This window comes from Natrinema sp. H-ect4, from assembly GCF_041894845.1.
Taxonomy (GTDB): Archaea; Halobacteriota; Halobacteria; order Halobacteriales; family Natrialbaceae; genus Natrinema.
This window is the reverse complement of the sequence record NZ_JBHDYC010000002.1, coordinates 443907-501577: the sequence shown is the minus strand read 5'-3', so window position 1 is coordinate 501577 and position 57671 is coordinate 443907. Positions and strand designations below refer to the sequence as shown.

Genomic DNA, 57671 nt, shown 5'->3' with positions numbered 1-57671 from the left:
GGCTATTTTGTACCTCGTCCTCTGCGAGGATTTCGGCACTCGTACGAGCAAACTCCTGAACCTCTTCTAACGACATCTATTATCCTCTTATCTATGTCTGACTCCGAGCACGATACATGAACCTATGGGGAGCTGAGGGCCGCAAGTTCATATGGAACTATGTCTCATTGAAATCCCCCGTCTACCCATTAGTCGACAGCAAGGAGGTCGCTTATCTCCTCTTGTAGTTCCTCATAGGTGTCTTCTGTTGTTTCGAGATCGAGGCTTCCCGTAATCATAACACGCCCAGAGGCGAAGAGAAGAACGACGCTATCGGCTCCTGTTGGTCGATAAATCAATCCAGGGAACTGCTCAGGCTCGTATTCGGTCTTTTCGAGACCAAGACCGATTGCGAGCGCATTGAGATTCAACTATTCCCCCAGTTCCGCTGTGCAGACGATGTTCTGAATTCGGAACCACTCGTCATCGGGGGTAGGAATCATGCCGTTCCCGGCGAGCAGTTTGAAAAAGCGTTCTCGTATTGCATATGCTTCTTCCTCCGAATCTGCTCCGGTTGCGATGTATTTTCCAGTTCGATAAACGGTGATGAGCGGGGCGTCTTCCTCAAATCGCAGATATATGCCGGGACACTTGTCGGGATCGTACTCAGCAATCGAATCGATATCGGCAGCGACTTTCTCCAAATCAAACTCGGCATTCAGTCACCCAGAGGCTACGACATTGACAATTTGGAGTGTCATTTGACCACCTTTGCTACCCCTTTGATGATTCAGAGGGTTGGCTCTCCCGATAGACTTCCTGCCGAAGGTGCTCCGTGATAATCTCTTGAACCTCTTCGTTATCCATGAATTCTGCGAACAGTTCCTTGTTCCGTTCTCTGCGGTCTATAAACATCTTCGTGAGTTCACGGTCGAACTCCAGCGCGAAGTTCTCCTTCGAATTCACTCGAGCCGACTGACGGAGACTCTCGTCTTCGAGTGCGTCTTCCTTGAGTTGATCGAGGAAGTGGCGATCTGCTTCGGTAAAGTCGGTACCCAGAGCTTCATTTATTTTCTCCACAATGGTAGACAGTTCGATTTCTTCATCTTCTTGATTACCAGTCCCGGTTGTATTAGGCGAGGCTACCTCACCACTGGTTTCATCAAGCTCGATCGATCCCTCATTTGCTTTCTCTATACGGTAGTACTGCAGAGCCAGTTCGTCGTTGAATTCCACGCGGGACGAACCGCTCTTGCTGGGAAGTTCTTTATATAGAAATCGGCCAAATGTGTATAGCTTCTCTAGATCAGGATCAGAGTATGTTACGACCTGTGTCTGGAATTTGTAGAGCCGGAGGAACGCTTTCAGAGTCGAGCGAAAGTCGTCCTGCGTTTCCTTGTCCTTGACCATGAAACGGTCCTTTGCTTCTTGGATCCCCGTCTCTAATTTGGCGTGAGCCTGTTCAGTACCCCTGTTGTCGAGGCTGAAAAATTCCTTTGCGAAATCATCGACCTCAGATTGTTTGTAGATCTGGAACGCGTCAAGTTCTGATTCGAGCTTATAGATGTGCTGTGGATCGGTCGGCTCTTCGACCGTCGTGCGTTCATAGAACGGCTGGAACGCCTCGTAGATGTCGTCCTCGTCATTCTGGAAGTCGAGGACAAACGTGTCCTCTTTGCCCGGATGAGTTCGATTAAGCCGACCGAGCGTTTGGACGGCCTGGATGCCTGAGAGCTTCTTGTCCACGTACATGGTGTGGAGTAGAGGCTCGTCGAAGCCCGTCTGGTACTTTTCGGCGACTACGAGTACCTGATATTCCGGGCTCTCGAACTTACTCGGAAGTTCGGTCTTTTTGATCCCGTCGTTCATCTTGGGCTCGGTAAACTCGACACCGTCGTCTTCGATGGTTCCGCTAAAGGCGACTAGAGCGTTCAGATCGCTGTAGTCGTTCTCATCGATATAGTCGTCAATCTGCTTCTTGTAACGAACGGCATGTAGTCGTGACTTCGTGACGACCATCGCCTTCGCTTTACCGCCGATCTTCTTCTGAGTATGCCTGCGGAAGTGTTCGACGATGATCTCGACCTTCTGGGAAATATTGTGCGGATGGAGTTCGAGAAATCGCGAGACGGCCTTGACCGCCTTCTTCTTCGGAACTTGTGGGTCTTCCTCGATGACCTTCGCAATGCCGTAGAACGTGTCGTAAGTCATGTAATGCTGCAAGACGTCGAGGATGAATCCCTCGTCGATCGCTTGACGCATCGAGTAGAGGTGGAATGCCTCGTAGGTCTCACCGTCGTCGACCGACTCTCCGAATGCTTCGAGCGTCTTGCCTTTCGGGGTCGCAGTGAAGGCGAAAAAGCTGAGATTCTCCTGGGAGGATCGCGACTTCGCGGTCTTAGATATCACGTCCTCAGCGTCGTCGTCTTCGTCGAACTCGATTCCCGCAAGTATCTGTTTCATCTCGCGGGCCATCTCACCGGTTTGGCTACTGTGTGCTTCGTCGACGACTACGGCATAGTTGCGGTCAGGAAGTCCCTGCGTGTGCTCGATGACGTACGGGAACGTCTGAAGCGTCGTTATAATGACCGGCTTGCCTTTCTCCAATGCTTCAGCGAGTTCCTCAGACTTGGATCGGTTCTTGCCTTCGATACCGTGGACAACGCCGGTCTTGTGATCAAGTTCGTATATCGTGTTCCGGAGTTGCTCGTCCAGGACTGTCCTGTCAGTGACGACGACTACGCCGTCGAATACTGCGTCGTCGTTCTCGTCGTGGAGCGAAACCAGACGGTGGGTGAGCCAAGCGATAGATTTGCTCTTCCCGCTCCCTGTTGAATGCTGGATCAGGTAATCTCTCCCCGCGCCCTCTTCGCGAGCGCTCCGAACGAGTTTTCTGACGCACTCTAACTGGTGATAGCGCGGGAAGATCATCGTCTCAGACTCCTCGACGACGACGCCGTTCTTACGAACCTCTTCCTCATCGATGTGGATAAACCGCTGGAGGATCTCCATCCAGCTGTCCTTCTCCCAGACCTCCTCCCAAAGGTAGGCGGTCCGATGGCCATCGTCGTTCGGCGGGTTCCCGCCACCACCGTCATGGCCCTTATTGAACGGGAGGAAGTGCGTATCGTCGCCAGCGAGTTCGGTCGTGTATGCAACCGCATTCGTATCGACGGCAAAGTGGACCAGTGCGCCGCGCTTGAACTTCAACAGTGGATCGGCAGGGTCACGGTCCGACATGTACTGCGTCTTCGCCGACTCGATGGTCTGGCCGGTCTTCGCGTTCTTTAACTCAGCCGTCGCGACCGGAATCCCGTTGATGCTCAAACAGAGGTCGATACTTCGCTGGGGATTTGCCTTCGAGTAGTATAGTTGAGTGGTCACACCCAGCCGATTGGCATCGTAGCGCTGGCGAACCTCAGGATTGAGCCCGGTATTCGGCTGGAACGCGGCGAGGTCGATGGTTGTCCCCGTCGTCCGAAGGCCGTGGCGAACGAGTTCTAGCGTTCCGCGACTTTCTAGCGCACTCGTGAGGTCCCGGAGGAACGCTTCACGAGCGTTCCCTTTGTAGGCAGTTTCGAGTTTCTTCCACTTCTCTGGCTGGGTCTCTCTGACAAATGAGACCACAACGTTAGGGAAGATCCCTCGCTCGCGGTCGAACTCATCGGAGTCGATTGCTTCGTAACCACCGTGGTTGATAAGATGGGCCTCGATGTACTCCTCAAACGAACTTTCGTCGTGGATACCTGGAGTCATGCGAACGTTTCTTGTTTGTCAGGTGGTTGCCAATCACTTAAATCAATTTGGCCGGTGACAGCTTTCGTGATGAGGGCGCGCCTTTGCTCATCTAGCCGTTCTAATAATGATTCTAACTCAGAACTGAGCTTTTCAAGTCTTTTTCTCTCTTTATCTAAGTTTTGTACGATAGACCTTTGTGTACTTATTGATGGGAAAGGAACACGTACATTTCCAACGTCAGCTAATCCAAGCCCATCTTTTGTTCCTCCCCGTACTGGTTGAAGAAGTTGATACTGTCCCCGATGGCTTGCTAAGTAATATGCTATCCACTTCGAAAGAACTGACTTTGGCGGTCTAATAACAGCAATATGTTGATTCACGTATGCTTCACCAATGTCACTAGGAACAATCCCAACTGCCCCAATGTTCGCAGTAATTGAAACAAGGATATCGCCTGGTTGGACTCGTGATCTTTTAGCTTCAGAATCATTAGGAGGGGAGACGTACTTGAGGTCATCTAGATCTAATTGGATCTCATTATCCTGGAGGTTTGTTATCCTGAGAAACTTTGCCTCAGAACTTTCGTTATAATATTGAGCCCAACTTCTTGGCCCACTTGTGACAGATTTAGATATGTGCCGAATTTTAGGCTGATCAGAATTGACAGACATTCCAACGTCTTCACCAAATGTATGGGAATTTCTATACTGACTATTGCTTATAGATTTAGTTATCAATGCCGAATATCTCTCATTCAAATATTGAATTAGTTTTTCACTCTGATTATAGAGTCGATCAATTTTGCGAGTCTGATAATTAAGGTATGATACGATGATTTTCTGTATAGGTTTCGGTGGGTATGGAATCCAAGCGTTGGCCACATCACGCGTTGTCAGGCCATACCGCGTCACTCCAGTTGCCGCACCCTCAAATTGAAACGCGACGTAGCGCGAGTTAAGAGCCCAAAAAAGGAATTCAGGGAATACGACCTCCTCATCTGGACGACTTAGGAACAAGTGGTATCCACAAAGAACCCCTGGTAAGTCTTCGGAGACAAAGGCGGGAACTCCGATATCTTCCCAGTCTTCAGAGTCCTTTGTGAAGAGTATGTCACCTTCCCGAAGTTCGAATCGGTGAATCTCACGCTCAGTAGCAGTGGCACTCAGGAAATCGAACGAATGGTCTATGAACTCGTTATTGTATACCTCGGTGTAATTGCAGAGTTCAACTTCAAGCTCGTCGTCATTGGACTTTTTGTCTACACCGGAGGGGTTGACCTGGGAGACATGCTTGAGCCGCTCTAGCTTCCACTCTGGGGAAAGATGTGATGAGTCTGGCTTCCATCGGCTGTTGTTAGAATCGACTGTCTCCTCGTTGCCTTTTTCCATCATTGAGTGACCTCCCCGAGTAGTTCGACGATTTCTTCTTCTAACTCCTGAATGTCCGCGTCAATCTCTTCTAACGATCGCGGCGGTTCGTACTCGTAGAAGTGCCTATCAAAATTGATCTCATACCCGACGACACCGAGTTCCCCGTCCTGGTCGTCGTGGTACTTGCTGCTTTCATTGATCCACGCATTCTCGACGTGAGGCTTCACCTCTCGCTCGAAGTACTCTCGCGGGTCTTCGTCCAGTGGCACGCGCTCTCGGTCGCGAAGGTCACTATCATGATCTGGCTCTCCTTTGCTGTTCGTGACGATCTCAGCATCCGGATTTCGCTCGCCGAGCGCCCGCTCGATCGCGTTGTGAACGCTCTTCCGTACGTCCACACCGTGCATGTTGAAACACACCTCGACCTGGTCCATGAACTCGTCTCTGTCCATCCACTGTTTCTCCGAATCAAGCGTTTTCAGCGCCTCCTTCACTGCCTCCTGGGTCTCCTTGTCGCGGTTCGTGAACGCCCGCTCGTCGTCCAGGCTCTCGATGCGCTCCTCGGTCGCCTGGAAACTCATCCGCAAGGGCCGATCGATCACAATGCGTCGATAGCCGAACTCCTCGTTGTCGAGAACCTTCGAGCGACCGTTAGCTTCCAGATCGCCGAAGATATTCGTAATCTCGTCGATGTGATCATCGGTGAGCTTATGACGCTTCTCGCCGAGGCTCTCGTCCATCTCCTCGTACATCTCACGGGCGTCGATAAGCTGGATCTTGCTCTGGCGTTCCTCGGGCTTGTCGTTACTCAGGACCCAGATGTATGTGTGGATGCCCGTATTGTAGAACAGATTTTCCGGTAGACCCACGATGGCGTCGAGCCAGTCGTTCTCGATAATCCACCGGCGGATGGCCGACTCGCCGCTATTCGGACCACCGGTGAAGAGCGGCGACCCGTTGAACACGATCGCGATTTTCGAACCACCGTCTTCGGGCTCTTTCATCTTGCTGATCATGTGCTGGAGGAAGAGGAACGCGCCGTCACTCACTCGCGGCGTTCCCGCACCGAATCGTCCGGCGAAGCCCTGCTCCTCGTGCTCCTGCTCAATGGTCTCTTTGACCTTCTTCCATGAAACTCCGAATGGTGGATTCGAGAGCATGTAGTCGAAGGTGTCACTACTGAATCCGTCGTTGGTGAAGGAGTTGCCGTAGACGATGTTGTCCGGCTCCTGTCCCTTGATGAGCATGTCCGAGTTACAGACGGCATAGCTCTCGGGGTTCAACTCCTGGCCGAAGGGGTGGAGACGAGCATCTGGGTTTAGATCACGCACGTAGTCCTCAGCGACACTGAGCATACCACCGGTCCCACAGGCGGGGTCGTACACTGTTCGCGCCGCACCTGGTTCGGTAAGGGCCTCGTCGTCCTCGTCGAAGATGAGATTGACCATTAGCTCGATAACTTCGCGAGGGGTGAAGTGCTCGCCAGCGGTCTCGTTGCTAAGCTCAGAGAACTTCCTGATGAGTTCCTCGTAGATGTACCCCATCTCCTCGTTCGGTACTTCGTCGGGATGGAGGTCGATCTCGGCGAACTGACGGACGACTTTGTAAAGGAGGTCCGCTTCGTTGAGGCGCTCTACCTGGTGGTCGAAATCGAACTTGTCGAGAATCTCCTTCGTGTCCTCGTCGAAGGAATTGATATAATACTTGAGATTGTTCGCGATCTGGTCAGGGTCGTCACAGAGCGAGCCGAAGGTGTATTCGCTCGTATTATAGACGTTCTGCCCCGACGCCTGCTTGAGCATCGGGCCGACGTTTTCGATACCCTGATCTTCTAGTTCTTCGGCGCGTTCGAGCACTTTGTCTTTCGTCGGTTCCGTGACGCAGTCGAGTCGGCGGAGAACCGTGAGTGGAAGAATAACCTTCTGATATTCCGACTGCTTGTAGTCGCCACGGAGGAGGTCGGCAATAGACCAAATGAAGTCGACCTTCTCACTAAATCCGTTAACCATCTACCATCTTCCATGAAGAGCCAATTCTTAAGCGTTGGTGACTTGCGTGCCCTAATGTTGAATCCACCACATAAGATCGGGCCTATGTGACCTCTCAGAGTGTACTCTATTCGCCTCTTGATTACGACTGTCCTCTCTCAGAGGATAGCAGACGCGATTCTCCGACGTTCGTCCACTTCTCCTCGTGAATGTATGGATAGAAAGTCGCCCTCGGCACTCATAGGGCAATCCTAGTGTAAGAGTGAAACCCCTGACAGTAGGTTAATTATTAACTTCTCACTAGTGTATGAGATTAAATGAGTTTCCACCGCCGATAGTAGTAGAGTGGGAACGCGATAAACGGGAGTAGGACGCCCCCGAGGAGGTAGAGCCACGCCGTCGGGTTCCACTTGGAACGTGACCGGACACGGCGCATATCGAGATACCAGGCGATCGGAATCGAGACAAGAAGGAGAAGCCACACTATTACGAGTAGATCCGTGATCGGGTCGAGGAGCGAAATATCCGCAAGAATTCCGATAGCGGCAGCCACCACGAACACGCCACCGATGGCGTAGGCCACGTATTGATGCCACCCTAAGTCCCGAATGAATTGGATCGGTCCTAATTTCCCTCCCTCGCTTCTCGCTTTCTCACTACCTTCAGACCCTTCTATCGATGTCTTCGTCGCGCCGCCATCGGCGACGGATGGTTCCGACCTCCCGACCTGACCGTCGGACACGTATCTCGAGACGAGATCCGACGCGTCATATTCATCGATAAGTTGTGCGAGCTGATCGCCATCGACGAGCTTTACATTAAGATCTCGAGCGCGCTTATGCGCCGACGAGGTAAACTCGCTCGTCGTCACGACGATCACCGAATCCGCCCCCTCCACTTGCTGCTTGAGACTCGCGTACTGTTGGATATCCGGCCCGCCGACGGTCGTGTTCTCTCCATACCGTTTCGCCTGAATCACCTTTTTCTGCGGGTAGGGTGTCTCCTTTGTCGCAATCACGTCGATTCCGGCGTCTAGGGACGCTTGCGAGACCGTCGTCTCCCATTCCATCCGTTCCCAGAGATCCGCGACGAAATGCTCGAAGTCATAGTCATCCATGACTTGGAGCCGCCGCTTTACATCCTGCGCCATATGCCCTCCTCCATTAGAGAGGACTATAGTGTTCTCTGTTACCATATCACAAAATATGATGCCGGAGAAGGTATGGCGAGCTATCGGAATGGAGACTACACGACACCGCCTACACCGGCGGTAGCGAGCGTACGTAGTTCTCAATACCCGATGGGCGAAAATAGGGTCCGTTCTTAACTCCCACGTATAGGGACCTAGTACGTGGGAATGAAGAATGGATCACTCGCCTACCGTGGTTTTAGCTCGTCGGTAGAGGGCGGGTAGAGAGCGGATTTAGAGGAGGTCGTCCCGATTCTCGAGGCCTTCCTCTTGATCTGCCTCCGCGATCCCTTGCGGCTCCGTCTCTCGGCTCTCCCACGCCTCGCTCCATCGTTTCGTAGCCGGAAGGCTCTCCGCCTCATGCTCGGTATAGCGTTCGCGAATCTGCGCGAGGAACGGCGTATTGACGCTATCGCCGGCGATAACCGCTTGCCCCGGGGTAAGACCGGGAAGTTCGCTTAGGAGATCCTCGCCGACGTCTTCGACGCCCTTCTTTACGGCATCCTGATCGAGTGGATTCTGAATTTGCATAATGACCTGCGTCTTACACTGCGAGAGGACGTCGTCATCGATCTTACTCGGCCGCTGACTAATGATCCCGATCCCGATGCCGAACTTCCGGCCCTCGCTAAGAATCGTGCCGAGGACCCCGAGGGAGCGAGCATCGCCGTCGGCAGGTGCGAATCGATGGCCCTCCTCCAGCAGTGCGAAGACCGGGAAATCGAGTTCGCTCTCTCGCCCTTTCACGTGGTCGACCCGCTCGTTGTTGATCTTCCGGAAGAGCACACTCAGGAGCATCTGCTGATCCCGGAGATCCATCGTATCGAGCTGAAGGACGGTACACTGCCCCGGCTGGAGAAGCTCAGAGAGGGCAAGATGCTTACTATGGTGGAAGAGATCGCGATCGAGGGCTTTCTCGATGCGCCAGTCGAGGGCGCGAGCACTACTCTCTAACCCCTTTTCTGCGCCGACCTCCTGACACTTCTGCTTAAGCTCATTAACCGAGATGTACTCGCTATTTCCGTCCTCGCCCGGTTGGAGCCTACTCCAGGCTTCGGCGAGAACCTGCTCTTGAGCATCGGACGGATCGTCGAGAAGGGAAAAGAGATCGGATGTGCTCAGCTCGGCGATCCGGATATGAATCTCGTCGGGCTTGATTATCTTTACGTCGGGACCGTAGCCGTCTACCTCCGCTTCGAATCGACTATCAGTTTCCATCTCCGTGAGCGAGCCGTACTCGCCGTGTGGATCCGCAATAAGTACAGAGGCACGGGAGTCCGGCTGCATCATCTCCTCGATAAGGACCGATGCGGTGTAGGACTTCCCGCTTCCGGTAGATGCTAAGACGGAGAGATGCGTCGAAGCGAAGTTATCGATCGGGAGGGTGATCTGCGTTTGGCCCGGCGGCCGGTGGAGGAGTTCTCCGATATGAGCCGAGCCCTCGATTTTGGGGTCGACATCGGTTAGATACTCCTCGAGATCGGCGTCGGTCGCGAGTTTAATGTTCGTCCCCGGCTGCGGCACGATCCGGGGATTCGTGAAGTCGCCGAGTTGGTCGTCGAAGTAGCCGATAACCGTGGCCGTGATTTTGTAGAGATCGACACCCTCCGTCGAGATACCGAGTCGTCGGGCGACGGATTCCGGCGAGACACCTGGATCCGCCATGAAGTTATCCGGGAACCCGCGTTTCTGCTCTCGACCGGTAACGCGAGCGAAGATCTTCTTCTCTTCCTCGACGAGTTTCCCGTCCTCGTTCTCAACCTCGACAGTACTCCGATAGAAGATGAATTCGCCCGTTTTCAGCTCGGTATCGTCGGGCGTAACGAAGACGAACTCGTTCGCCTGATCGCCGGGTTCACAGCAGATGCCGACGGTCATGGATTAGATCCCCTCCATTTTCGTTTCCCATTCGAGATTTTTCTGTATCACGTCGAGTGCGTCCGCTTCCTCGGGACGCTCCTGCTTTAGGCGATCGAGTATCTGTGAGAGGATATCCTCGGCGAAGCCGCCCGCGATATCTACGATCCGTTGATAGTACTCGAGATGGAGTTCGCCGTCAAGCTCGTGGAAGGTAGTAATCTGCTCTCGGGGCATCTTTTGAACGACGTCATCGACTTCGAGGGTCCATCGCGGGATCGAGTGCGCCGCTTCAACGATGTCATCGTTCTCGTCGAGTCGGACATGACCAAGGAGTGCGATCCCGGTGAGGATCTGTTTCTCGTCGACGTAGCTCGGTTGGAAGATGTTCTGTTCCTCGGGCTGGGCGAGCCGTGGCCCTGTTCTCCCTTGATCCGGGTCCACGAGCTGCGTATCGTAGATGACACCGACAAACGCCCGCTCTTGCTCCTCGATCTCCTTTTTAATGTAGACGAACTCGCCGAACTCGTAGTCCGTCGGATCGGGCGGATTCTCTCGCATTCGATCCGTGTAGATCTCGCAGATGTAGTCGACGTGTGAATTCGACCCGATGATTTGCCCGATCTCTGGACTCGTGGTTTCTGTCATGGTTATCGTCGCCTCCGTTTTTTACTGAGAGCTTTGTTATTCCATCTCATCTCGATATCATTTTCATCCGAGAACTCTTGGCAGAGCCGTAAGAATTCATCTCGATCCTCACGGCTAAGGACGGCATCGGTGTCGACCGATTGAATGATCTCCGGGTACCCTCGCCCTACCCCCGCCTCCGCTCGGACGACCGAGAGGATGTGATCAACGAGATCTGCTTCGTAGACCCATCGTGGGAGTTCGATCCGATCTAACTGCGGCCCCGGACCGGTGTTAAGGTAGGTAAAGAGGATATCTTCCGAGAAATCGTAGTCGGTCCCCTGGTACGTCGTCTGAAGTTTCTGTAGGGTGCTATCGCGCTGTGAGCGGAAGAGGACCGTCCGACTACCCCAGTTAGTTAGTAGCTCGTCTAAGATCTGGTAGTCGCGGACGGATCGGTCGGCATCGACTATATCGAGCTCTTTGAGTAGTTTGCCGAGCTCGGTCGCTCGAGACCCGGAAATATACCCGAGCACGGGGACGTTATGATGCTTACTCGCCGCGATAAGGCGAGATAACGCCTCCCCGTACCGAGTTTGTGTCTTCTGATCCATCATCTGTGTAAACGAAAGGATCAAAGATCCATCGTACATCACGACGGGCCGCTTCTCGTCCTCGCTATGTTCCGCAATCCGATCTTCGAGGATCTCCATCTCGGTTTCGAACCGGGTTACAGGCACCTCTTGCTCATCGACGTGGACATACCCGGTATTCGGATCCTCGAAGAGGAGATCGTCCGGTGTGAGGAGTTCCGTTTCGACGTCCTCCTCGTAATCACCCTCTGCCTCGTGGTTATTCTCCATCCACACTACCTGAACGAGGCCGACAGGCTGCTCGAATTCAGCGATCGGATCGATCTGTGAGCCATCAGCAGCGACCGTCGTAACGCCTTCAAACTGACTTCGAGCCCACGTATTTACGTCCTCATGAGACTGCCAGTCGGTGCTCGCTTCGAAGGGGATGCAGAGCCCGTCGTGCTCCGCAAACTCCTGTGTAGGGATCGCACTCGGCGCATCTATCCGGCTTACTCGCCGATCGAACTCCTCTTTCGCTAACCCGGCGAGTGTCTCTGCTGCCTCTTGATAGGCTTCGATCGCTTCGCTACCGATATCTCTCGAGAACTCCGACTTTTTCTCTTCTAGCTCTTGCGCAACGAGGCGTCTATAAAGCGGCATCTATTGCTCCACCACCTTCGTCGCGCCGTTCCGCTTGCGAAGGGTAATCGCGTGTTCGGTCATCGATCCGAAGGTGTCGTCGTGACTAACGACCGTTAGCTGATCGAATCCATCGAGCTCCTGAATTTGATCGACGAGATTTCCTTTCTTCTCGTCGTCGAGGTTCGCGGTCGGCTCATCGAGGAAGACGACATCTACGTCGCTTAATAGCTGGAGCACGGCGAGCCGTACTGCTAGGGCCGCGCTCATCTTCTCGCCGCCACTTAGCTTCTGGAAGGGCTTTCGCTGATCGTTTTCTTCGACGATGATCTTGTAATCCTTCCGCCATTCAAGTTTTTCGCCGGGATTCCCGCGAAGCTGCCGGAATATCTTATCGGCTTCTTCCGAAATCTGCTTGATCATTACCTCCCGAACCTGTTCCCCGGCGTCATCCATCTTCGTTCGAAGGAATTCGCCGTACTCGAGGTCTTTCTCGAGCTCTGAAAGTTCGGTCTCCTTTTCATCGAGCTCCTCCTTTGCTTCCTCCATTGCCTCGATCTCCTGCTCGACCTCCTCTAATCGATCCGATTTTTCATCTATCCGGCCATCATATTCTCGAATATCGCCACGGAGATCCTCTACTGTAGACTCGAGCTTGTCTAACTCCTCTTCGTCGAACTCGGCGTCCTTCTCTTCCAGCTGTTCTCTTAGCTCCGTAGCTTCCGTCTCGAGATCGTCGATCTCCCCGCTAAGGGTTTCGACCCGCTCTCGGCGTTCCTCGACCTTATCCGCCGTCTCTTTCTTACTAACGTACTTCCGATGGTCGTCCTCAAGTTCGTCTAGCCGATCTTCGATTTCTTCGATCTCTGTCTCGAGATCCCCGAACTCATCGAGTTCCTCCTGCTTCCCCTCCTTTTCCTCCTCTACTTCGTGGATCCGCCTCTCTACCTCTTCGAGTTCGCCCTCGGCGTCCTTATTATTCTTGTACGTAATCTCTGCCTCCTGATACTCGGATCGTGGGTCGTCTAATTCATCGAGTTCGGCTGTAACCTCGGACTTGGACTCGGCATCCTCTTTCGCGTCTTCAATGCGTGTCTTGATCTCCTCGATTTCCGCCTCCTGCTCTTCCTTCTCCGCTTGTTCTGCTTCTAACTGGGGATAAAGGTCATCGAGTCGCTGGACTTGCCGCTGCGCTTCTTCCGCTTCCTCGATCTCGTCCTCGAGGCCTGCTAACTCGGCATCGATCTCTTCGATCCTATTCTGCGCATCGCTCTTCGCCTCGCGTTTTTCCGCCAAGACGTCTTCCCGATGGTCTGCGTCGAGATCTTGCCCGCAAGTCGGACAGCTCGCTTCATCGACGTCCTCAAGGATCTCTATTGCCTCATCGTACTCCTCGATATTCGCTTTGAGCCGCGACTTCTCATCGCGTAGTTTCTGTTCTTTCTGCTCTAGTTCCCCTAACTGGTCTGCCGTTTCCTGCTTCGCTTCGATTTCCTCGATCTCTTGCTGGAGATCGTCTATTTCGTCTTCCGTTTCCTTGAGTTCGCGTTCTTCTTTTTCGACTGCTTCTCGGAGATCTTCAATCTCAGTCTCTTTCGCCTTGATCGCCTCTAACCGCTCCTCTAATTCCTCTTGGCGCTGTTTCGGCTCCTCTAGCTCCTCCATCCGTTGCCGTGCCTTCTCCGCTTTCTCGTGAGCATCTTCTAGATTCTCCTTCTTCGCCTCTAACTCGGCGATTTGTTGATCTAGCTCCCCGATTTCGGTCTCTATTTTGCCCTTCTGTTCTTTCTCTTCGCGGAGCGTATCCAGCTTCTTGTCTTTCTTCTCATACTCTTCATACGCATCTTTGACCTCCTCGATAATCTCTTGCGCCTCTTCGGCCTCCTTGAGAGCAGCCTCTGCCTCTTCGAGGGATTCCTCTTTATTCCCGATCTTGTTCTCCTTTTCTCTGATCTCCTGTTGAAAGTCGTCGATAGCCTCTTTTAGTTCTTGAAGCGATTCCCGATCGTCTTCTTTCGCTTCGAGCTCCTCTTTCGCGTCGTCCAGCTTCTGGTCGAGCTCTTGAATCTCTGACTCGAGGTCCTCCTTTTCCTCTCGAGTTTCATTGAGACCGTCGACCTGTGCTTTTAGCCCTTCTAGGTCTTTTTCTACCGCGGTGATTTCGTTTTCAATCTGGTCGTTTACATCTTTGAGATCGCTCCAGACCTCGTCGTAGACGTCGACATCAAGAAGCGGATTGAAGACATCTTCTCGATTGGCCTGTGTCTTCGCGAAATCGTCGATAAACTGCGTCTGGGGAACCCCGATACTAGACTTCCAGAGTTTTTCTAGATCGTTCGATTCGGGAACGCCTAGGTGCTCTTTGAGCCATTCGACTCGTTCCTCCTTCCCGCTCAAATTGAGCTTATTCCCGTCTGCATCTACTATTTGGTGAGTAGATCGGTTAGCGTATCGTTCGACGGTGTACTCATTTCCGTCCTTATTCGAAACGAAGCTCACCGCGACCTTCCCACTACTCTCTCCGTCTCTTACGAACTCGGACTGGGTAAGACGAAGGTAGTCGAAGAGTGCGAACCCGACCGCTTCTTGGATCGTCGACTTCCCGGCACCGTTCTTCCCGACGACGGCGTTTACTCCCTCGGTGAGGTTGACTGCCCCCTGATCGTAACTTTTGATATTCGATAGGTTAACTTCCGTAATTCTCATTCATCATCACCCCCCGTCTCCGGGAAAAGCTGTCTCCGCTGGTCTTTGACTGTCTCTGCGACGGCTTCCGGCGACTCCCCTGCTAAAAGGCTCCGTTTCACGGTCGAGAGTGATTCTGCGACCTCTTCGGCCTCGCTCTCGTACCGCGAATCTTGACTGGCTAACTGTTGAAAAACGGCCTGCTCGAGTCTCGTTCTATCGATCTGGCCATCGTCTCCTCGAATCTCGTTCCCATCCTCTTCGAGATCTTGGATGACGCTAATGGCTTCCCGTGTCTCGATCGCAGGCTTTAGGCTAACGTAGATCGCGTCGGTTTTCTCTTCGACGATCTCCCGTATCCGGTCGATATCTAGCTGTGATCGGCTGAAGTTGAGAAGTCCGGTGAGATGCAGATCGATTACCGGGTCTCGGGGGTTTCCTTGTCGGGTATGATGTTCCTTTTTCTGGACCCTATGGAGATTCGGAATTTCCTCTTTGATCGTCTGCTTGAAGCCTTCCTCGAGCTCCTCGGGGGTATCGTAATGATCGACCTCGAAATCAATTCGGTAGAAGGGACGTCGCTTTGTGAGCCGATGGTTCGCGTCGATGCTTCCGTCTTTGTTACAATCGGCTAGATAGTACCCGAGATCCCATTGCGCCTCTCGGGTATCATGTGCCTCGAGCGAGCCGGGGTTGAATATCCATTCATCATGGCTGTACTGCTTATGGAGATGCCCGAGACCGAGATAGTCTACGAGGTCTTCTAACGGTTCTAACTGGTTATAGGAGAGCCCACCGCTCATCCCGGGAATATGCCCTTCAATCCCAAAGTGGCCGAGAAGAATAGTGGTATCGGCCTCGCCCTTCTCATCGTTAACTTGCTGGATCCCGTCCGCGACCGTTTCTAAATACCGCGACGTCTGTTGTCCTAAGTATTGAAGTCCGAAGATGCGGACACCGTCGATTTCGACATATCCAGCGGATGTTCCCGGAGCTTCGAAGTCGTGTTCGTCATATATTGGGCCATCCTCGGAGAGATCCGCTCTAAGCAGCACGAGATTCTCCTTCGCATGGAGGTACTCGAGCCAGTGGAGATCCTCTTTCCAGAGATTTGCGTCGTGGTTTCCTCGAATCCCGACGACGGGGATTTCTGCTTTCCGGAGCTTTTCGAGCCCCTTCTCCGCGTCACGGAGTGCGAGCGCGTTTACGTTCTTATTATGGAAGAGGTCCCCCCCGAAGACCGCGAAATCCACCTCTTCGTCGATCGCTTGTTGTATTAGCCAGTTATAGGTGAGATTCATATCGTCCCGGCGTTTCTTCGAATTATACTGCCGGTGTCCGATATGGGCGTCCGAGAAGTGGACGAACCGTGTTTGGTTATTGCTTGTCATAGCTAGTGTCCTCCCATCACCAATTGGTTAAACCATTACCATATTCTCTGTGATACTGATACATGCTGCAGGTTTCCGGCCTATTCCTACGTGAGACCGCGGGAGAGCGATGTTTTACCTTCCTAAATGCCGTTGTGATGATTGAGAGATACCTCGCTTAACCTTCATACATCACACCTACACGTTGCATATATTGGTTAACTTATTGGAGTGTTCTTGAGATATGGTAGGTATCCACAATGCCAAAGCTCCACAAATATGCCGCATCTAATCCGAAAGACGGATTCTACATCTACGCGAGACATAATGGACAGAACGTTACCTATCAGGTTACGAGCCTCGCGCGACGAATCTTCGATCAAATCGGTTACGGCGATAAGACGGAGATCACCGGTGAGATGCTCTATACGCTCCATCGGCTTCGCCTTGTCTACACGAATAAGTCCGGTGTCGAACCCCCGACCTCGCTCGACGAGATTACAGACGAGGTAGACGTCCCCTCCTCCGCGGAAGGCGATCGGAAGCAGTTCTTCCATACACTCCTCGAGGAAGGGGGCCTCGATCAGGAGGAACACGAGGACCTAACACAGTATCTCGAATCGCAGGATCTCGCGCCGAAAACCGGAGACGGCACTTCGGGGCCATTGCCAGCAGAGGAGTGGCGACCGTCGGAACCCGATGCGACGGACATCTACCGTGGGACAGTCGATTTCTTCAACGATACCGGTGGCTACGGGTTCATCGACTGTCCACTCCTTGAGGATGATGTGTTCTACCATATGGAAGATATGGGAGGACGCGATATCCAGGAAGGAACTCCCCTTGAGTTCGTCTGGACAGAGGCCGAAAAAGGACCACGGGCAACGTATATTCGAGAGCTCGATGATGGGGAGATAACTACGTATAAACGGACGCGCTCGATTGATCCACTTGCTGGACGCCCACCGCTCGATGTGTTTCAAGAGGCAGAATCGTATGATGCGGATGTAACCACTACCCTTCTCGGAACCGGCGGTCATTGGGCCACCGAAGAGCGTGTTCCGAACACGGTCATGCTCGAACGGGAGCCCGAACTCTTCCTCTTCGATGTCGGTGAGGGCGCACACCGACAAATGCAGCGCCATAAGACCGGGTTTGCTCTTGACACGATCTTCCTCACCGCTACGGAAACGGATCATATCGGCGGACTCGGCCCCCTTCTGAAGGCCCTCTCACTACAGGGGCGAACGAAAGAACTCGAGCTCTATACCCCTGTAAGCGGGATGGAAACGATCGAATCGATCCTCGATCTCTATGGCGAGTACGAGTTTTCGATTGAGGTAGAGCCGGTCGAGGATGGCATCGTCTACGAGGGCGACACCTACACCATCGAAGCCTTTCGAACCGATGTAGACGGCACTCAGCGGGGCTACGTCGTAGAGGAAGCACCACGACGAGGCACGTTTAATCGGGATCGGGCGGAAGACCTCGGTATCTCACCCGGGTATGATTTTACTCGTCTCTGTAACGGCGAGGTAGTAACGACCGAGGACGGGAAGGAAGTCGATCCACGAGAAGTGGTGGGCGACCCGACGCCCGGACGGAAACTCGTCTACACCGGCGATGTCGCGACCCCGGAGGAGATTCCAGTTATCGCAGACGACGCAGATCTCCTCATTCATGAAGCCGCCTATCTCGAGGGGGAGATCGATGACTCGGAGCATGCGACCGCGAAGGTAGCCGGAGAAATGGCACAGAAAGCAGGGGTCGACTCGCTCGTCCTAACGAATATTGCTCCCATATCCGAGCGGCAGACGAAGCAGCTCGAGGAACAAGCGGCGGTGCAATTCGACGGCGAGGTGGAGCTCGCAACTGATGGCACCACGCTAAGCCTTCCTGTTCCGGAATCGACGGAACCACCGACGACGAAACCAGCTATCGACTATGGTGAGCCGGTCGCCGAATCCGATCTAGAAGAAGGAATGTATGTTCGGCTAACCGTGGATCGGGAAAAGGACTCAGGCAAGGGGCTCTCGAAAGGAGGGTCGGTACACATCCGGAATGGTAGGGGGTATGTCGATGAGGCCGTGACTGTAAAGATCGTTTCTAAGAAGACAGGATACGCTATAGCGGAAGTCGAAACCCCATCGTCGGGAACGATGGTGTACCCATACAAACCAAACACAGCCTCATCGGGCGGATCAAAACAGAGTACTTCACAGTCCCGAAAGAGTTCGTCATCCAGTTCAGGGAAAGGGTCATCAGGTCAGAAACGAGTCTCGCGTGGGTCGAATCCTTTCAAAAGTGGGGGTTCGAATCATCTCCGTGACTTAGTCCGAAAGAAGCACTAAATACCATGAATTCGATCGAGGGACACCGAGAGCGACGTAGAAAATAGTCTTCTCGAGGATAATAAATAAGAACGATGAAAATAGAGTAGACTGTAATGTCCGCCTCGGAAGTCTTTAGCCAGACACAGCCGACATCCCACGAACTCGCGCAAGTGATTACGGCGCTCGATGAGACCCAGCCCGAACTCTATCATGTGCGATGGGAGAGCGAGGATCGAAACCATAGCACGACGTATGATGTCGAGGAGTTCCGTTTCGGGAACGGGCCGAAAATCAAAATTCGGAGGCAGATCGAACGGGCAGGTGGGCGAGCAGAGTATCTTATCGACTCGAACCCGCAAGGACAACCTCAAATCGTGCATCTCCGAAAAGATGGGTATCGCGATCGGAGCCGCCTTGTCGAGATTAACATTCTCTCGGACGATATCGAGTGGCGGCATAAGCTACAGTACGTGAGCGAAGAGCTCCGTCAGAGACTAAATTTCCCGACACCCGGTCTCGATCGGTCATAACGGTAGGAGCCTACCTCTACTTCCTTGAACATGAGTAAGAGGGAGGCCCTCCCCGCCGTTCTTAACTCACACGTACTAGATCCCTATACGTCCGAGTTAGGAACGGCGAGATCGGCGATCCCATAGGTGCCGATGTGTTCGTCGGAAACGACCTCATAGACGTGCGCTCCGGTCGAGGTAGCATTCTCCTCGATGGTGAGTTTCCCGTGCTCCGCGAGCCGATTAAGCGTCTGACGAACGGTATTCCGGGCGATCGAGGAAACCCCTTCGGCGAAGCCGGTCTCTGCCTCGATGATGGCGGCTTCGATCTCTGTGACGGTCGCACAGTCATGTCGTTTCATTTGTTCGACGACAGCCCGTTGCTTCTCTCCGTAGGGCCATGCGATGTCGTCGATCGTGTAGTCGACGAGTGAGTCCGGGAGTGCATCGGTGCAGCAGAAGACAATCCCACTTATCTCACGTTTCCGTGCCCACCGGCCGACCATCTGTGCATTATTACACTCGCGCACGCTTGCGAGAAGATCCTCCGCTTTATCTGCGTCAGGACCGACGAATTTCCGCCCATGTGCCCGTTTCCGACCGGTCTTATGGCACACAGTACAGCCAGATCCTCTGCAGTGATCACAGAGACACCGGTCGCAACCATCGCCACGTCTAGTACTACACTTCTCGCAGAGAATATCATAGCCACGATATTCGGGGCGGGCGGTATATCCACACTCGGCGAGACGGTCGAGTATCGGATCATCACCGGGATCGATGGATGCGTAGAGAAAGCCGACACTTTCGTCTCTGAAATCGTTCCGACTCTTTTGCTCGCCATGATGCATCATCACGGGTTCCTCGATTCCGACTTCATCCATGAGGGTCCCGATCCGATTCCTGATACTCTTCGGTGCTCCGGCGGTCGAGAATTGATCTGGATATCGATTATAGAGTGTTTCGATGATAACTTGGGCATGTTCTTCGTAGAAGTTCTCCATATTGGTCATCGGTCGACTTGCCTGACCTACTTGGACGACCGTTAGTTCTCGCTCAAACAACCGCCATAACTGCCGTTCATCGCGATCGAGCACACGTTCGATATCGATGTCCGGAAGAACGTTCTGTTCCCAGAGGGGTGGACAGGGCCATGCATCAAGGCCGATTACGCTCCGACTTACGGAGAAATCGGGGATATTTCGGACCGAGCAGACCTCATTATCGGCATTAACGACGACCGATAACCACTTCCTTTCAGTTTGTTCTTCGGCGTCATTATAATTATCGGACTGGTTTGATGCATATTCGAGTATCGCTGTCGATCGCCCGTTTTGGTCCGCCTCTTTCGAGAAAGCTTTCCAAAGTACCCGCGTGAGGACCGGAGCGTGCTTATGGGCGTTTTCCCCATAGTGAGGCCAGTCTTCCGACGGATCCTGTTGAATTGATTCCTCTACTTCCGTAGCGTCTACATCGGAGCGGGCAAGCGAAACGAACTGTTCCCAAGTTTTAACCGGCGCATCGATCTCGCGTAAGAACGATCTGACCATCCTTTGAATCCGCTGCTGATGGTGTTCATCAGAATCGCCGAATTCAGTGGTATACCCCGGTTGTTCATCTTGGAGAACATTCGTTCCCTGGCGAAGACTCGGTACATGTAGGAGGGGATCGGTCGCGATGATGAGGTCATAGCAAGGCGCATCGTAGTCATCGTGTCGCGGCACATGTTCCCACTGTTCCCGAAGTGGACACGTGGCTTCCCCGGCACAACATGGGAGAGTGCCGTCATAGAGCCACTCCGCTCTACTGTGGCTCTCGCCGGCCTGATGGCCTCGAGTTTCGATTTCATCGTTGAACCACTCACTTGCGGGAATTCCTTCGATCCAGACCTCATCGTCATAATCGCCTTTCGCAACGGGGCAAAGATCATCATAACTTTCGAGAACGGCTACTTCTAAACCATTGTCCTGAGCCCGGTTTTTTGCCTCATTGCGTGCTTCCGTTGTCCCGACAGAGAGCACGACTGGCTCACCGCCGGTAATATCCCGACGATCAAGCCATCGTGTTCCGACGATTAATCCGGTCTTCCCGAGGGCCGTCGGGGCGACGAAGAGACGATTTTGCCTTTGGGCCATCGTCTCGAAAAGCGCGCGCTGGAGGCGCACTTGGACCTGATCTGTCGTCGGCCACTCGAAGCCATGTTCTCGGACAGCCCGTCGCCGTTCGTTCGGGTCCAGTGCTCCGAGCTTCTCTATAAGCTCGTCAAGGGGTGTCGTAGTTTTCCGATCAAAGATCTCGTCGACTGTGCGGATAGCTCGATCGACGATAGTGTTGAATTCCTCGGGGGAGACCTCATTCACGAGGGGGAGTCGGCAGAGTACCCGCGCTATCTGGTCTCGATCTCGATAGCCGCGTTGCTCCCACGTGAGGAGTGTACTCCCGGCAAAGAGTGCCTCCTTCGGCGAGGGGAACTCGTCGATCTCCCCTTCCGAAAGTCGTGTAAACGTCTCTGATCGGCTTTTCACACACCGAATGAGTTCGTCTTCGGAAACGCGGAGTTCGCTCGCTCCTTGAGCACTACTCATCCGACATCACCTCGCTCTCGATGCGCAAATCACGGTTCTGAATCGGTTCTCCTCGGCATTCGTCCGTTGTGTCGGTTTGCCGTTTGGCTTTCATTGTTTAGTCTTCTTGTCGGATATGACGGGGAGAACCGGAGCCACGGCTGCCGGCGACCTTCTGACAAAATACTTATGTGCGTGGGAATCGACCACTACATTAGTACTCGTCGCGGCCACGGAACCGGGCGAGTTCTCCTCGAATTGCTTCGTGTCGTCGGTGTGGGTAGGTCCAGATCCGACGACGCTTTCGGAGACGACTATCGGCTAGTATCGCGGTCCTCCGAACTGGATTTCTCGTTCTGCTTCCTACCCTCTGGTTCGCCGATCGCCTGGAGGTCTAATTCGATAAGATCCCCATAGTCGAGCGCTAGTTCGTCTCGTACGGGCCGTGGAATGACGACTCGGCCGTTCTTTCGAATCGGGACGGTTACGCGCATGGCACTATATGGCGATACGTGCCATAGCATGATAGTAGTTACTTATAAGGGTGACATGCTCGTACGAGACGATTGATGGAGGAGGGATTTATATGAGTGATCGAAACGCGGGCTTCCTATGGGAGAACGAACGACGGTATATCGATAGCGCGGAACTCGAGGGTACTAAGCCGCGGAAGGTCAAATCACAGCTAAAGAATAGCTCGGCGACTGCAACGACGGTCGGGAGGACGCTTCGAACCTACCGCCGGGATCTCGAGCGTGTAGAGAAGTTCTGGCAAGAACGTATGGCCGACGAAGGCGGGAAATACTACCTTGATGATGTCATCCACCCGGCGAACGAAGACGAGATCCGGAAGCTCCACACTCTCCTCGGGAACTGGCTAGAGCGGGCGGAACGGGACTTCGTCGAGCAAGAGGACGAGATCCTCGCGGTCCATCTCTACCCGCTCTGGCAGGATCTCGATATCGACGGGGAGACCCACCCCGTGAGACATCTCTTCGGGGAGCGCGACGATGGTGAACCCGATTCGGAGCGAACGCCGAGAGCGGAGCTCATTGCCCGTCGCGAGGCGCTAATATGCCTACTCGAAGACCCACAGTTGCGTGAGATACTGATGTGGGTAGACGAGCATCCGAATCGGAAAATCCCGAAGGAGAAGGAGCAGAACGGGAAGGGAAAGCGGTGGGAAGCAAGTCGGTGGCTCCGAAGTGAATACGGACTCGTCGAAGAGACGGGTGGCTTCGACCATGTCTATGTCCTCACTCGTCGTGGTGAAGCCGTACGAGATGCGCTGTCTAAACTCTCGACCTCCGAGGCCCAAGCGGTAGCCGATCTCGATACCGAAGAGACGTTCCGAACATGGTTACGGCTTCTCAACCGACGGAAGGCGCGTACCGAATAAGCGCCCTATCTATTCTAATGAGAGTATCACCCTCGGTGCTTAGTCTCCAAATTCTCTATGAACCATATCGATCTCATCGATACCCCATTTCCGAAGCTTTTCAGCTACTTCCTCCGGTTGACCTGGGATTTCCCCTTCCACGCCATGGATATTGTCATCTTCATTGCGTATCTTACGTTGTAATCTTTCTTCTTCTGCCGGCATTATACCAAGATTGAACCAAGATATCCTCCTCGGTCGTGTCCATGATGAGATAAGAAGACCTGTAGCGATAAATTCGCCATTTTGAAGCATTAACTTTGCAGAAGATAGGTCCATAGTTAGTACATCAGTTTTTCCGTTATGACTTGGTCCAAGTACACGAACATCGGTATGTATCATATCAATTATTTCCTTATTATTCATTATTATCACGTTTTTCTAGTCATCTTTTCCTCACTGGTTGTGAGGGGGTTGTTTCAGTGGGAATGACCAACCCGTTTGATTAGTACTGATGATTGGCTAAAAACCTACCTAATACCGTATATACTTAACCCTTAAAACCGGATTTTTGGCCCTTGATCCGATATATCTCCAGTATTCCATGTACCATCTAGATTACTAGTATTGGGGTAGGTCGTATAATGTTTGCCCCAGATTCGGGCCAAAATGGGTAGTATTTGCCGAGAGTGGGTACCACTAGCTAAAGTACTACCATATTCATTGAATGTGCGGTGTACTTTCTCGTTGGTCTTCTAGGAAGTTGTGCAGAGCGATTGGTGATAATGGAGCGTAATATCCCGACAAGTCGGTCTCAATCTCTGTACCCAAATGAGTCAGGACATTTCCGGGGTCGGTGATGTGTGCACGGCGCTCACAGACCTTTTAGAAAGGAAGGACCAGTCCTTCTCCTCTGTCCATGAAATCCCTCGATTTTTGAGATAGAGGCGGCTTCGCGGTCTATCCCATTCGGTTGAGTGCGTCTCTACGATCCTCGACCGGCGTTTGATCGTATCGCATCGTCGTCTTCGGGGATTTGTGCCGGAGTTGTGTTTGTGCCGCGGCGAGATCCTCTTCGCGGGTCATGTAGGTCCCGACCGAGTGTCGAATCGTGTACCAGCTCATTTGTCGGTTCTCAGTCGGGATCTCTGCAATCTCGCAGAGCCGCTCGAGAACGTAGATCAATGAGTGCGACGTGTACGGATTCCCCTCGCGGGTAAGCCATAGTGCGTCACTCGAATGGTAGGGATCGTAGTGTGCTCGTTCATTCAACCATCGTTCTAACGCCGTTGCCGTCCGATCCGTTACCCCGACGATCCAGTTCTCTCGATTCTTCGAGGACTCATCCTTTGGAATCCGGAGCACTCCGTTTTCGACGTCGACCCATTCGATCGTGGCACGACCGACCTCAATTGGTCGGAGACCAGTATCGAGACTCGTCCAGACGAGACTCGGAATTTTCCACCCGTTCGCACGGTCCCAATCGTCCGGCCCGATCTCGGCCTTCGGTTTCCCGAAGCGTTGTGCTAAATGGGTTTTCCACTCGTCACGTTCCACGGGTGTCAGACCGGTGTAGGCCGGAATCGAACCGTACTCGAGCGCAGCCTCCCGAATCTGTTTCCGCTCTTCGACAGTGAGGTAGTCCCGGGGTTGGGAAAGCGATTGCGTGAAGGTGTGGTCGGGATCCCACTCGCCGGTCTCGCCGAGTTCGTGGCGTCGCCACTTGAAGAGCCGCTGAAGGCATTTCTGTGTACTCGCCATATGACCCGCGCTATACTCGTTCTCGTCGTAGAGAAGGCTCGTAATGTAGCGTTCGGCGTCGTCCGCGCCTACCTTCGTCGTATACCCCTCGTGGTCATCCCATACCCATCTGTAGAATTTGTCGGCCTTCTGTGCCACCTGTCTGACCGTCGACCACGCATACCCCTCGACTTTCTCCGGGTCCTTCCCACACCGGAGAAGCCACCTGACGAGACTCGCTTTGTACTCTTCGTAGTCGACTAACTGTCGGTCATTTAGCTGTGCACGGGTAGGCTCGTTTACGATCGGGATATCCTCGATCGTGAGTGGATTCTCCCCCATCCCTACCCCCGCTGGTGATTAGGGTAGGCTCGGAGTTTCAATGAGCCTGATAGCTTTTGTAATCGCTGTACGACGGTGAGGTCGGTAGTCGAACCCGGACTATGAGCTGTGATCCGCATCTTTCGTTCACCTAGTGCGGACCGAGAAAACTGCGAGACAGCTCTGCTGTCTCCATGCGCGGACCGGGATTTGAACCCGGGCCATGAGCTTGGAAGGCTCAGGTCCTACCACTAGACCATCCGCGCGCATTCTTCGATTTTCGTTCCACGTTTAAGGCTCTTCCTTTTCCTCGTGACCGCCCGCTGGCGATCAGCGTCGCCAGCGGAGACGAATCAGCCACCTTCGAAACGGGACTATTCGGTCGTCCCAGTGCCCGCGACCGTCGCATAACAGTTCCCGCTCGAGAGTTCCCACTCGAGTACCTCGAGGTCGCTCTCGGCGAGATCGGCCTCGAACTCGTCGGGGGCGTAGATATGGTAGAAGCGGTCGACCGCCTCGCCGCCGGGGAGGGTCCACTCGACCGTCGTATCGAACCCCTCGGTTTCCTCGAACCGGTCGTGGGCAGTCGACCACGCGCTGACCAGCGCGCGGCCGTCGGGGGCGAGTACCCGCGCGAGGTCGTCCAGACTCGCCCGGCGGGCCGCCCGCGTCGGCAGGTGGTGCAGCGTCGCAACGTAGACCGCGATATCGATGCTGTCGTCGGCCAGCGGGAGCGTCGACGCGTCCCCCTGAACCAACTCGACGTCGAAGTCGCGCTCGAGCGCGCGCTCCCGACCCGTCTCGAGCAGCCCGCGGCTGACATCGAGGCCGACGACCGTCTCGAGGCGGGGCTCGAGGAGTTCGGCGTGGCGACAGTTGCCGCAGCCGAGATCGAGTCCGACGCCGGTGCGGTCGGTCGCGTGGGCGTCGACGAAGGCCTCGACTTCGGGCCAGGCGTACTCCCGCGTAGACGCGAAGTGGGTCGCGATCCGGTCGTAGGTGTCGCGCACGTCGGCGCGGCGGGTGCGCTCGTCGTCGTGGCTATGAGTTCGATCGCGTTCCCGATCCTGGTCCCCGGCCATCGTCGGGTTTCGTCGACGAACCCGCAAAAAATGTTCGTAACCCATCGAGGAGTTGCATTTGTCTCTCCTGTGGATACTCTCCACTCGCGACGACTACCACGAAAGCCCCTGCCGCGCTCGACCGCCCGGGCCTCGCTTCGCTCCTCGCTCCCGTCGGTCGCTCCGGTGCGTACGTCGTCCGGGACGGATCGACCGCGACAGCCCCTTTCAGTCCCACCTGTATCGGCTGACCGGGATGCCACCGCGGGTGGGACTGAAAGGGGCTGCTGGCTCCGGGAAGACGGACGACGCAAGCACGCGACCGACGGGAGCGCGCATCGAGTCCCTCGACCGGAGCCAGCAGGGGCTTTCGTCGTGGTTTCGGTCAGTCCCGTCTCTGCGGTTCTCTGGAAAATCGGTACACCAGTCCGTATCAGAGCCGCTGGACTTGGCCGGGGCTGAGCCGACAGCCACACGGACCCGCGATATGCTCCATCGGCCCGCGAGTCGTGACCGTGATCACCGCGTCGTCGCACTTCGGACACGGCGGAAAACTCGAGCGCTCGTCTCGATCGTCGTCGCCGTCACCGGCGGCTTCGCGCCCGCTCGAGCCCGAGTCGCGGTCGGTCATCGCGGCTCTCCGTTCGTGTTTCGGGCGTTGTGACTCGAGGGTCGGCGATCGTGGCGGTACTGGTGTCGTCGTGCGAGACGTTTATGTCTCGGTAGAAGTAATTGAATCATGGCTTGCAAACGGCTCGTGTTTGGAAGCCACGCTTCGGGTGCTGTAACACCCGGGGCATTTTAGCGCATGCCCCCGCGTTCGGAACCGTCGCTTCCGTTCCGATACTGTTTATACTGTAACTTATAGCTATTGGAATAAACGGTCTACGGAGTGTTTCGCCGGGTTGGTGGGTATTTGAGTGGTCTCGGACTCGCTCGAGGAGGGGGAGTTAGATTCGTGTGAATGCGGGACTGTGACGGGGACTCGAGGAATTCGAGGGGTTTATCTATTCCCGTCGGAAAGTGAGAGATGCGCTCGAGGGCTTGTAGATCAGCGGTAGATCACTCCCTTGGCATGGGAGAGGCCCCGGGTTCAAATCCCGGCAAGTCCACTACAATTTTGGCCGACGAACTCTTCGCATAGGGTGAGGCGGCCGTGTTCAGATTAGTTGATTCCATACGTACGCGTAGCTCTGGAGCCACGTTTCGGCGGTATTCGGTTCGGCGTTTCTAAAACAATTTCCGAACTGGTAGGCTCGTCGTTTTACTTCTTGAAAGAGACGTTCAACGGCGTTCCGATTTCCGTGTGTTTCGTGTCGAAATCGGAGGCTGTGTCGGTTGAGTGCAGCTTTTAGCCAGGGTCCAGAATCGACGAGAAACACGGCGTCGTCGACATCGTGTTTCTCGGTGAGTTCAGAGAGAAAGATCGAGGTGACACCCTCGTTTCGCGTCAGAAACAGCCTAACATGGAGAAATTTGTTCGTTTCGGGATCGACAGCAGCGTACAGCCAGTCGCGCTGATTGTCGAGGTGGATCACGGTTTCGTCGAATGCGATGTGATCCGGCTGGGCACCGTCTGCCGGCTGTAAGTCGGCTTTTTGAACCCAGTTATGAACGGTCGAGCGCGCCCGTTCGACACCGAAGCACTCTAAGACAGAGACAGTATCTGAAAGTGACAATCCGCACAACTGGAGCTGGATACTAAGTTCCATGAGCTCGCGCGGTGTCTGCTCGCGCTCCACAAAATCTAAGTCGATCCCGATACTAGATCCGTCGAGGCGGTCGAATTCTGGCATAGCACAACGAATTCCACCGCCTCACTCCTTCAAACTCTAATCTGAACAGCGCCGGGTGAGGCTGTGGCAATAAATATAGCCGTGCAATCCGTACAATTTCGTATGACTCCGAAGGATTCCACGGTCACTCAGTCCCGCGTGCTGGCCGGCACCCATCGGATCCCTTCGGGCATGGCTGCGTGGAAACTCGCCGGTGTTGCCCTCCTTCTCCAGATCGTCTTGCTCTGGGACGTAGGCGCATTATTCGTGACCGACGCGCTCGTCCCAGGGAGCATTGGCCTGAGCGATTACCCATTCGCTGACCCCGCGGTGATGATGCTCAATCGGCTTCTCGTCGTCGCCGTGTGGGCGCTTGCCGTCGGGGTCGTTGCTTACTGGTGCTGGAAGCGAGGCCTCCTCCATCGATTGTTCACGTGGGAGTATAACAGCACCGTGCTCACCGCGATCCTCGCCGCTGTAGCCCTCCACGTAGCAGACAACCTCGTGATGTCGACGGTCGGATCGGAAGACCTCTTTCCGCGAGTGCTCGGCGAGTACGCGATCTTTGCGTCCACGTACGGATCGCCGGACGGCGCGATCGTATTCCTCACGCAACTGCTGTACTACCTGCTTGAGACGTTGGTCGTTGTCATCATGATCGCTCTGTTTCAGCGGGCCGGCGAGCAGCAGTTCGACATACCCGCAGTACCGTGGGGCGGGATCGGCATCGCCCTCACGTGGGGTGCGTTACATTTGCTGACGGGCGGTACGTTCGAAATGCTCGTCCTTCCACTCGGGATGGGGATCGTCTATCTCCTCGGAAATAAACACGTCCTCCCCGTCGTTCTGGTAGTGGTCCTCGCCTTCCTCGTCTAACTGTTACGGTGCTGTATGATTGACAGCCACCCCGCCCTGAAGGGGCATGACGAGACGCATCGCGTCTCGGTGTCGTTCGAGAGACGTCGTCTCTCGTGATGCCGAGATGGCCGGGCCATCTCGAGCCACGTCCGAAAACGCGAAGCGGTTTCGAGGACGAAGATTCCCAACCGCCGTTGGGATAGTGTGGTTTCCGACGTGGCCTGTTCTTGCGGTGCGAATGCACCAGTTTCCGTGTCAAAGTAATCAAGAAGTAAATTCTCTGTTGGAACGAGCATGCGTACTGCCCGATGAGTTTATTAATTTATTTGAAAAATCAGTCCGACTGGGAGAGAGTGATCGATAATAGCCACTGCACACCTGATCGCATGACTGCATTGCGATCAGCGTGTAACTCCTTTCAGTGGCTACTATAGTAATCCAACCAATTTATTGATATTTATCGATAGCACCCGTTCCACCGCCCTGTCTCGTCATAAACGGACGCTGTGAATCTCTCGAGTGGGTCCCTCGAGTCCGTCTTTGCCACATACAAAGCACACCGGTGATGACGAGCGAATCCTCGGTCGCGGAACCACACGAGTACACCGCATTCTCGGTGATCAATTATGTGCACTCCTCGTAGGCGTCCGGAAGGTGCTCGCGTTCGCAATCGCTGAGTCGCGATTCCCCCTTCTGTACTTCCGATAGCTTCACTGGTGGATGGTGCTCCGGCGAACGGCAAACGTCGCGGACCGCGGGCAGCAGTGACAGCTGTCGTCGTAGACGAGTTCTGAAACGGAGTCCAGCCCACGACGAATCACGGTAGTGAGCCCTGTGAAGCTTCGGTCTGCGATATCTTTCGGGCGTTTCGTCTCTCCTATCGAGGAGTCGCTGACGTGGGGTCCGATTTTTCCTGCTGGTCGGTGAACGGGACATCATGCGTATCGCCTCTCCCCTCGGCTACTCCGCGTTTGACGCCGCTGTTCGCGCTGCAGGTGATGTCGATGACTGAGTTCGGAGCGTATCCGCCGATCGAAGCGTACGGTGTCGTCGGCAACCTCGAGACGTGCGCGCTCGTCGCACCGAACGGATCGGTCGACTGGTTCCCCTTTCCGCATCTCGAGTCGCCGAGCATCCTCGCTGCGATCCTCGACGCCGAGCGCGGCGGTCGGTTCCGGATCGCACCGGTCGACACCTACGAGACGGATCGTCGCTACGTCGATACCACGAACGTCCTCGAGACGACCTTCCAGACGTCGGGAGGGACGGCGACGATGACGGACTTCCTCCCCCCGGCCGACCGAACCGACCACCCGAAGAAGGTGCTCTACCGCAAGCTCTCCTGTGCGGAGGGAACTGTCGATCTCGAGGTCGAATTCGACCCGCAGTTCGATTACGGACGTGCGGAGACGACGATCGAATCCACGGAGCGAGGCGTTCTCGCCGCGGGACGGGACGAACGGACGCTGCTCGAGAGTCCTATCCCTCTCGAGATCGGAGACGGCCGAATCACCGGCGATCTGACGCTCGAAGCGGGGGAGACGAAGTGGTTCCTCCTCCGGTGTACGGGTGCCGAGGAGGCTAATACGGACCCAGATGCCGCACTGGCGGAGACGCTCGAGTACTGGAGCGACTGGGCCCACGATTGCGGCCCCGAGGACGACTGCGCCTTCGAGGGGTCGTGGCACGATCAGGTCGTCCGATCGGAACTCGTTCTCAAACTCCTCACGCATGCCGAATCGGGGGCGATCGCGGCCGCGCCGACGACGTCGTTACCCGAAGACATCGGCGGCGTCCGGAACTGGGATTACCGGTTCAACTGGTTGCGAGACGCGGGGTTTACCGTCCAAGCGCTGATGAACCTCGGCACCGCCGGCGAGGCGAACGACTACTTCGACTGGTTCATGGATCTCTGTCAGGCCGACGACCCGGACGCGATCCGACCGCTGTACGGCCTTCACGGCGAGTCCGACCTCGAGGAGCGGGAACTCGATCACTTCGAGGGGTATCGCGGCTCGCGGCCGGTCCGGATCGGAAACGAAGCGGCCGAGCAGCGACAGCTCGATATCTACGGGGAACTCCTGCTGGCCGTCGACGAGATGCGCCGACACGGGCGGGAACTGGACGACGAAGAGTGGGGGCGGGTCCGCGACATCGTCGACTACGTTCGCGAGATCTGGGACGAGCCCGACGCAGGTATCTGGGAGGTTCGCGGCGGGAACGAACACTTCGTCTACTCGAAAGTGATGTGTTGGGTCGCCCTCGACCGGGGGATTGCGATCGTGACCGACGGAGACCACGACGGCCCGCTCGAGGCGTGGCGGGAGAGCCGCGAGACGATCCGGACGGACGTCCTCGAGAACGGTTACGACGAAGACGTCGGCGCGTTCGTGCAATCGTACGGAACCGACGAACTCGACGCGACGGGACTGTTGCTCCCGATCGTCGGCTTCCTGCCCTTCGACGACGATCGCGTTCGGGGAACGATCGACGCAATCGAGGAGCAGCTGGTCGAGGACGATATCTTCGTACAGCGGTACGATGGCGATGACGGTCTCCCGGGTGACGAGGGGGCGTTCGGTCTCTGTTCGTGCTGGCTGATCAATGCGCTTGCTCTCTCTGGTCGCGTCGAAGAGGCGCAGTCTCGACTCGAGTCGCTGTGTTCGTACCTGAATCCGCTCGGACTCATCGCGGAGGAGGTCGATCCGGAATCCGGCGCGCATCTCGGAAACTACCCACAGGCGTTCAGTCATATCGGCATCGTCAACAGCGCACTCTATCTCGGCTACATCCGCGGCCACGAGACGCCCGGTCCGGCACCGATGGGGATTCGACTCGGCGATCCGGTCGCGCTTCCCAGTGAGGAATAACGGACCGGCGCTCGAGCGCCGGACCGACCCCGTGACGATGGCGGCCGCCGATGTCCGACCTCGGGGCGGCGCTATCGTCAGCCAATCTCGATCGCGCCGCGCATACTCTGGGGGTGGACCTGACAGTAGTACTCGGCCATTTCTTCGGTAGCCGTGAACGTGACCGTCTGTGTAGCCCCTTCGTCGCCGACGAGTTCGGACGCCTGAAGCTCGTCCCCGTTCTCGTCTTCGATCGCGAAGTTGTGCTGGAGTCCGTCGGCGTTCTCCCAGACGAGTACGTATTCGGTCCCCGCCTCGAGCTGGAGTGTCGGGTTCTCCGTGTCCGCGATGGCATCTGGAGCCACCCCTTGCCAGGCCGATGCGGTACCTGCTAACTGAAAGTCGGCGTCTCCATCTGCCGATTCCTCAGCGTTCGACGCCTCCTCGTCCTCCTGGCCGGGGAACTCCCACTCGTCGAACGGGCCCTCGACGAGTTCCTCCTGTTCCCACATCGCGTGAATGAACGGTTGGGTCTCGCCGTTCGGTAGTTCCATCGCGGTCGGTACCGGATCGAACACTGGGCCGTCGGGGGTCGGCCTGATCGGCAGGACGACGCCGTGGGTGTGATGGATCCGTCCCGCGATCGTCTCGTCCGGCGCGAGCGGCATCTCCTCGTCGAGAGCCATCCGGTAGCGCTCGTCGCGCACCGTCTGGGTCGTCATGAAGTGGATGACGCGGAATCCGTCTTCAGTGGCCACCTCGCCGTTGACTCGGACGTTGCCGACGCCCCACGACGCGCCGTAGGTGTACACTTCCGTCAACAGCGGCGAGCCGGTTCCCGTGATCCCGTGGAGCCAGCCGCCCGACAATACGCCGCCGCCCGTCTCGTAGCCGGGAATCGGCGGTTGTACGACGTGGTCGTGCTCGATTTCGTACTCGTTTCCTGCCGGGTCGGTGAACTGCGCGTCGAGATCGACCGAATCGGTCGTATCACCCGGCTCTCCGGGGAGATCGTACGGCTGGCGGTCCTGATAGGTAATCTCGAACGAGCCGCTGGTCACTTCGGCGTTGTCGCTGTACAGCGTCGGTTCGGTGAATTTTTCCTGCGCAATCCCGTCCGACTCCGAGTCTCCAATCGGTTCGCGGCCCGCCTCCGGCGCGGCCACGAGCGGCGGCAGGTCCTGCAGAAGCTGCGGAACGGCCTCGTCGAGTGGCTCGGGCATCCCCTTCGCCTGTTCGATCCGCGACTCGAGCAGAGCGCTCCCGCGCCGCGGGTTCTCGGGCGTTCCGAATACCTGGGGGCTGAGCCGTCGCTCGCCAGGCAACACCCAGTAGAAGGCGTTTCCCGGTTCTTGTCGCACCGTGACATCGCGACCCGAGTCAGACGCAGTTCCGTTCTCGTCGGCGTTGTCGTTCCGGGTACCTGACGCCGATCCAGTCGACTCTGCCCCGACGCGCCCGACGAAAGCCCCGACCGCCGTCGCGCTGCCAGCCGCGAGCAGCGAGCGGCGTGTCAGTCGGCCGTTCGATCCGTTCTTATCTGTCATATGTTACCACGACTCTTGACAGGACGATCCGGACGAATAAATGGGAGAATCGTTGTGGTACGGCAAATGCCGATTCCCGTAATGGTTTAGTAGGAGTTTCTCCCGAGCCGATGGAGAGACGAACAACGGTGACCGCTCCCGAAACGGCTAATCTGACCTTACTAGATCCAGCACCGTCGGAACGCCATTAGTCGCGGAACCGGCCGTCTTAATCGTTCAGTGTTCCCGAAACTACAGTAGCCACTGAACGTCACTGCACACCCGATCGCACGACAACTGTGCGATCGATGTGTAACTCGTTTCAGTTGGTACTATAGGGATAGGATGGATCGAAATACACTGCATCGAGACTGTTGTAACTGTTTTCTCCGCCGGTCTCGTACCGACAGCCATGTCATCACCCGACAGCGAGCTGGCTATCTACGAATGTTCGACCTGTGGCGACCTTCGATTGAGCGACGGGGACGCGAGATGTTGCGACGGAGCGATGGACACCGTTGAGACGACGGTTCCGACCGAGTCACCGGATGTCGAGGAGATCATGCACGACGTATTCGATATCTCGCCGACTGAACTCGAGGTCTGTCGGCAAGTGATGGCTGCCGGCGAAACGACCATCGGCGAACTCGCCGGAACGATCGACCGCGACCAGAGCGTCGTCAATCGCCACCTGAATGATCTCGTCGATCTCGGCGTCGTCGCGAAGACGTCTCGCGTCCTTGCCGAAGGTGGCCGCGTCAACGTCTATTCACCCCGTTCTGAGGAGGAGGTCCGACGCCAGCTCGAGCTCGGACTGTACGCGTGGTGTCTCGATGCGATCGAGCTGCTTGAGGAGGTCAACGAGGAAAAGATCGCAATGATGGCCGAAAACGCGGAGGACGACGCGAGCGGCCTCGGCCGATCGATGGTCGATCGATTACTCGCTCGGGGCGATACCTCGTGATCGAGTGACCGGTCACCGATCACAGAGCGATACAGGAAGAAATCGGTGGGTGCGGTCTGTTATTTTGAGACACGCGTATTGATTTGTTCGGATATTCGTTCATCAGGGCAGTGGAGAGAGTAGTGTCGGGAGGCGGATCCGAATCGCGAGCGCGTCGTTTGCGGTTGGCACACCAGCCGTCGCCCTATCGCTGACCGTTCGGATTCGAGCGACCGGTCCACCGTCACGTCCTCACTGCAGACGGCCGATCCGCCACCCCTCCAGTCGAGAGCCGTACTGTCTCCGTGAACGGTGCGTTCCGAACGCGACGAGCCCGCGGTACTGTCGCCGCGCCGTCACCCCTCGTCGAACTCGCGACGCACGATCTCGCACTCCGTGTCCGTCAGTCCGTACAGCGAACACGCGCGATCGTCGATCCGCCGATCGGTCGCGTCGATCTTCGTCTCGAGTTCCGCGGCCCGGTCTCGGGCGTCGAGAAACCGCCGAAGCCCGTCTTCGACCTCGTTCGGACGGGGCAGGGTCAGCGCCTCGAGGCGATCGAGTGGCGATATCGTCTTCGCGGCGGTCGGTCTGAAGCCGGCGACGCCGTCGCCCGCCTCGGTGGCGTAGGGGACGACGGCTTCGACGAGCCCCGCGAGTCGGGTCTCGACATCGACGAGTTCGACGGCCGGAATCGGATCGGTTTCCGCGTAGCCCCACCGATCGGTCTCGGCGGCCGCGGCGGGGTCGGGTTTGTACCGAACGGTCGCCGAGAGGACGACGTCCGAATCGCTCGAGTCGACCGCGACCGAACCGAGCCGCAGGTTCGGCCACTCCTCGGTCGTCGACGCGAGCTTCGTCGCCGCGACGCCGTCCGTCCGTCGAGCGGCGTCGAGATCGCCGAGCGACGGCCCGTTCGGATCCCGACCGAGATAGTCGGGGACGTGCAGGTTGATCGTCGACCGGTCGGCGGTGAGCGCGAGCCGTTTCTCGACGGCCGCGACGAGTTCGGCGTCGGGCCCGGCGGCCATCGGGACGGGGAGCCCCTCGAGCGTCGACTGGTTGATCTGCGGGAAGACGGCGCGGTACGCGGCGTGTGTATAGTGGTGGTAGAACGCGAGCGCCGACGAGTGCAACACGCCCAGGAGGTGTTTCAACTCGGCCGGCGAGTCGGCGTCGCTGCGGACGTTGTAGGCTGACTTGATCGTGGCCAGACCGTCGGCGTCGTAGGTCCCGACGAGCGAGTCACTCGTCTGCCGGACGAGCAGCTTCGGGCTCTCGTAGTTTTGTGCGGTTTTCTCGAGGTCGGCCGGCTCGACGAACCGGAGCTCGTCGGCGTCGATCCGGTATCGGCACACGGCGCTTCCGGGGGCGATCGGGCGCGTCGTCGACCCTGACCGCTCCCGGAGGATGTCCGCTCGCTTGCTGATCTCTTCGCCGCGAGAGATGGAGACGGCGTCCCCCAGCGGCGGGTGGGCCGCGACGGTCGAGCAGACCGACCGTGTCTCGCGGTCCAGATAGATGAGAAATCGGCTCGCATCCGCTGCTTCGAACACGTTCGCGGGGATCGAATTCACGCGATCCGAGTCGGCGGAGAGCGACGCGAGCTCCGCCTCCGGAGTCGCGTCGGCACAGCGGACGTCGGTTCCGTCACCGCCGCTCACGAGGATCGCCGCGCCGCTCTCGACGCCGTCGAACGCGGTGCCGAGCCTGACGATTTCCGCGAGCGACGTCTCGCTCAGGACGTACTCCCGGATCGGCGCGTTCCCCTCGCGAGCGAGGATCGAATCGGGGACGACGATGCCGACCCGTCCGTCCCGGGACAGTCGGATCGACTGTTCGTAGAACGCGACGTAGAGATCGAACTGGTTCTCGGTCGCGCTGAATGCGTCCTCGAGGTAGGCACGCAGGTTTGCGTCGATGGTCGCGCTGATCGTCCCGCGACCGGCGGTCGCGACCCAGGGCGGGTTGCCGAGCACCGCGTCGAAGCCGGGAGCCTCGAGCCGGTCATCGTCGCCGTCAGCGTCTGCGTCGTCGTCACCGTCGGCGTAGAGTTCCGGAAACTCGAGTCCCCAGTGGAAGAAGCCCTCGGCGCTGGCCCGCTGTTGCGCCGCGGTGAACCACTCGGTTCGAGCGAGCGGTTCCCAGTCGTCGTCGCTCTCGAGCGCGGCAGCGAGCCGTTCGAGCGCGTCGTCAGGGACTCCCTCGAGCCCAAACTCGCGGGCGGTGTGGACGTTCGCCATCGCCTCGAGTCGCTGTCGCCGGGCGCGCCGCTCTCGACCGTCCGTCTGCTCGAATACCCCGTCTCGAGTCGGATCGGGTTCGAGACGCGTTGTGTTATCGCCGGTGAGATCGGCTCTCGATGCGCAGTCAGCGACTGCCTCGAGGTCGCTCCCGACGAGCGCGTTACCGATTTTCAGGTGGTGATCGAGGGCCACCGGCGGTTGCTCGGCGGACAGCGTTCGGCGTTGCAGCGAGGCGGTCGCGATCTCGACCGCGAGGGGATCCCGGTCGACGCCGTAGAGACAGCGCCGGGCGACCCGCCGCCGCACCTCGTCCACGCCGCGGTCCGCCGGCACGGACTCGAGACCCGCTCGAGCCGCCGCGTCTTCGGTGGCGACGATCTCGCGCGTCAGGTACTCGAGCGCGCACGTCAGGAAGTGGCCGGTCCCCATCGCGGGATCGAGGATCGAGCAGTCGAACGCGCGCTCGGCGACTCCGTCCGTCCGGTCGCTATCGGCGTCGGCGAGTCCGTCGTCACAGTCGGTATCGACGGCGGCGAACTTCGTCCGGATCTCCTCGAGGAGCGGTCCAACCGTCTCCTCGACGACGTGTTCGACGACGTGCTCCGGGGTGTAGTACGACCCCGACGCCTTCCGCTGGTCGCCGTCCGCAGTCAGAGATACCTCGCCGGCCGCGACCGCGACAGTGTCGCCGTCGCTTGCAGGAACGTATTCGCCGTCCGCGAGCGCCAGCGGTTCGTCGGCGATCGCGAGCCGGTACTCGAGCAGCCCCTCGTAGATATCGCCGAGGCGGCGGCCGTCGAGCGACGAGTAGTCGATGAACGGTTTCTCGCCGCTGTCGGCCCGCCGTCGAGCCAGCAAGTCGATAGCCGTCGCCAGCGACGCGTCGCCGATGCGGTGGTTCTCGAGGAACCGAGCGGTGCGACTGTCGTCCTCGCCGGATCGATTCCCGCGGCCGATCGGCGAATCGAGCTCCTCGAGTCGCGACCAGAGCTCGGCCGTTCGATCGGTGTACGACGGACCCGAACCGTCGGATTCGGCCGCGACGGCTCGTGCGATCGACCGGAGGCTTGCCGACTGGACAGGCTCCGTGCCGCTTTCCGCGCCTCCACGTTCGTCGTCCCCGTGTTCGTCGCTCCCGGGTTCGTCGGGCAGTTCAGTGAGCCGCCGACGTCGACTCTCTACAGCGAACGCGACGATGAGCCGAACGAGAACGACCAGCGAGGCGTCGTAGAGCAGGTCGAGATCCCCGTGACCGAGAGTGTCCTCGGAGTCGGTCCCGGTGCGGTCTTCTCCGAGATCGTTCCCGGGATATCGACGGAATCCCCGCGCGAGGACCTCGAGCGCGTCGGCGGCGTTCTCCTCGAGCGCCGCCCCCATCTCACGAGTGAACTCGGCGGACCGGTCGTAGAGGTCGTCGAGCAGGCAGTCTCCCTCGGCGCCCTCGAGGAAGGCGTCGCGGCGGAAACACAGGTAGAAGTATTTGAACGCCTCGAGGTCGCCCGTCTCGAGTACGGCCGGCAGATCGATCTCGTAGTACGCGTCCAGGCGATGGCCCGTCCGCCCGGTGTAGAGTCGCCATCGCCGGCCGTTCGTGAGTATGGCCCACTCGACCGACGACTCGCGCAGGGCGGCGTGGATCCGGTAGCACGGAGTCTCGGCGTCGCGCTCGCGCTCACCGCCCCCGCGGGCCTCGAGCGCGCGTTCCCAGCGCCTGACGTCGGCGATCGCGACGATGGCTTCGTCATTGTCTCCGTTACCGTGGCTGTCGTCGTTGCCGTCGGCTCCGGTGCACTCGAACGCGTCGCGAGCGTCGTCGGACTCGAGGAAAACGTAGTCCGGCCGATGTCGCGTTCGATCGAGCCGCTCGTCGCGCACGAACGAGTGTCCCAGCGTCCGAAACACGGGTCGGACGAACGCTTCCTCGAGCCGGGATCGGCTTTCGCTCGCAGCTGTTTCCCTCACTCGTTCCCAGCAGGCACTACTCTCATCGAACGCCGCTCGGAGGTCGTCTTCGTTGATCTCGTCCCAGGCGTCCGTCTCGGGAAGGCGGTCCTCGAGGTATGCACTCGAGAACACGTCGTGGCTAGTCCGGTAGGGACACCCCTCGCGACGAGAGCGGTCGGTGGGAGCGCCGACTCGGTTCCGGGACACCGCTTTCCTTTGCGTGATCCGAGTCGCGGCATATAGCTGTTCCCCCGGACGGGGGTTCCTCCCCGTCGGTTCGTCGGGTCGCTGCTGCCTGCTCACAACTGGTGTCCTCTCCGCGAATGTGGGAGCGCTCTCGTCGGACTCGAGAGTAATATCGTCTTACCAGCTATCCGCGCCTCGACTGATAGCTGCAGCTGTCGCCAGTCGCTGATTGGCGTTCCATAACGCCGATTTGGAGCCGGTCGTAATTCCTTACTCGAGACTGAGCGGGGCGATCTCCTGGCCGATTTTCTTGGACGAGACGGAACGGTCGGCGCGGTTTTTGAGCCCGGTCGAGGGAGTATCGGTGGACGGTATGAGCGAGTCCGCGACCGACGACCCGACGACCGACGAATCGCACACTCGCGGACGGGGTGAACCGGCCGGCCAGCGATGGCTGAGCGGGATCGTCTCCCTGATCGGGCTGTGGCTGGCCGTCTCGCCGCTCGTCTACGAGACGGCCAACTCCGTGCTGTGGAACAACCTGTTGATCGGCGGCGCGATTGTCGTGTTCGCGGGCTACAATTACTACCGGATCACCATCGACAACTCCACCAGTATCGGCGTGATGTCGCTGGCCGCCCTGCTGGCGCTGTGGCTCGCCGTCTCCCACTGGGTGATCGCCGGGCAGTTCGCTCTGGGTGGCCTCGAGGAAGCGAGCACGGGGCTACTCTGGAGTAACGTCGTCTCCGGGTTGGTCGTCGCGGCACTGTCAGCGTACATTGCGTACGCCGGGGACCGTGAGATGTCGACGCAGGCGGCCACCGGAACGTGATCCTCGCTCGAACGGGTTCCCCGATAGAACGCGATTCAGGCCGATACGATACCGAACTGATTTCGTTTCCTCCTCGGCGGTTCCGTCACTACCCTGTGGGCGGTTCCGTCACGGATACCGCTCCGAATCGGCGTCGGGCGTGCGTCGCTCGAGCAGGTCCAGAACGGGTTCGGTCGCGGCCAGTCGAATCCCGACTCGCGTCAGCCGATCCCGGATCGCGGCGGGAACGAGCGTGCCGTAGAGCGATCCGAGGAGCGGAACCGGGCCGACACGGTAGTGCGTGTCGGGGTTCGGAACGGTGGCGGCCTCCCGAATCGTCGCGGCGACCCGATCGGGCTCGTTGATCAGTGGACCGCCGCCCTCGACGGCGCGAACTCGCCGGAGGACGCGGTAGAGGTCGGTGTACTGCGTGGGTCTGACGACGTTGACGTTCCGGCGTTCGGCCGCGGCCGCGGTCGTCTCCGCGTCGGCGTCGGAGCGCGACGGTGACCGCGCGGCCGCAGCCGCGTCGTCGACCGCCCGCAGGGCGCCGTCGTAAAACGGCGTCGCGACGACGCCGGGCTGGACGACGACGACTTCGACATCCGAGCCGACCAGCTCCTGTCGGAGCGCGTCGCTGAGGCTCGCGAGCGCCCACTTCGAGGCGGTGTAGCCCCCGATGCCGGCGAGCGCGAGGCGATCCGCGGCGCTGGTGACGTTGACGATCCGGCCGCGGCCCCGCTCGCGCATTCCCGGCAGGACCGCTCGAATCAGCCGGTGCGGCCCGAAGCAGTGGACGGCGAACTGGCGCTCGAGCAGGCTCGTCGGCACGTCTTCGATCGGCCCGAACTGGCCGTACCCCGCGTTGTTGACGAGGCAGTCGACGCCGCCGTCCTCGTCTCGGACGCGAGCGACGACGCGCTCGATGGCCTCGGGATCGGTCAGGTCCATCGCTGCGATCTCGGCCCCGCGGTCGGCCAGGTCCTCGAGGCCGTCCCGATCGCGGTCTCGAGCGGTCGCGTAGACGCGCCAGCCGTCAGCCAGCAGCGCGCGAGCCGTTTCGTAGCCGATTCCCGTGGAGCAGCCGGTCACGAGTGCTGTCGAGGGCATGGGACTGGCTACGACGAGGCCGGTAAAGGGAGTCCCGTCAGTCGAGTCCGAGGAGTGTCACGGGGTGTGACGAATCCCGTCCGAGGAGTATCACGGGGTGTGACGAATCCCGTGGCGAAGGGCGGACGGACGTGCGGTTAGTCGTCGAACGGGTCGTCGTCAAACGGTTCATCCTCGTCGTCGAACGGTCCGTCATCGTCGGTGAACGGACCAGTATCATCGTCACCGAACGGTCCGTCACCGTCCGCCGGGCCCGCATCGTCGGGTGGGCCGGCGTCCTCGGGTGGTCCAGCGTCCGCAGGTGGCCCGGTGTCGTCTTCGTCGATCGATTCGTCGCCACCGGTATCCGGTTCGTCGTCCTCGAATATCCGCTCGAATAGATCGGGTTCGCCGTCGGACGAGTCGTCGGTGGTCGGCTCCTCGTCGATCGTTGGATCGGAATCGGATGGCGTGTCGACCTCGGTGCGCGACGAATCGTCTCCGGTATCGTCGGTCGGATCGCCGGCGTCGGCATCGTCGGGCGGGTCGTCGGCATCGTCTGCGGGGTCCTCGGTAGTCGTCTCGGATTCGCGCTCGTTCGAGTGTTCCGCCGTCGTCGCGTTCGACTGGGCGGCCGACGCATCGTCGTCCGTCTCGAGCGCCGAAGCGTCCGTGTCGCCCGCCGTCATGCTCGGGCCGAATAGCAATGCGAGGGCCCCGAACGCGAGCAGGACGACCGCGATCGTGGCGAGCAACGCCGCGCCCGATGGGGTGTCGTCGCGTACGCGTGACATTCATTGATCGGTACCGGGCCTACCCGCTTTGTTAATTTCAGCCCACAATGCCACAGGCACTGGATTCCAGTGCGTCGTGAGAGAGGTGAAACCGCTCGAGCGGATCGATCTCGGTCGAGAACGGCTCTGGCCGGTCCGAGGTTGACCGTGACGTCCGCGGTCACGTGTCGACTACGATGCTCGCAGTCACATGTCAAACGATGCTCGTGGCCACACGTCGACGGCACTGCCCGACGAGGCCGCCGTCCGCGGCCGAACAATGATATAGCCGGCCCACTGAGTGAAAGCCAACGGATCTCTCCGATAATGACGAGCCACTACGATCACGCGCAGGTACAGGAGTTCTGGCAGTACGTCTGGGAGCGCGACGACGTCTACGCGCTTGACGAGGACGCCGACGATCCGACCTACGTCCTCGGCATGTTTCCCTACACGTCGGGCACGCTCCATATGGGTCACATCCGAAACTACGCGATCACGGACGCCCACGCTCGCTATCGCCGAATGCAAGGCGACGACGTGCTCCACCCGATGGGCTGGGACGCGTTCGGCCTCCCCGCCGAGAACGCCGCGTTCGAGCGAAAGACCGATCCCGAGTCCTGGACGCAGGCGTGTATCCGGCGCATGCGCGAGGAACTCGAGAAGATGGGCTTTGGCTACGACTGGTCGCGCGAAATCACCACCTGCGAGCCGGACTACTATCGGTGGAACCAGTGGCTGTTCAAGCGACTCTACGAGGCCGGACTCGTCGAGTACGAGGCGGCGACGGTCAACTGGTGTCCCGACTGCGAGACCGTGCTGGCCGACGCGCAGGTGGTCGAGCGCGAGGACGAACACAGTGAGTCCTCGGATCGGGGGAGCAGCGAAGCCGCGAACAGCGGCGGGGATCGCGTCTGCTGGCGCTGTGAGACGCCCGTCGGGCGGCGCGAACTCGACCAGTGGTTCTTCACGATCACCGACTACGCCGAGGAACTCCACGACGGGCTCGCGGACCTCGAGGGCTGGCCCGACGGCGTCCGCGAGATCCAGCGCAACTGGATCGGCCGGCAGGACGGGGCGCGGATCACGTTCGACGTGTCCGACTACAGTGGCGATAGGAGCGACGGCGATGGTGACAGTGACCGATCCGTCGACGTGTTCAGCACGCGGCCGGAGACGGTCTACGGCGCGACCTACCTCGCCGTCTCGCCCGGCCACGAACTGGCGAGGACGCTGGCTGACGGAGACGATGCGGTTGCCGAGTACGTCGAAACGGTCCGCGAACAGGACCCGGACGAAGTCGGTTTCTCCGGCATCGAGACGGACGCGACCGCGGTGCACCCGCTGACCGGGGCGGAACTTCCGGTCTACATCGCCGGTTACGTCCTCGAGGACGTCGGCACCGGTGCTGTGATGGGTGTCCCCGGCCACAACGAGCGCGACCACTCGTTCGCGCTCGCACACGACCTGCCGATCGAGCGCGTGATCGTTCCCGACGACGGGACGGCCGAATCCGGCGTCGAAAGCGAGGCCTACACCGGCGAGGGAACGCTCGAGGGAAGCGGCGAGTACGACGGCCTCGAGAGCGAGAGCGCCCGCGAGCGGCTTGTGGCCGACCACGACGCACTCGCGGAAGACGTCACCTACCGGCTGCGCGACTGGCTGATCTCCCGACAGCGCTACTGGGGGACGCCGATCCCGGTCGTCCACTGCGACGACTGCGGGCACGTGCTCGTTGCCGACGACGACCTCCCCGTCGAACTCCCGGAGTTCGTCCGGACGACGGGCAACCCGCTGGACGCGGCCGAGGAGTGGAACGAGACGACCTGTCCCGACTGCGGCGGCCCCGCGCGCCGAGAGACGGACACGATGGATACCTTCGTCGACTCCTCGTGGTACTTCCTGCGCTTCCTCTCGCCCGACCTCGCGGACGCGCCGTTCGACACCGACCGCGCGGACGACTGGATGCCCGTCGACGTCTACGTCGGCGGCGAGGAACACGCCATCCTCCACCTGCTCTACAGCCGCTTTTTCACGAAGGCGCTGGCCGATATCGGCCTCCTCGAGCAGCGAGAGCCCATTCGGGAACTCAAGAGCCAGGGGACGGTGCTGTACGACGGCGAGAAGATGTCCAGTTCGAAGGGCAACGTCGTCGACCCAGAGGAGTACGGCGCGGAGACGACGCGGCTGTTCGTCCTCTCGGCGGCCCACCCCGAACAGGATTTCGAGTGGACCGCCAACAACGTCCGCGGGGCCTACGACCTCCAGCAGACCCTCTACGGGATGGCAGCGGACTTCGTCGAGGCGGGCGACACCCGCGTCGAACGGCGAGATCACGACGAGTACGTCGACCGGGAGATCGACCGGACGATCGCCGCGGTCACCGAGGAGTACGACCGGTTCCGGTTCCACCGCGCAGCCACCGAAATTCGGGAACTCGCGCGCCTGCTGCGACGCTACCGCGAGTACGATCTGCCACACGACGACGTCTACCGGCGGGGCATGTTGACGCTCGCCGCGGTGATCGCGCCAATGGCCCCGCATCTCGGCGAGGAATGCTGGAACAAGCTCCGGGGCGACGGCCTCGTCGTCGAGGCCGACTGGCCCGAACCCGACGGCGACGCGTCGGCCTACCGACTCGAGCGGGGACTGGTCGAGCGGACGCTCGAGGACGTCCGGGATATCGTCGACGTCGCCGCGATCGACGAACCGGAACGAATCGAACTGGTCTGCGCTCGCGAGTGGAAGTACCGGGCCGCCAAACTGGTCGACGAGGCGGCGTCCGACGACCCTGACGCGGTCCCGGACACGGACGCGATCGTCGACCGACTCTTCGCGGCCGACGGTGTCGCGGCCGATCGCGAGACCGTCGGCTCGTTCGTCGGCCGACTGGTCGGTCGCGACGGCGGCCCGGAACCCGGACAGCGGCTGGGTGCGGATCGCGAACTCGAGGTTCTCGACCGCGCGACCTGGCTCGTCACCGACGAGTTCGGTGCGGATGTCACCGTCCGCCGGGCGGCCGCTGACGACGACCTGGCGGAGAAAGCGCGGCCAGGCAAACCCGCGATCCACATCGAGTAGCACGCTTTTGCGTTCGATCTCGCGCGACGGTATCGAGTCTCGTCCGACGAGGTTCGATCTCGCACGAGCGGCTTCGATCCCACATGAGGAATCCGCGTTCGTGGGGAGAGCGACTGGGATTGTCGTCTGGGGATATGACTCATTCGAGAAGGACAGTTTTATTCCACCGGATTCGGAAGGTTCGAATACGATGGTGGAGGGTGGCGATAGCGTCGGCGCGCCGTCAGTGGTACCGCCGAGTCAGGCAGTGATCGAAACGGTCGCCAAAGCCGAGGGCGTGCAGCCGGCAGAACTGGCGCCGCCGCAGTACGAGTCGCTTCACGCGACCGTCGACCCGACGGCGCTCGATGCGCTCTTCGCGGACCGACCGAACGGCACGAACAGACCGGACGGAACCGTCTCGTTTCGTTTCTGTGACTACCACGTCACTGTCGACCGAAACGGGACGGTCACGCTCGAGGAACCGACCGAACCCGCGGACTGAGGTGACGGACGGTCGAGGTGCGATTTCTACCGGATAGGATCGACGGTGAACACGGAAAGACTCTTTTCGACGAAGCATCGAGTACTCCATCGATGGAGAGCCACTACGAGGTCCTCGGGCTGTCGCCGGACGCCGACGACCGGGCGGTTCGTCGGGCCTACCGGAGCCTGTTGAAGGCCCATCATCCGGATCAGGGTGGCTCTCGAGAACAATTTCTGCGGATCAAGGACGCCTATGAGGCGATCCTCGGCGAACGAGCGCCGGGCGACCGCGAAACGGACGGCGGCGCGATCACGCGGGGCGATATGGGATCCAACCGTCGGCGCGATCCGACCTACGATCCCTCCGAGTGTGTCGAACGCGGCGACCGCGAATACGAACTGACCGTCAGCGGCGAGTACCTCACGCTCAGCCTCGTCGGACTGGTCCACGACGTTGGTCTCGCCTCGCTGGTCGACGGCCCCATCACCGTCGCGACCACGCGGACGGTGGCCTTCTTCCGCGCTCACAACACGAGCTCGCGGCCGCTTCCCTGGCAGGGGAAAGCGAACACGAGTTTCTTCGGCGACGACGGCTTCCTCTACGAGGGCTCGAGCATCGTCGCTCCACACGCGAACGACCTCCCCGAGCGCTGGACTGGCACCGACGTCGAACTCGAGCCGGGCCGCGCGGTAGACGGCGTTGTCATCGCCCAGGAGCTCCCCGACGACGTCTCCCTCGACCAGGTGATGTACACCCAGCACGTCCCCGACGAGGACGCCGACGAAATCGTGGACACGGAGCGCTACCTCTTCGAACTGCGGCCGCTCGTTCGCGAACGGTTGAATCGGTTCCCGTTCGCTCGAGACTGAGAAATCGGTTCTCGAGGCCAGTTTGTTCGAGGCTGAGCCTTGAGCGCCGACTCGTGTGCTGGGCGTGTGCGAGCCGTGCTGGAACAGCAAACGTGATACGGCGGTGCTTCGAACGTCCGATAATGGCAACCGCTGATGCGAGACGGCGGCTTCGCGAGCGCCCGATGGGCGTAACGGTCCTCCTGACGATCGTCGGCTACGCGCTGGTGCTCGGGACGTTCCTGTTGGACATCCCGATCTACCCCGATCTGACGAACGCGCAGGTCAACCTGCTCTCTCACGTAATCGCGGTCATCAACACGACAGCGACGGTGGTGTTGCTGTTGGGCTGGTACTGGATCCGCGCCGGCGACGTCGAGAAACACCGACTGGCGATGATCTCGGGGTTCGTGTTGATACTGGGCTTCCTCGTCGTCTACCTGCTCAAAGTCGGCGGCGGCGGGACGAAGGAGTTCGTCGGTCCGCAGGGCGTCTACTATGCCTATCTCGTCATGCTGGCGATCCACATCATCCTCTCGATCGTCTCGGTGCCGGTCGTCCTCTACGCGCTGATCCTCGGGCTGACCCACACGCCCGCGGAGCTCCGGCAGACGCCCCACGCCAGAATCGGCCGCATCGCCGCCGCCGCGTGGATCCTGAGCCTCTTTCTGGGCGTCGTCACCTACGCCCTGCTCAACCACGTCTACGACTACGAGTTCGCGGCGATGCTCGTGCCGATCCTCTAAGTAAGCGACTCGAGTCGCGACGCGAGTCCGTTCACCGAACGGACCAACAACTTATCCCGTCGCCCACCCGTACCCTGCCCAACGAATGCAATTCGTCGAAGAAATCGTCGTGGACGAGTTCCTGCCCACCGTCCGATCGCTGCTGGCCGGTGATCTTCGGGAGCGCGGCCTCACGCAGAGCGAGGTCGCAGAGGTGCTCGGCATCAGCCAGAGCGCCGTCTCGAAGTACGCCCACGGCGACGTGACCGTCAACGATCGCATCGCCACCGACGAGCGCGTCCGCGACCTCGTCGAGGAACTCGGAACGGGACTGGCGGCCGGCGAAATATCCCCGGTGCAGGCCCTGATCGAACTCGAGGTGCTGATCCGCGAACTCGAGGCCGGCGGGGACCTCCTCGCCCAGCTTCACGAGGCGGCCGTCCCGGAGCTAGCCGACCACGGCTCGGGCTTTCGGGTGCACGATCCCGAGAGCGACCTCCGGACCAGCGAGCGGATCCTCTCGTCGGTCCGGCGAGGGCTGCGCATCCTCGAGACGACTGGGGGATTCACTGCGCTGATTCCCGCGGTCGGCTCGAATCTCGTCGCGTGCACGCCCGGGGCCGACGACGTCGACGACGTGGCGGGCGTTCCGGGCCGGATATTCGACGTGAAAGGCCGGGCGACCGTCCCCGCGGATCCCGAGTTCGGCGTCTCGGAACACGTCGCAGGCGTCTTGCTGGCCGCGCGCCGCCACGGTGCGGACGTCTCGGCGGGGATCAACATCACCTACGAACAGGCACTCCTCGACGAACTGGCCGAGCAGGGCCACGTCGTCGCGGAGTTCGACGAATCGGACGACATCTCCTCGAGCGTCGGCGCGGCGATCGAAGAGAAACCCGAGGCGACGGTGCTCTACCAGACCGGCGGAATGGGGATCGAACCGCTGATCTACGTCCTCGGCATCGACGCGGAGTCGGTCGCCGACACGATTCGATCGCTCGTCTGAGCGGTCATCTCTGACACTGTATGACGACCGAATCCGAATCCGCACAGGAGTTCTACGGCCGCTGGGCGCGCCTCTACGACCTGATCGCGCGTCGGACGCCCGGAATCGCACGACTCCGAGAGCGAGCGGCGGCCGCCTGCCGGCTCGAGTCCGGCGACACCGTCGTCGAGATGGGCTGTGGGACGGGCGCGAATCTGCCGTTTCTGCGCGACCGGGTCGGTCCCGAGGGGACCGTAATCGGGATCGACTTCACGCGACCCGTGCTCGAGCGGGCCCGCACAGCCACCGCGGCGTACGACAACGTCCACGTCCTGCAGGGGGACGCGACGCAGCCGCCGATGAGGGCTGCGCTCGAGGCGGTGGAGGGACATCCAGACGGCGGGATCGACGCCGTCCTCGCGACGTTCGTCGTCGGGATGCTCGAGGATCCGGCGGATGCGGTTGACGACTGGTGTGACCTCGTCGGCTCCGACGGCACCGTCGTGCTCGCCAACGCCGCCCGAAGCCGGGAGTGGTACGCGCCGCCGGTCAACGCCGTTTTCCGGGCGATCGTCGTCCTCTCGACGCCGCCGACGACGCGGCTCCGATACGAGAGCGATCCCCACATCCGGCTCGACGAAAAGATCGACGCCGCACACGCTCGTCTCCGCGAGCGCGCGGTCGCCGTGGCGGACGAGACCCACGTCTTCGGCGTCGTCCGCCTGACGGGCGGGCGACTCGAATAGCGAACTGCCCGTTTCGGACGACGGGACGACGTCCCAATTTAGACTCGCCGTCTCTCACTCGAACCGATGCGACGCCGGTGTTCGGTACTCGTTCTATCGACTGGTCGCCGCCTCGAGTCCGTCGTGCTCCCGAATGCGCTGTGCCATCACGTCGGGAATCGGGCTCGGCCGCTCCGTGTCGGGATCGATGTGAACGATCGTTGTTTCCGCCGTCGCCGCGACGTCGCCGTCGACGCGGATCTCGTAGGACATGGTGCAACTCGAGTCGCCAAGCCGAGTCACCGAGAGCGCGACCGTGGGCTCGTCGCCATTGGTGATCGGACGCTCGTAGGAGATCTGGAGGTCGACGATGACGAACGAGATCTCCTCGGACTCGAGCCCGGCCACAGCTTCGAGGTAGGCGGTCCGACCGGCCTCGAGGTAGCTCGCGTAGACGGCGTGATTGACGTGGTTCATCGGATCGAGATCTCGGAAGCGAACGGGAACGTCGACGGTAAACTCCGCACACATTGTACGTTGTCGGAGTCGGCTGAGACAAAAGTACGCACCGGTTCACCGAGAAGTCGCCGCATGTGTGTACGAGAATGAAGGGGCGAGCGGACCGAGTGCCCTGCTAGCGCGACAACAGGGGATCGCCACGCCCTCCCCAGCCGATTTCTACTCACGGCGGCGGAGCCGCCGTCTGCTTACGGGCCTTCGGCCCGTTCGCATGGTCTGCGAGACCGCCGGTCTCGCACTATTCGTATGGTTCGCGGAACCGGAGGTTCCGCGCTAACACTCGCTCCCTTCGGTCACTCGTTCATCCAACGGAAGACGCGTACGCGTCTTCCGAGCCGTTGCTCACTCTGTTCGCAAAGCCCTCGCGCACCGTCGACTCGCGGCTCGCCAGCGCTCACGGCTCCGCCGTTCGCGTTTTCGAGGCGCTCGCACCGCTCGCGCCTCGCTTGTCTCGCCGCGATTCAGCACGCGCCACCGCACCGCATACCGGGAGATCCATCGGTGAGACTCATCCCTCGTACAATGGCGCGTGCTCGCTGCAGAACGCCGGCTCGCGCAGTTGCGCGTCGATCAGGTCCTCGTGGGAGTGGGCGTTGAAGAGTCGACAGCCCTCCCGATCGCAAAAGGCCTCGCCGGTCTCGAGGTAGTGGGACGCCTGTAACGCGTACCCCTTCAGCGCGTCGGTGGTCCGCGGGTCGTCCTCGACCAGGAACTCGCCGTCAACCTGGTTCTCGAGGACCTCCCGCGGCGGCGCGTCGCCCGACAGGAGCGCGTGGCGCTGCTTTTCCTTGTAATAGTCCTCGGGCTTCGCGGGGGCCTCGTAGAGCCCCGGCACCGAAATCAGCGCCGGCTGGCCGAGGACGTTGACGCGTTTGTGCCAGCGGCCGTCGTGGTCACCCCACGTCCCGAGCGCCCGATCGATGATCGCCACGTGGAGGGTCTCGAGCCCCCGTTCCTCGGCGGGAAGCGCCGCGTTGAGTGCGCGCTGGACCGCCGCGCCGTCGTAGAGGACGCCGCCCTCGCGCTCGGGATGCTCGAGCGCCCGTTCCTCGTAGCGGATCGTCCCGAGCATCGTGTTGCCGGTCTCGCGCTCGTATGGTGCGGGAACCCGCGCCTCGGCGAATTTCTCTGGGAGGTCGTCTGTCCGGTGGACCTCGAGGAATCGGTCCCGAACGCGCACGTCGGCGTCGACCCGCGCCCGTAACCAATCGGCTAGCTCGTCGACATCGGCGACCGTCGACGGCCCGCGGTAGCAGATAACTCGCTCGACCATGTATGATTGCATGATACCACCGGGTGAAACAGTTACGATCGGGCGCTTCTGGACACCAGTTCGCGGCGGCCGGACCGTCGGTTCGACCGCTCGTCGGACTGGCGAACGCTGTGGTAGCCAGTACCCGCCCGGTCGGCGATGCCGTCGACTCCGACGTCGTCACCCCGCAGACCGCTGTCGCTCACGGTAAAAGGACGCTCAATTCACAACACCACTCTTTACACCATATCTAATTATGTAAATTACTTCTGATAGAGACAATATAACTTGGAATCAATACCTCATTATTCCCGATCGTGGTACGGCTGGGCGGACCATGGCAGACGATACGAACGATATCGACCGAACGGACTCGAGCGACCGATCGACCAAACCGAGTTACGGCCACAGAGCCTCCCGGCGGGCCGTTATCGGGAGTGTAGCAGGACTAACAGCGGCGAGCGTCGGGAGTACAGCGGTGAGCGCCACGTTCTCGTCTTCGGTCTCGAGTCCGACCGTCGAGGGGCCGATCGAGGGCGGAAGCCGGACTGGCGGGCCGCTGCTCGCAGCGCCCCACGACCTCGAGTCGTACGGCTACGTCGAAGAGGAGTATTTCATCGCGGGCGAAGCGCGCCACGACGACTCTTTCATCGACGGGGAACAGGCGGGTGAGACGAGCGAGTACAAGACGCGCGTCCTCGTCTACCGACCGAAACGCCGGAGAGATTTCAACGGTACCGTTACCGCCGAGTGGCTGAATGTCAGCACGCAGATGGACGCGCCGGTCGCATGGCCGAACGCGTACGACTCGCTGATGCGCAACGGGACCGCCGTCGCGCTCGTCTCGGCCCAGAAGGTCGGGGTCGACGACTCTCAGACCGACCAGGATCTGGTACGCTGGGACCCCGAGCGGTATGGGAGCCTTCACCACCCCGGCGACCGATACGCGCTCGACATCTTCGCCCAGGCGATCACCGCGCTCAAGCCGCGCGACTGGGATCGCTGGGACTTTGAGACCGATCCGCTGGGCCGTCTCCGACCCGACAACGCTCTGGCGACCGGCCACTCGCAGTCGGCCTTCTTCCTGTTACGGTACATCAACCTGGCCGCGCCGGCGTACGGCGTCGTCGACGGGTTCCTGCCCGCGGGGAGCCCGCTTACGACGGCCCGGACCGATCAGGCGCCGATCCTGTGGTTCAACAGCGAGGACGAGGCCGGCGGCCTCGAGGACTTCTCGGAGAACGGCGATACACCGGAGATCGACATCCCGACGTCGGGGCTCCGCCTCGACGAGCTGTCCATCGGGCCCCGCGACGACGAGCGAAACTTCGTGCTCTGGGAGGTCGCGGGGGCCTCGCACGTGAACAACTGGCTCAGGCGGTGGACCGAGGCGGTCCGCCGTCGGGACTTCCAGGGCCTCGAGCCGAACTGGGACCCCGAAACCGCCGGCGACTACGGCCAACAGCCCGACGGCACCTACGGCGAGTGCGGTTACAACTACGTCCCGGCGCGGTACGCCTGGCGAGCCGCCCTCGAACAGCACCGGGAATGGGTTGCCCGCGGTGACCGGCCGCCGCGCGCCGACCGCATCGAGCGCACCATCGACGACGGGGGCGTGACCCTCGAACGCGACCGCTTCGGCAACGCTGAGGGCGGCCTCCGGCTCCCGCCGCTGGACGTGCCGGTGGCGACCTACGACGCCGCGAGTTGCGACCTGACCGGACGGACCGACCGCTTCGACGCGGCGACACTCGACCGGCTCTACCCGTCCCACGACGCCTACGTCACGGCGATCAGGACGGCGAGTGCAGCGGCCGTCAGACGCGGCCACCTGCTCCCGAGTGACGCGAGGGACCTCCGGCAACGCGCTGCCGACTCGCCGATCGGCGAGTAACTGCCGGCGGGCGACGGCCCGGTGCAAGTGACCGTCGTTGCGGCCCTCGAAGCCGACGGCCACCGCGTGGACCGACGGGGATGTTCCCTCCGAGTTCCAGCCCGGTGCGACGGAGATGCTGGTGGTCAGAAGTGGGTGTGACTGACTGCGGGACCGGTCAGTCGTCGGCCGGCGCGGCCCGAGAGGTCAACTCGACGGGATCGGCGTCGACCTCGAGTTCGTCGAGCGCGACCTGGGCGGCGCGCTTGCCGGAGACGAGCATGGCACCGAAGGTCGGCCCCATCCGCGGGAGACCGTAGGTGGTTGCGGTCGCCATTCCGGTGGCGATGAGTCCGTCGTGGACGAGACCGGTGTGCTCGACGACGGCGTCCTCGGACTTGCCGACCCACATCGAGTCGTGGCCGGGGGAGTCGTGTCCGGGCGCGCCGTAGGAGTCGTCGCCGGTCTGATCCATGCCCGTCGCCGATTCCTCGGCGTCGGCGATGCCGGGCGCGTCGAGCACGCCGCGCTCGTCGAGTTTTTTGACGGCCATCGCGTCGTGGCCGGTCGCGTCGATGACCAGATCGGCCTCGACCGCAATCGGGTCGACGCAGGTGATCTCGCGGGGCAGCGCGTGGACCGGCGTCCAGTTCATCACGATGCCGCCGACGCGGTGGTCCTCACGGATGACGATGTCCGTGAACTCGGTCATGTTCTGCATCTTCGCACCAGCGTCGCAGGCGGCCTTGATCAGGCCGGAACAGGCCTCCGGCCCGTTCGCGACGTAGAGTCCCTCGCTGTCCTGTGACTGCTTGTAGTCCACCTCGAGTTCGTCGAGGACCTGCTGGGCGGGATCCCGGACCGTGACCTTGTTCATCAGGAAGCCCCCGAGCCAGAAGCCGCCGCCGAGGTAGTTGTTCTTCTCGACGACCATCACCTTCACACCCCGCTCGGAGAGTTCCTTCGCGGCCGTCAGCCCCGAGGGGCCGCCGCCGACGATGATGACGTCCGAGTCCGAGAAATCCATGAACTCCTCTGTCCACTCCTGTCCGATCGCGCGGGTGACATCGGCTTCGCCGACCTGACTGAACTGCTCGAATTCGCTCATACAACTAGGTGGTAACACTTGGTGGTGTTAAGTCTGTCGTCGCCGCTCCCCGGAATATAATCAACGTTCGTGGAGCTCTACCGGTGTGATACGTCCGTGAGTAACAGCGCCGTCCGTGCGTTCGGCCAGCGACCACGACTCCTCGGTCACGAACGGCGATCCCGACGACTCAATCGTCGACGTATTCGGGCTCGCTCTCGTCGACGGTAGTCGGCTCGTCTCGAGGTGACTCGCTACCGCTCGCGGACTCGATCTCGTCGATGACGCCCTCGGTCCACGTCCCGATCCGGAACCAGCCGACGGCCACGACGAACGAACCGACCATGCCCGCGACCAGTGCCAACCAGATGCCTTCGACGCCCCAGCCGAGGCCGGAGATTGCGAGGTTGGTTCCGGGGATCGTCACGGTCCAGGCGAACGCGAGGCCAATGACCAGCGGGAACCTGAAGATCCACCGCGAGAGGATCGAGAGGACCATCGCCTCGCGGGTGTTCCCGGCCCCGCGGAACGCGCCCTGAATGACCATCACGCCGGCGAAGGGTGCCCAGAAGAGGGCGGTGATCCGAAGGAAGATCACACCCTCGGCGATCACGGCCGGGTCCGCGACGAAGACCCTGATCGCCGCGGCCGGAAACGCGAACAGGACTGCCGCGACGGCGAAAATGAACACCATCGTCGCCGCGGTCGCGGTTCGCGCGACGGCGACGGCCCGATCGGGCGTCTCCGCGCCGAGATTCTGTCCCACCCCGGTCGCGGTCGCTTGCCCGACGGCCCCGGCGACGGCCCACGTCACCGACATCAACCGGACGCCGATCCCGAACGCCGCGGTGGGTGCGGGTCCGAAGCGGGCGACGAAGCCAGCCATCGCAACCGCCGCGAAGCTGCGCGCCCAGCCGTCGAACGTGGCCGGATAGCCGATGCCGACCAGCCGCTTCAGGAGCGCGACATCGGGCGCGAGATCTCCGATTCGGAGCCGAACGCCGAACCGGCCGTCCAACAAGATTGCGATCCCCGCGAACGTAGCGAGCCCGCGCGAGAGAAACGTGGCGATAGCCGCTCCCCGCGTCCCCATCGCGGGGAAGGGACCCCAGCCGAGGACGAAGAAGGGATCGAGCACGACGTTGAGGCCGGCCGAGACGAACACGAGCCACATCGCCGTCTTCGTGTCGCCCGCGCCCTGCAGGGAGGCCCGAAAGGCGAAAAAGAGGAACGTGAAGGGAAGCGCGAGGAAGATCACCTCGATGTAGGCCAGCGCTTCGACGAACACCGGCCCGCGAGCGCCGATCAGGGAGAGCAGCGGCCGCCGGGCGGCGTATCCGAGGACGGCGAGGACGCTCGAGACGGCGAGCGTGAGCAGGATCGTCTGGGCGACGACGCGGTCGGCGGTTCGATCGTCGCCCGCGCCGACGTACTGGGAGACCAGCGCGATCGTGGCGGCGGTGATCCCCATCGCAGTGGAGACGAACAGCCACGAGAGCGGAAACATCAGGGAGACGGCGGCGACGGCGTCGCTGCTCACGCGGCCGACCCAGAACATGTCCGCGAGGTTGTAGACGGTCTGGAGGAGGTTCCCCAGGACCAGCGGCCACGCGAGGCGGCAGAGCTTCGGGGAGATCGCCCCCGTCGTCATGTCGACGCGCTTGCGTTCGGGTTCCGGTGTTGACACGAAACGGTCCGTTCCGTGTGTCGCTCGGGCGTGACAAAAGGGCTCGGCTCGCGGGCTCGGGTTGCCGGATCCGCACGGTCGTTCGCACGCGCGACCGCACTCACGCGAGCCCGCGCGGCGCGCACACCCGAGCTGTCGGCCGATTTCGGCGAAAACGTTATCAGATCCTCAGCCGTACCGAGCGACGATGACCGATATTCGTCCGCGACGACGGCCGGACGCTCGAGGACCGAGAGGTGAGCCGCGGTGGAGCTGATCATCACGGAGAAAGACAACGCGGCCCGCCGGATCGCCGACATCCTGAGCGGCGGGACCTACGACTCGAGCAGGGAGAACGGCGTCAACGTCTACGAGTGGGGCGGCAAGCGCTGCGTGGGGCTGTCGGGCCACGTCGTCGGCGTGGACTTCCCCTCGGAGTATTCGGACTGGCGGGACGTCGAGCCGGTCGAGTTGATCGACGCGAGCGTCGAGAAGACCGCCACGAAAGAGAATATCGTAGCGACGCTACGCCTGCTGGCCCGTCGTGCCAATCGCGTGGCGATCGCGACGGACTACGACCGGGAGGGGGAGCTGATCGGCAAGGAGGCCTACGATATCGTCCGGGAGGTCGACGAGGACGTTCCGATTCGACGCGTGCGGTTCTCCTCGATCACGGAGAACGAAGTGCAAAACGCGTTCGACGAGCCGGACGAACTCGACTTCGACCTCGCGGCCGCCGGCGAAGCCCGCCAGATCATCGACCTCGTCTGGGGGGCCGCGCTCACGCGCTTTCTCTCGCTGTCCTCGGGGCAACTGGGCAACGACTTCATCTCCGTCGGCCGGGTGCAGTCGCCGACGCTGAAGCTGATCGTCGACCGCGAGCGCGAGATCGAAGCCTTCGATCCGGAGGACTACTGGGAGCTGTTCGCCGACCTCCAGAAGGATGAGACGAGCTTCGAGGCCCAGTACTTCTACCGCGACGAGGACGACAACGAGGCCGAACGCGTCTGGGAGGAGGCCGTCGCCGAGGACGTTTACGACACGCTCTCGAGCCGCGACGCGGCGACCGTCGTCGATGTCAACCGGCGGACCCGGACCGACACGCCGCCCGAGCCGTTCAACACCACCCAGTTCATCCGCGCCGCGGGTGCCATCGGCTACTCCGCCAAACGGGCGATGTCGATCGCCGAGGACCTCTACACCGCCGGCTACATCACGTACCCGCGGACCGACAACACCGTCTACCCCGACGATCTCGAGCCCGAGGAGCTCTTGGACGAGTTCGTCGGCCACCCCTCGCTCGGCGACTCCGCCGAGTCGCTGCTCGAGGCCGACGAGATCGATCCGACGGAAGGTGACGAGGAGACGACCGACCACCCGCCGATTCACCCCACGGGCGAGATTCCGACCCGCGGCGACGTGAGCGACGACGAGTGGGAGGTGTTCGAACTCGTCGTGCGGCGGTTCTACGCGACCGTCGCCGACGCCGCGGTCTGGGAACACCTCAAGGTCGTCGCCGAGGTCGACGACTGCCGGCTGAAGGCCAACGGCAAGCGCCTCGTCGAGCCCGGCTACCACGACGTCTACCCGTACTTCTCGACGACGGAGAACTTCGTTCCCGACGTCGACGAGGGCGAGGAACTGGCGCTTTCGGACGTCGAACTCGAGGACAAACAGACCCAGCCGCCCCGACGATACGGCCAGTCGCGGCTCATCGAGACGATGGAGGATATGGGGATCGGGACGAAGTGCCTGACAGCCGAAACCGACGTCCTTCACCGCGATACCGACGGCGATGTCGTCCGGGCACCGGTGTCGGAGCTGTTCGACGACGGCGCAGTCGTGATGGCCGACGGCGATACCGAAATCGCGATCAACGAGCGCGGGCCGACTTCGCTTTCAGTCGACGAGGCCACCGAGCGCGTGACCGAACGAGAGCAGACGTTGGTGAGCCAGCGCCCGCTCGAGGACGACGAGGGCGTCCTTCGGATCACGACTGAGACCGGATCGCTCTCGGTGACGTCCGACCACCCGATGTATCTGCGTACGGACGACGGATTCGAGATCGTCCCCGCTGCCGACATCGCTGCTGGTGACCGACTGCTGTCGACACGACCCACAAACACCGTCGACTATGACGGAGACGACGTCGTTGCGACCTGGTCCGAGTTCGCTACATCGTGTAACAAATCGTCGAAACTGTACGGTGTCGACTGCGGTGACCGGCTCGCTGACTACCGGTCGGCCCGAAACGAGACCCAGTACGATCTCGCCGACCGAATCGACGCCGATCGGCCGGCGATCAGCGACTACGAGAACGGTAAGCGCGACGTTCCGGTATGGATCCTCGGCGAACTCGAGATCCGTCCGGCGAAGCTCCACGGCCTGAACTACGATCGGACCGTCGAGAATCCGTTCTCGCTACGCTGGGATCCGACGCTCGCTCGCGTCCTCGGCAGTCTACTGGGCGACGGATCGATACACGTCGACGAGGACGAAAACATCGTCGACGTACGGTATCACAACACCGACCGCCATCTCGTCGATCGGTTCGCGAACGACGTGCAGACGCTGTTTGGGATCGAACCGACGATCGTCGAGCAGGACGGACGAAAAGACCACCACAAGACACGGTATCAGGTACATCTCCCGTCAGCCGCGGGCCGAATGCTGCGGTTCGTCCTCGAGTCAATAAGCGAAGACGGACGGCCGGTCGTTCCAGAACCGCTCGAGCCGACGTTCATCGGCGCGCTGTTCGACGACGAGGGCCACGTCACCCGCGACCGAAAATGTTTCATTTCGAACACCGATCACGAACTGCTCGAGGCGGTAGGAGAGATGCTTCGCCACCACGGGATCGACTCGAAGCTGAACCCGAGCCAGCACAAGCTCTACGTCCGTGGCCGCGAGGACCTCGAACGATTCCTCGACGTCGTTCCGATCGCCGCCGCCGAGAAGTTCTATCGCGGTCTCGATGCGCTGCAGGAGTACGATGTGACCCAACACAAGGCTCGGATACTCGAGGTCACGTCGACCGAGCCGAAAACGTCCGACGAACTCGCGGCACAGCTGGGCGTGTCTCGAGGACGCGTGAACGCACTCATCCGATCGCTACGCGACGACGGCTACCTCGAAAAGCGCGTCGAGGGAAGTAATCGATCGACCGACGGGCTGCGGACGATTCGATACGTCGCTACCGAATTCGACGACACGATCTACGCGGCCGTGCTGGGCCATCCATCCGCCACCGAGGTGATCGACGTCGAGGAACGCGAGTACGACGGCTACGTGTACGATCTCACGATAGACGAGGACGCACCGAACTTCGCCGTACAAAGCGGGGCGGTCGTTCACAACTCCACCCGTCACAACACCCTCGAGAAGCTGTACGATCGGGGCTACATCGAGAGCGATCCGCCGCGGCCGACGAAGCTCGCGATGGCCGTCGTCGACGCGGCCGAGAACTACGCCGACCGCGTCGTCAGCGAGGAGATGACCGCCCAACTCGAGGCCGACATGGA

General features: G+C 59.9%; 40 protein-coding genes, 2 tRNA genes and 3 pseudogenes (2 of these 45 cut by a window edge). 17 read left to right on the top strand and 28 right to left on the bottom strand.

Translation table 11 applies throughout. From position 1 onward, the window contains the following. The 12 genes from ACEWFR_RS05335 to ACEWFR_RS05280 form a co-directional block, all read right to left on the bottom strand. Positions 1-76, bottom strand: partial view of a hypothetical protein gene (locus ACEWFR_RS05335; RefSeq protein ID WP_374060046.1) — the 5' portion only. Its footprint begins 1070 nt before the window's first position; the window shows 76 of its 1146 coding nt (coding positions 1-76); its start codon is at positions 74-76; its stop codon lies beyond the left edge, outside the window. 112 nt (positions 77-188) lie between these two features. Continuing rightward, positions 189-410 carry a TATA-box-binding protein gene (locus ACEWFR_RS05330; RefSeq protein ID WP_374060045.1) on the bottom strand — a complete coding sequence of 74 codons (222 nt, stop codon included), beginning with the start codon at positions 408-410 and terminating at the stop codon, positions 189-191. After that, on the bottom strand, positions 411-701 hold the full coding sequence (locus tag ACEWFR_RS05325; protein ID WP_374060064.1) for a TATA box-binding protein: 291 nt from the start codon (positions 699-701) through the stop codon (positions 411-413). Positions 702-753: 52 nt separating this feature from the next. After that, entirely contained in the window at positions 754-3735 is a 2982-nt protein-coding gene (locus ACEWFR_RS05320) for a type I restriction endonuclease subunit R (RefSeq protein ID WP_374060044.1), read from the bottom strand. Further along, a complete protein-coding gene (locus tag ACEWFR_RS05315) occupies positions 3732-5105 on the bottom strand; it encodes a restriction endonuclease subunit S (RefSeq protein WP_374060043.1) in 1374 nt (457 codons plus the stop codon). The genes ACEWFR_RS05320 and ACEWFR_RS05315 overlap by 4 nt, the downstream gene beginning before the upstream one ends. Continuing rightward, positions 5105-7096 (bottom strand): N-6 DNA methylase, encoded by a 1992-nt coding sequence (locus tag ACEWFR_RS05310; RefSeq protein WP_374060042.1) that lies wholly within the window; start codon positions 7094-7096, stop codon positions 5105-5107. The genes ACEWFR_RS05315 and ACEWFR_RS05310 overlap by 1 nt, the downstream gene beginning before the upstream one ends. A gap of 292 nt (positions 7097-7388) precedes the next feature. After that, the gene (locus ACEWFR_RS05305) at positions 7389-8225 is read right to left on the bottom strand and encodes a restriction endonuclease (protein ID WP_374060041.1); all 837 of its coding nucleotides are present in this window, start codon (positions 8223-8225) and stop codon (positions 7389-7391) included. A 273-nt stretch (positions 8226-8498) separates the two neighbouring features. Next, positions 8499-10142 (bottom strand): ATP-binding protein, encoded by a 1644-nt coding sequence (locus ACEWFR_RS05300; protein WP_374060040.1) that lies wholly within the window; start codon positions 10140-10142, stop codon positions 8499-8501. A gap of 3 nt (positions 10143-10145) precedes the next feature. Next, on the bottom strand, positions 10146-10769 hold the full coding sequence (locus tag ACEWFR_RS05295) for a hypothetical protein (protein WP_374060039.1): 624 nt from the start codon (positions 10767-10769) through the stop codon (positions 10146-10148). A 2-nt stretch (positions 10770-10771) separates the two neighbouring features. Next, positions 10772-11983 (bottom strand): DNA double-strand break repair nuclease NurA, encoded by a 1212-nt coding sequence (locus ACEWFR_RS05290; protein WP_374060038.1) that lies wholly within the window; start codon positions 11981-11983, stop codon positions 10772-10774. Continuing rightward, positions 11984-14668 carry an AAA family ATPase gene (locus ACEWFR_RS05285; RefSeq protein ID WP_374060037.1) on the bottom strand — a complete coding sequence of 895 codons (2685 nt, stop codon included), beginning with the start codon at positions 14666-14668 and terminating at the stop codon, positions 11984-11986. It abuts the gene before it with no gap. Further along, on the bottom strand, positions 14665-16038 hold the full coding sequence (locus ACEWFR_RS05280) for an exonuclease SbcCD subunit D (RefSeq protein WP_374060036.1): 1374 nt from the start codon (positions 16036-16038) through the stop codon (positions 14665-14667). Before ACEWFR_RS05280 ends, ACEWFR_RS05285 begins: the two co-directional genes overlap by 4 nt. A 239-nt stretch (positions 16039-16277) precedes the next feature. Here ACEWFR_RS05280 and ACEWFR_RS05275 point away from each other — a divergent pair, with 239 nt between their 5' ends. Beyond that, positions 16278-18368 carry a cold shock domain-containing protein gene (locus ACEWFR_RS05275; RefSeq protein ID WP_374060035.1) on the top strand — a complete coding sequence of 697 codons (2091 nt, stop codon included), beginning with the start codon at positions 16278-16280 and terminating at the stop codon, positions 18366-18368. A gap of 595 nt (positions 18369-18963) precedes the next feature. Here the strand turns inward: ACEWFR_RS05275 and ACEWFR_RS05270 are convergent. Beyond that, the gene (locus ACEWFR_RS05270; protein WP_374060034.1) at positions 18964-21444 is read right to left on the bottom strand and encodes a hypothetical protein; all 2481 of its coding nucleotides are present in this window, start codon (positions 21442-21444) and stop codon (positions 18964-18966) included. Positions 21445-22204: 760 nt separating this feature from the next. Between ACEWFR_RS05270 and ACEWFR_RS05265 the strand changes: the two genes are divergently transcribed. Then, complete coding sequence (locus ACEWFR_RS05265; RefSeq protein ID WP_374060033.1) at positions 22205-22822, top strand: hypothetical protein; 618 nt, start codon at positions 22205-22207, stop codon at positions 22820-22822. Between the two features lie 39 nt (positions 22823-22861). On the opposite strand, the gene ACEWFR_RS05260 is transcribed toward ACEWFR_RS05265, so the two are convergent. The 5 genes from ACEWFR_RS05260 to ACEWFR_RS05240 form a co-directional block, all read right to left on the bottom strand. Beyond that, positions 22862-23227 (bottom strand): hypothetical protein, encoded by a 366-nt coding sequence (locus ACEWFR_RS05260; protein WP_374060032.1) that lies wholly within the window; start codon positions 23225-23227, stop codon positions 22862-22864. 534 nt (positions 23228-23761) lie between these two features. Further along, positions 23762-24883: a tyrosine-type recombinase/integrase gene (locus ACEWFR_RS05255; RefSeq protein WP_374060031.1), complete on the bottom strand. Its 1122-nt coding sequence runs from the start codon at positions 24881-24883 to the stop codon at positions 23762-23764. Positions 24884-25057: 174 nt separating this feature from the next. Next, positions 25058-25128, bottom strand: a tRNA-Gly gene (locus ACEWFR_RS05250). 108 nt (positions 25129-25236) lie between these two features. Beyond that, on the bottom strand, positions 25237-25944 hold the full coding sequence (locus ACEWFR_RS05245) for a class I SAM-dependent methyltransferase (protein WP_374060030.1): 708 nt from the start codon (positions 25942-25944) through the stop codon (positions 25237-25239). Between the two features lie 412 nt (positions 25945-26356). Next, on the bottom strand, positions 26357-26554 hold the full coding sequence (locus ACEWFR_RS05240) for a hypothetical protein (RefSeq protein ID WP_374060029.1): 198 nt from the start codon (positions 26552-26554) through the stop codon (positions 26357-26359). Between the two features lie 409 nt (positions 26555-26963). Here ACEWFR_RS05240 and ACEWFR_RS05235 point away from each other — a divergent pair. Beyond that, positions 26964-27035: transfer RNA gene (locus ACEWFR_RS05235), tRNA-Ala, on the top strand. Between the two features lie 48 nt (positions 27036-27083). Here the strand turns inward: ACEWFR_RS05235 and ACEWFR_RS05230 are convergent. Further along, positions 27084-27719 (bottom strand): IS6 family transposase, encoded by a 636-nt coding sequence (locus ACEWFR_RS05230; protein ID WP_374060028.1) that lies wholly within the window; start codon positions 27717-27719, stop codon positions 27084-27086. Between the two features lie 102 nt (positions 27720-27821). Between ACEWFR_RS05230 and ACEWFR_RS05225 the strand changes: the two genes are divergently transcribed. Both ACEWFR_RS05225 and ACEWFR_RS05220 read left to right on the top strand, forming a co-directional pair. Then, complete coding sequence (locus ACEWFR_RS05225) at positions 27822-28574, top strand: hypothetical protein (RefSeq protein ID WP_374060027.1); 753 nt, start codon at positions 27822-27824, stop codon at positions 28572-28574. Positions 28575-29560: 986 nt separating this feature from the next. Beyond that, positions 29561-31426: a glycoside hydrolase family 15 protein gene (locus ACEWFR_RS05220; RefSeq protein WP_374060026.1), complete on the top strand. Its 1866-nt coding sequence runs from the start codon at positions 29561-29563 to the stop codon at positions 31424-31426. A 77-nt stretch (positions 31427-31503) separates the two neighbouring features. Here the strand turns inward: ACEWFR_RS05220 and ACEWFR_RS05215 are convergent, their stop codons facing one another. Next, positions 31504-32952: a hypothetical protein gene (locus ACEWFR_RS05215; protein WP_374060025.1), complete on the bottom strand. Its 1449-nt coding sequence runs from the start codon at positions 32950-32952 to the stop codon at positions 31504-31506. 391 nt (positions 32953-33343) lie between these two features. Here ACEWFR_RS05215 and ACEWFR_RS05210 point away from each other — a divergent pair, with 391 nt between their 5' ends. Continuing rightward, positions 33344-33895: an ArsR family transcriptional regulator gene (locus ACEWFR_RS05210; RefSeq protein ID WP_374060024.1), complete on the top strand. Its 552-nt coding sequence runs from the start codon at positions 33344-33346 to the stop codon at positions 33893-33895. Positions 33896-34230: 335 nt separating this feature from the next. Here ACEWFR_RS05210 and ACEWFR_RS05205 read toward each other — a convergent pair whose 3' ends face one another. After that, entirely contained in the window at positions 34231-38271 is a 4041-nt protein-coding gene (locus tag ACEWFR_RS05205) for an Eco57I restriction-modification methylase domain-containing protein (protein ID WP_374060023.1), read from the bottom strand. A 352-nt stretch (positions 38272-38623) separates the two neighbouring features. On the opposite strand from ACEWFR_RS05205, the gene ACEWFR_RS05200 reads away from it, so the two are divergent. Next, positions 38624-39082: an SPW repeat protein gene (locus ACEWFR_RS05200; RefSeq protein WP_374060022.1), complete on the top strand. Its 459-nt coding sequence runs from the start codon at positions 38624-38626 to the stop codon at positions 39080-39082. A gap of 108 nt (positions 39083-39190) precedes the next feature. On the opposite strand, the gene ACEWFR_RS05195 is transcribed toward ACEWFR_RS05200, so the two are convergent. Both ACEWFR_RS05195 and ACEWFR_RS05190 read right to left on the bottom strand, forming a co-directional pair. Beyond that, positions 39191-40171, bottom strand: coding sequence for an SDR family oxidoreductase (locus ACEWFR_RS05195; RefSeq protein WP_374060021.1), 981 nt, complete (start codon positions 40169-40171; stop codon positions 39191-39193). Between the two features lie 137 nt (positions 40172-40308). Beyond that, positions 40309-40944 carry a hypothetical protein gene (locus ACEWFR_RS05190; protein WP_374060020.1) on the bottom strand — a complete coding sequence of 212 codons (636 nt, stop codon included), beginning with the start codon at positions 40942-40944 and terminating at the stop codon, positions 40309-40311. A 306-nt stretch (positions 40945-41250) separates the two neighbouring features. On the opposite strand from ACEWFR_RS05190, the gene leuS reads away from it, so the two are divergent. From leuS to ACEWFR_RS05160, 6 genes are all read left to right on the top strand, one after another. Next, a complete protein-coding gene (gene leuS / locus ACEWFR_RS05185) occupies positions 41251-44004 on the top strand; it encodes a leucine--tRNA ligase (RefSeq protein ID WP_374060019.1) in 2754 nt (917 codons plus the stop codon). 190 nt (positions 44005-44194) lie between these two features. After that, the gene (locus ACEWFR_RS05180) at positions 44195-44488 is read left to right on the top strand and encodes a HalOD1 output domain-containing protein (protein WP_374060018.1); all 294 of its coding nucleotides are present in this window, start codon (positions 44195-44197) and stop codon (positions 44486-44488) included. 92 nt (positions 44489-44580) lie between these two features. Beyond that, positions 44581-45339, top strand: a complete 759-nt coding sequence (locus tag ACEWFR_RS05175; RefSeq protein WP_374060017.1) for a DnaJ domain-containing protein — start codon at positions 44581-44583, stop codon at positions 45337-45339. Positions 45340-45461: 122 nt separating this feature from the next. Next, positions 45462-46064, top strand: a complete 603-nt coding sequence (locus tag ACEWFR_RS05170; RefSeq protein ID WP_374060016.1) for a DUF420 domain-containing protein — start codon at positions 45462-45464, stop codon at positions 46062-46064. A gap of 85 nt (positions 46065-46149) precedes the next feature. Then, positions 46150-47049: a thiamine-phosphate synthase family protein gene (locus ACEWFR_RS05165; protein WP_374060015.1), complete on the top strand. Its 900-nt coding sequence runs from the start codon at positions 46150-46152 to the stop codon at positions 47047-47049. A gap of 20 nt (positions 47050-47069) precedes the next feature. Beyond that, on the top strand, positions 47070-47774 hold the full coding sequence (locus tag ACEWFR_RS05160; protein ID WP_374060014.1) for a class I SAM-dependent methyltransferase: 705 nt from the start codon (positions 47070-47072) through the stop codon (positions 47772-47774). A gap of 93 nt (positions 47775-47867) precedes the next feature. Here ACEWFR_RS05160 and ACEWFR_RS05155 read toward each other — a convergent pair whose 3' ends face one another. From ACEWFR_RS05155 to ACEWFR_RS05145, 3 genes are all read right to left on the bottom strand, one after another. After that, positions 47868-48284, bottom strand: a complete 417-nt coding sequence (locus ACEWFR_RS05155) for an acyl-CoA thioesterase (protein WP_374060013.1) — start codon at positions 48282-48284, stop codon at positions 47868-47870. 496 nt (positions 48285-48780) lie between these two features. Beyond that, on the bottom strand, positions 48781-49545 hold the full coding sequence (locus ACEWFR_RS05150) for a DUF6775 family putative metallopeptidase (RefSeq protein ID WP_374060063.1): 765 nt from the start codon (positions 49543-49545) through the stop codon (positions 48781-48783). A gap of 32 nt (positions 49546-49577) precedes the next feature. Then, complete coding sequence (locus ACEWFR_RS05145) at positions 49578-49730, bottom strand: hypothetical protein (RefSeq protein ID WP_374060012.1); 153 nt, start codon at positions 49728-49730, stop codon at positions 49578-49580. 131 nt (positions 49731-49861) lie between these two features. Here ACEWFR_RS05145 and ACEWFR_RS05140 point away from each other — a divergent pair, with 131 nt between their 5' ends. After that, entirely contained in the window at positions 49862-51418 is a 1557-nt protein-coding gene (locus ACEWFR_RS05140; protein WP_374060011.1) for an alpha/beta hydrolase domain-containing protein, read from the top strand. A gap of 157 nt (positions 51419-51575) precedes the next feature. On the opposite strand, the gene ACEWFR_RS05135 is transcribed toward ACEWFR_RS05140, so the two are convergent. Next, the gene (locus ACEWFR_RS05135; protein ID WP_374060010.1) at positions 51576-52505 is read right to left on the bottom strand and encodes a sulfide-dependent adenosine diphosphate thiazole synthase; all 930 of its coding nucleotides are present in this window, start codon (positions 52503-52505) and stop codon (positions 51576-51578) included. Between the two features lie 169 nt (positions 52506-52674). Next, positions 52675-54135, bottom strand: coding sequence for an MATE family efflux transporter (locus ACEWFR_RS05130; protein ID WP_374060062.1), 1461 nt, complete (start codon positions 54133-54135; stop codon positions 52675-52677). Between the two features lie 282 nt (positions 54136-54417). Between ACEWFR_RS05130 and ACEWFR_RS05125 the strand changes: the two are divergent. From ACEWFR_RS05125 to ACEWFR_RS05115, 3 pseudogenes are all read left to right on the top strand, one after another. Further along, a pseudogene (locus ACEWFR_RS05125) lies at positions 54418-55899 on the top strand (DNA topoisomerase I); the annotation flags it as partial. Then, positions 55873-57285: pseudogene (locus tag ACEWFR_RS05120) on the top strand (LAGLIDADG family homing endonuclease); the annotation flags it as partial. The pseudogenes ACEWFR_RS05125 and ACEWFR_RS05120, both read left to right, overlap by 27 nt. Positions 57286-57507: 222 nt before the next feature. Continuing rightward, a pseudogene (locus tag ACEWFR_RS05115) lies at positions 57508-57671 on the top strand (topoisomerase DNA-binding C4 zinc finger domain-containing protein) (its annotated part continues 835 nt past the right edge of the window); the annotation flags it as partial.

Excerpts from the sequence above, each read along its gene's own strand:
- ACEWFR_RS05315 (WP_374060043.1), bottom strand. The coding sequence starts at position 5,105 with ATGGAAAAAGGCAACGAGGAGACAGTCGATTCTAACAACAGCCGATGG.
- ACEWFR_RS05165 (WP_374060015.1), top strand. The coding sequence starts at position 46,150 with ATGCAATTCGTCGAAGAAATCGTCGTGGACGAGTTCCTGCCCACCGTC.
- ACEWFR_RS05140 (WP_374060011.1), top strand. The coding sequence starts at position 49,862 with ATGGCAGACGATACGAACGATATCGACCGAACGGACTCGAGCGACCGA.
- ACEWFR_RS05260 (WP_374060032.1), bottom strand. The coding sequence starts at position 23,227 with ATGAATAATAAGGAAATAATTGATATGATACATACCGATGTTCGTGTA.
- ACEWFR_RS05240 (WP_374060029.1), bottom strand. The coding sequence starts at position 26,554 with ATGACCGACCGCGACTCGGGCTCGAGCGGGCGCGAAGCCGCCGGTGAC.
- ACEWFR_RS05265 (WP_374060033.1), top strand. The coding sequence starts at position 22,205 with ATGGCCGACGAAGGCGGGAAATACTACCTTGATGATGTCATCCACCCG.
- ACEWFR_RS05300 (WP_374060040.1), bottom strand. The coding sequence starts at position 10,142 with ATGACCGTCGGCATCTGCTGTGAACCCGGCGATCAGGCGAACGAGTTC.
- ACEWFR_RS05230 (WP_374060028.1), bottom strand. The coding sequence starts at position 27,719 with ATGCCAGAATTCGACCGCCTCGACGGATCTAGTATCGGGATCGACTTA.
- ACEWFR_RS05255 (WP_374060031.1), bottom strand. The coding sequence starts at position 24,883 with ATGGGGGAGAATCCACTCACGATCGAGGATATCCCGATCGTAAACGAG.
- ACEWFR_RS05320 (WP_374060044.1), bottom strand. The coding sequence starts at position 3,735 with ATGACTCCAGGTATCCACGACGAAAGTTCGTTTGAGGAGTACATCGAG.
- ACEWFR_RS05155 (WP_374060013.1), bottom strand. The coding sequence starts at position 48,284 with ATGTGTGCGGAGTTTACCGTCGACGTTCCCGTTCGCTTCCGAGATCTC.
- ACEWFR_RS05245 (WP_374060030.1), bottom strand. The coding sequence starts at position 25,944 with ATGGCCGGGGACCAGGATCGGGAACGCGATCGAACTCATAGCCACGAC.
- ACEWFR_RS05190 (WP_374060020.1), bottom strand. The coding sequence starts at position 40,944 with ATGTCACGCGTACGCGACGACACCCCATCGGGCGCGGCGTTGCTCGCC.
- ACEWFR_RS05290 (WP_374060038.1), bottom strand. The coding sequence starts at position 11,983 with ATGCCGCTTTATAGACGCCTCGTTGCGCAAGAGCTAGAAGAGAAAAAG.
- ACEWFR_RS05135 (WP_374060010.1), bottom strand. The coding sequence starts at position 52,505 with ATGAGCGAATTCGAGCAGTTCAGTCAGGTCGGCGAAGCCGATGTCACC.
- ACEWFR_RS05270 (WP_374060034.1), bottom strand. The coding sequence starts at position 21,444 with ATGAGTAGTGCTCAAGGAGCGAGCGAACTCCGCGTTTCCGAAGACGAA.
- ACEWFR_RS05275 (WP_374060035.1), top strand. The coding sequence starts at position 16,278 with ATGCCAAAGCTCCACAAATATGCCGCATCTAATCCGAAAGACGGATTC.
- ACEWFR_RS05305 (WP_374060041.1), bottom strand. The coding sequence starts at position 8,225 with ATGGCGCAGGATGTAAAGCGGCGGCTCCAAGTCATGGATGACTATGAC.
- leuS (WP_374060019.1), top strand. The coding sequence starts at position 41,251 with ATGACGAGCCACTACGATCACGCGCAGGTACAGGAGTTCTGGCAGTAC.
- ACEWFR_RS05195 (WP_374060021.1), bottom strand. The coding sequence starts at position 40,171 with ATGCCCTCGACAGCACTCGTGACCGGCTGCTCCACGGGAATCGGCTAC.
- ACEWFR_RS05150 (WP_374060063.1), bottom strand. The coding sequence starts at position 49,545 with ATGGTCGAGCGAGTTATCTGCTACCGCGGGCCGTCGACGGTCGCCGAT.
- ACEWFR_RS05210 (WP_374060024.1), top strand. The coding sequence starts at position 33,344 with ATGTCATCACCCGACAGCGAGCTGGCTATCTACGAATGTTCGACCTGT.
- ACEWFR_RS05295 (WP_374060039.1), bottom strand. The coding sequence starts at position 10,769 with ATGACAGAAACCACGAGTCCAGAGATCGGGCAAATCATCGGGTCGAAT.
- ACEWFR_RS05220 (WP_374060026.1), top strand. The coding sequence starts at position 29,561 with ATGACTGAGTTCGGAGCGTATCCGCCGATCGAAGCGTACGGTGTCGTC.
- ACEWFR_RS05170 (WP_374060016.1), top strand. The coding sequence starts at position 45,462 with ATGGCAACCGCTGATGCGAGACGGCGGCTTCGCGAGCGCCCGATGGGC.
- ACEWFR_RS05280 (WP_374060036.1), bottom strand. The coding sequence starts at position 16,038 with ATGACAAGCAATAACCAAACACGGTTCGTCCACTTCTCGGACGCCCAT.
- ACEWFR_RS05130 (WP_374060062.1), bottom strand. The coding sequence starts at position 54,135 with ATGACGACGGGGGCGATCTCCCCGAAGCTCTGCCGCCTCGCGTGGCCG.
- ACEWFR_RS05225 (WP_374060027.1), top strand. The coding sequence starts at position 27,822 with ATGACTCCGAAGGATTCCACGGTCACTCAGTCCCGCGTGCTGGCCGGC.
- ACEWFR_RS05180 (WP_374060018.1), top strand. The coding sequence starts at position 44,195 with ATGGTGGAGGGTGGCGATAGCGTCGGCGCGCCGTCAGTGGTACCGCCG.
- ACEWFR_RS05215 (WP_374060025.1), bottom strand. The coding sequence starts at position 32,952 with ATGACAGATAAGAACGGATCGAACGGCCGACTGACACGCCGCTCGCTG.
- ACEWFR_RS05200 (WP_374060022.1), top strand. The coding sequence starts at position 38,624 with ATGAGCGAGTCCGCGACCGACGACCCGACGACCGACGAATCGCACACT.
- ACEWFR_RS05285 (WP_374060037.1), bottom strand. The coding sequence starts at position 14,668 with ATGAGAATTACGGAAGTTAACCTATCGAATATCAAAAGTTACGATCAG.
- ACEWFR_RS05310 (WP_374060042.1), bottom strand. The coding sequence starts at position 7,096 with ATGGTTAACGGATTTAGTGAGAAGGTCGACTTCATTTGGTCTATTGCC.
- ACEWFR_RS05175 (WP_374060017.1), top strand. The coding sequence starts at position 44,581 with ATGGAGAGCCACTACGAGGTCCTCGGGCTGTCGCCGGACGCCGACGAC.
- ACEWFR_RS05160 (WP_374060014.1), top strand. The coding sequence starts at position 47,070 with ATGACGACCGAATCCGAATCCGCACAGGAGTTCTACGGCCGCTGGGCG.